At 60.8% G+C, this 54,326-nt stretch carries 59 protein-coding genes (2 of these 59 only partly in view); 24 read left to right on the top strand and 35 right to left on the bottom strand.

The window, feature by feature from the left end; genetic code table 11:
• Window positions 1-670, bottom strand: the 5' portion of a protein-coding gene (locus ACNQ62_RS14240) for a methylated-DNA--[protein]-cysteine S-methyltransferase (protein ID WP_418095118.1). Its footprint begins 224 nt before the window's first position; the window shows 670 of its 894 coding nt (coding positions 1-670); it begins with the start codon at window positions 668-670; the stop codon falls past the left edge of the window.
• A 140-nt stretch (window positions 671-810) separates the two neighbouring features.
• On the opposite strand from ACNQ62_RS14240, the gene nth reads away from it, so the two are divergent.
• The 3 genes from nth to ACNQ62_RS14225 are packed head-to-tail and all read left to right on the top strand — an operon-like array spanning window position 811 to window position 3,031.
• Entirely contained in the window at window positions 811-1,455 is a 645-nt protein-coding gene (nth, locus tag ACNQ62_RS14235) for an endonuclease III (RefSeq protein ID WP_005851129.1), read from the top strand.
• Entirely contained in the window at window positions 1,452-2,441 is a 990-nt protein-coding gene (locus ACNQ62_RS14230) for an adenosine kinase (RefSeq protein ID WP_037943043.1), read from the top strand. Before nth ends, ACNQ62_RS14230 begins: the two co-directional genes overlap by 4 nt.
• Complete coding sequence (locus ACNQ62_RS14225; RefSeq protein WP_418095117.1) at window positions 2,441-3,031, top strand: GNAT family N-acetyltransferase; 591 nt, start codon at window positions 2,441-2,443, stop codon at window positions 3,029-3,031. Before ACNQ62_RS14230 ends, ACNQ62_RS14225 begins: the two co-directional genes overlap by 1 nt.
• 12 nt (window positions 3,032-3,043) lie before the next feature.
• Here ACNQ62_RS14225 and purU read toward each other — a convergent pair whose 3' ends face one another.
• On the bottom strand, window positions 3,044-3,928 hold the full coding sequence (gene purU / locus ACNQ62_RS14220; protein WP_005851123.1) for a formyltetrahydrofolate deformylase: 885 nt from the start codon (window positions 3,926-3,928) through the stop codon (window positions 3,044-3,046).
• A gap of 211 nt (window positions 3,929-4,139) precedes the next feature.
• The gene (locus ACNQ62_RS14215; protein WP_005851121.1) at window positions 4,140-4,631 is read right to left on the bottom strand and encodes an RNA pyrophosphohydrolase; all 492 of its coding nucleotides are present in this window, start codon (window positions 4,629-4,631) and stop codon (window positions 4,140-4,142) included.
• Between the two features lie 167 nt (window positions 4,632-4,798).
• Here ACNQ62_RS14215 and ACNQ62_RS14210 point away from each other — a divergent pair, with 167 nt between their 5' ends.
• From ACNQ62_RS14210 to ACNQ62_RS14200, 3 genes are all read left to right on the top strand, one after another.
• Window positions 4,799-6,826 carry an FAD-dependent oxidoreductase gene (locus ACNQ62_RS14210; RefSeq protein WP_418095116.1) on the top strand — a complete coding sequence of 676 codons (2,028 nt, stop codon included), beginning with the start codon at window positions 4,799-4,801 and terminating at the stop codon, window positions 6,824-6,826.
• A gap of 116 nt (window positions 6,827-6,942) precedes the next feature.
• Entirely contained in the window at window positions 6,943-7,902 is a 960-nt protein-coding gene (locus ACNQ62_RS14205) for a zinc transporter ZntB (protein ID WP_235208534.1), read from the top strand.
• Between the two features lie 136 nt (window positions 7,903-8,038).
• Window positions 8,039-8,944: a LysR family transcriptional regulator gene (locus ACNQ62_RS14200; protein ID WP_005851116.1), complete on the top strand. Its 906-nt coding sequence runs from the start codon at window positions 8,039-8,041 to the stop codon at window positions 8,942-8,944.
• 91 nt (window positions 8,945-9,035) lie between these two features.
• Here ACNQ62_RS14200 and ACNQ62_RS14195 read toward each other — a convergent pair whose 3' ends face one another.
• The 4 genes from ACNQ62_RS14195 to ACNQ62_RS14180 are packed head-to-tail and all read right to left on the bottom strand — an operon-like array spanning window position 9,036 to window position 11,994.
• Entirely contained in the window at window positions 9,036-9,989 is a 954-nt protein-coding gene (locus ACNQ62_RS14195) for an OmpA family protein (RefSeq protein ID WP_418095115.1), read from the bottom strand.
• Window positions 9,986-10,555, bottom strand: a complete 570-nt coding sequence (locus ACNQ62_RS14190; protein WP_009825885.1) for a peroxidase-related enzyme — start codon at window positions 10,553-10,555, stop codon at window positions 9,986-9,988. Before ACNQ62_RS14190 ends, ACNQ62_RS14195 begins: the two co-directional genes overlap by 4 nt.
• A gap of 12 nt (window positions 10,556-10,567) precedes the next feature.
• Window positions 10,568-11,278 (bottom strand): GNAT family N-acetyltransferase, encoded by a 711-nt coding sequence (locus tag ACNQ62_RS14185; RefSeq protein ID WP_005851110.1) that lies wholly within the window; start codon window positions 11,276-11,278, stop codon window positions 10,568-10,570.
• On the bottom strand, window positions 11,275-11,994 hold the full coding sequence (locus tag ACNQ62_RS14180; protein ID WP_132997486.1) for a competence/damage-inducible protein A: 720 nt from the start codon (window positions 11,992-11,994) through the stop codon (window positions 11,275-11,277). Before ACNQ62_RS14180 ends, ACNQ62_RS14185 begins: the two co-directional genes overlap by 4 nt.
• 46 nt (window positions 11,995-12,040) lie before the next feature.
• On the opposite strand from ACNQ62_RS14180, the gene sfsA reads away from it, so the two are divergent.
• Both sfsA and map read left to right on the top strand, forming a co-directional pair.
• Window positions 12,041-12,778: a DNA/RNA nuclease SfsA gene (gene sfsA, locus ACNQ62_RS14175; RefSeq protein WP_418095114.1), complete on the top strand. Its 738-nt coding sequence runs from the start codon at window positions 12,041-12,043 to the stop codon at window positions 12,776-12,778.
• A 34-nt stretch (window positions 12,779-12,812) separates the two neighbouring features.
• Entirely contained in the window at window positions 12,813-13,628 is an 816-nt protein-coding gene (gene map / locus ACNQ62_RS14170) for a type I methionyl aminopeptidase (RefSeq protein WP_037944888.1), read from the top strand.
• Between the two features lie 3 nt (window positions 13,629-13,631).
• Here map and pssA read toward each other — a convergent pair whose 3' ends face one another.
• The 4 genes from pssA to ACNQ62_RS14150 form a co-directional block, all read right to left on the bottom strand.
• A complete protein-coding gene (gene pssA, locus ACNQ62_RS14165) occupies window positions 13,632-14,393 on the bottom strand; it encodes a CDP-diacylglycerol--serine O-phosphatidyltransferase (RefSeq protein WP_418095113.1) in 762 nt (253 codons plus the stop codon).
• A gap of 1 nt (window position 14,394) precedes the next feature.
• A complete protein-coding gene (locus tag ACNQ62_RS14160) occupies window positions 14,395-15,054 on the bottom strand; it encodes a phosphatidylserine decarboxylase (protein ID WP_174226618.1) in 660 nt (219 codons plus the stop codon).
• 91 nt (window positions 15,055-15,145) lie between these two features.
• Window positions 15,146-15,697 (bottom strand): 16S rRNA (guanine(966)-N(2))-methyltransferase RsmD, encoded by a 552-nt coding sequence (gene rsmD / locus ACNQ62_RS14155; protein ID WP_005851097.1) that lies wholly within the window; start codon window positions 15,695-15,697, stop codon window positions 15,146-15,148.
• The gene (locus ACNQ62_RS14150; RefSeq protein WP_418095112.1) at window positions 15,694-16,902 is read right to left on the bottom strand and encodes an NAD(P)/FAD-dependent oxidoreductase; all 1,209 of its coding nucleotides are present in this window, start codon (window positions 16,900-16,902) and stop codon (window positions 15,694-15,696) included. Before ACNQ62_RS14150 ends, rsmD begins: the two co-directional genes overlap by 4 nt.
• A gap of 92 nt (window positions 16,903-16,994) precedes the next feature.
• Here ACNQ62_RS14150 and ACNQ62_RS14145 point away from each other — a divergent pair, with 92 nt between their 5' ends.
• Entirely contained in the window at window positions 16,995-17,483 is a 489-nt protein-coding gene (locus tag ACNQ62_RS14145) for a peroxiredoxin (RefSeq protein ID WP_005851093.1), read from the top strand.
• A gap of 87 nt (window positions 17,484-17,570) precedes the next feature.
• Here ACNQ62_RS14145 and ACNQ62_RS14140 read toward each other — a convergent pair whose 3' ends face one another.
• The 4 genes from ACNQ62_RS14140 to ACNQ62_RS14125 are packed head-to-tail and all read right to left on the bottom strand — an operon-like array spanning window position 17,571 to window position 20,333.
• Window positions 17,571-17,882 carry a 4a-hydroxytetrahydrobiopterin dehydratase gene (locus tag ACNQ62_RS14140; RefSeq protein ID WP_005851091.1) on the bottom strand — a complete coding sequence of 104 codons (312 nt, stop codon included), beginning with the start codon at window positions 17,880-17,882 and terminating at the stop codon, window positions 17,571-17,573.
• On the bottom strand, window positions 17,879-19,066 hold the full coding sequence (locus ACNQ62_RS14135) for a GNAT family N-acetyltransferase (protein ID WP_184583338.1): 1,188 nt from the start codon (window positions 19,064-19,066) through the stop codon (window positions 17,879-17,881). The genes ACNQ62_RS14140 and ACNQ62_RS14135 overlap by 4 nt, the downstream gene beginning before the upstream one ends.
• Window positions 19,067-19,116: 50 nt before the next feature.
• Window positions 19,117-19,878 carry a glycerophosphodiester phosphodiesterase family protein gene (locus tag ACNQ62_RS14130; protein ID WP_418095111.1) on the bottom strand — a complete coding sequence of 254 codons (762 nt, stop codon included), beginning with the start codon at window positions 19,876-19,878 and terminating at the stop codon, window positions 19,117-19,119.
• The gene (locus tag ACNQ62_RS14125; RefSeq protein ID WP_009825875.1) at window positions 19,875-20,333 is read right to left on the bottom strand and encodes a RidA family protein; all 459 of its coding nucleotides are present in this window, start codon (window positions 20,331-20,333) and stop codon (window positions 19,875-19,877) included. The genes ACNQ62_RS14130 and ACNQ62_RS14125 overlap by 4 nt, the downstream gene beginning before the upstream one ends.
• A gap of 189 nt (window positions 20,334-20,522) precedes the next feature.
• Here ACNQ62_RS14125 and ACNQ62_RS14120 point away from each other — a divergent pair, with 189 nt between their 5' ends.
• The 3 genes from ACNQ62_RS14120 to ACNQ62_RS14110 all read left to right on the top strand — a co-directional run bounded on the left by ACNQ62_RS14120 (window position 20,523) and on the right by ACNQ62_RS14110 (window position 23,287).
• Complete coding sequence (locus ACNQ62_RS14120) at window positions 20,523-21,272, top strand: VacJ family lipoprotein (RefSeq protein ID WP_418095110.1); 750 nt, start codon at window positions 20,523-20,525, stop codon at window positions 21,270-21,272.
• 104 nt (window positions 21,273-21,376) lie between these two features.
• On the top strand, window positions 21,377-22,276 hold the full coding sequence (locus tag ACNQ62_RS14115) for a LysR family transcriptional regulator (protein ID WP_037964728.1): 900 nt from the start codon (window positions 21,377-21,379) through the stop codon (window positions 22,274-22,276).
• A gap of 156 nt (window positions 22,277-22,432) precedes the next feature.
• Entirely contained in the window at window positions 22,433-23,287 is an 855-nt protein-coding gene (locus ACNQ62_RS14110; protein ID WP_005851082.1) for a DUF481 domain-containing protein, read from the top strand.
• A gap of 134 nt (window positions 23,288-23,421) precedes the next feature.
• Here the strand turns inward: ACNQ62_RS14110 and ACNQ62_RS14105 are convergent, their stop codons facing one another.
• Window positions 23,422-25,593 (bottom strand): transglycosylase domain-containing protein, encoded by a 2,172-nt coding sequence (locus tag ACNQ62_RS14105; protein WP_418095109.1) that lies wholly within the window; start codon window positions 25,591-25,593, stop codon window positions 23,422-23,424.
• A 256-nt stretch (window positions 25,594-25,849) separates the two neighbouring features.
• Here ACNQ62_RS14105 and ACNQ62_RS14100 point away from each other — a divergent pair, with 256 nt between their 5' ends.
• Both ACNQ62_RS14100 and ACNQ62_RS14095 read left to right on the top strand, forming a co-directional pair.
• Window positions 25,850-26,188 (top strand): P-II family nitrogen regulator, encoded by a 339-nt coding sequence (locus ACNQ62_RS14100; protein ID WP_005851080.1) that lies wholly within the window; start codon window positions 25,850-25,852, stop codon window positions 26,186-26,188.
• Window positions 26,189-26,213: 25 nt separating this feature from the next.
• Window positions 26,214-27,515 carry an ammonium transporter gene (locus ACNQ62_RS14095; RefSeq protein WP_005851078.1) on the top strand — a complete coding sequence of 434 codons (1,302 nt, stop codon included), beginning with the start codon at window positions 26,214-26,216 and terminating at the stop codon, window positions 27,513-27,515.
• Window positions 27,516-27,677: 162 nt separating this feature from the next.
• Here the strand turns inward: ACNQ62_RS14095 and ACNQ62_RS14090 are convergent, their stop codons facing one another.
• The 4 genes from ACNQ62_RS14090 to ACNQ62_RS14075 form a co-directional block, all read right to left on the bottom strand.
• The gene (locus tag ACNQ62_RS14090; protein WP_418095108.1) at window positions 27,678-28,862 is read right to left on the bottom strand and encodes an aromatic amino acid transaminase; all 1,185 of its coding nucleotides are present in this window, start codon (window positions 28,860-28,862) and stop codon (window positions 27,678-27,680) included.
• A complete protein-coding gene (sseA, locus tag ACNQ62_RS14085; protein WP_009825869.1) occupies window positions 28,862-29,716 on the bottom strand; it encodes a 3-mercaptopyruvate sulfurtransferase in 855 nt (284 codons plus the stop codon). Before sseA ends, ACNQ62_RS14090 begins: the two co-directional genes overlap by 1 nt.
• Window positions 29,717-29,858: 142 nt before the next feature.
• Entirely contained in the window at window positions 29,859-30,347 is a 489-nt protein-coding gene (gene smpB / locus ACNQ62_RS14080) for an SsrA-binding protein SmpB (RefSeq protein ID WP_009825868.1), read from the bottom strand.
• Between the two features lie 94 nt (window positions 30,348-30,441).
• Window positions 30,442-31,260 carry a sulfotransferase family protein gene (locus ACNQ62_RS14075; RefSeq protein WP_037943017.1) on the bottom strand — a complete coding sequence of 273 codons (819 nt, stop codon included), beginning with the start codon at window positions 31,258-31,260 and terminating at the stop codon, window positions 30,442-30,444.
• A 159-nt stretch (window positions 31,261-31,419) separates the two neighbouring features.
• On the opposite strand from ACNQ62_RS14075, the gene ACNQ62_RS14070 reads away from it, so the two are divergent.
• Entirely contained in the window at window positions 31,420-32,997 is a 1,578-nt protein-coding gene (locus ACNQ62_RS14070) for a DUF5928 domain-containing protein (protein ID WP_037964727.1), read from the top strand.
• A 9-nt stretch (window positions 32,998-33,006) separates the two neighbouring features.
• Entirely contained in the window at window positions 33,007-33,387 is a 381-nt protein-coding gene (locus tag ACNQ62_RS14065) for a histidine triad nucleotide-binding protein (protein WP_005851062.1), read from the top strand.
• 54 nt (window positions 33,388-33,441) lie between these two features.
• Here ACNQ62_RS14065 and ACNQ62_RS14060 read toward each other — a convergent pair whose 3' ends face one another.
• From ACNQ62_RS14060 to ACNQ62_RS14040, 5 genes are all read right to left on the bottom strand, one after another.
• Window positions 33,442-34,068, bottom strand: a complete 627-nt coding sequence (locus tag ACNQ62_RS14060) for a DUF1523 family protein (protein ID WP_005851059.1) — start codon at window positions 34,066-34,068, stop codon at window positions 33,442-33,444.
• 12 nt (window positions 34,069-34,080) lie between these two features.
• Window positions 34,081-34,347, bottom strand: coding sequence for a hypothetical protein (locus ACNQ62_RS14055; protein ID WP_005851057.1), 267 nt, complete (start codon window positions 34,345-34,347; stop codon window positions 34,081-34,083).
• Between the two features lie 35 nt (window positions 34,348-34,382).
• Window positions 34,383-35,438 (bottom strand): histidine kinase dimerization/phosphoacceptor domain -containing protein, encoded by a 1,056-nt coding sequence (locus ACNQ62_RS14050; RefSeq protein ID WP_240790830.1) that lies wholly within the window; start codon window positions 35,436-35,438, stop codon window positions 34,383-34,385.
• A 246-nt stretch (window positions 35,439-35,684) separates the two neighbouring features.
• The gene (locus tag ACNQ62_RS14045) at window positions 35,685-36,908 is read right to left on the bottom strand and encodes an aminopeptidase P family protein (RefSeq protein ID WP_418095107.1); all 1,224 of its coding nucleotides are present in this window, start codon (window positions 36,906-36,908) and stop codon (window positions 35,685-35,687) included.
• 120 nt (window positions 36,909-37,028) lie between these two features.
• Window positions 37,029-37,820: an alpha/beta hydrolase gene (locus tag ACNQ62_RS14040; RefSeq protein WP_180828596.1), complete on the bottom strand. Its 792-nt coding sequence runs from the start codon at window positions 37,818-37,820 to the stop codon at window positions 37,029-37,031.
• Between the two features lie 94 nt (window positions 37,821-37,914).
• On the opposite strand from ACNQ62_RS14040, the gene ACNQ62_RS14035 reads away from it, so the two are divergent.
• On the top strand, window positions 37,915-39,390 hold the full coding sequence (locus ACNQ62_RS14035) for an NAD-dependent succinate-semialdehyde dehydrogenase (protein ID WP_037964723.1): 1,476 nt from the start codon (window positions 37,915-37,917) through the stop codon (window positions 39,388-39,390).
• 60 nt (window positions 39,391-39,450) lie between these two features.
• On the opposite strand, the gene ACNQ62_RS14030 is transcribed toward ACNQ62_RS14035, so the two are convergent.
• From ACNQ62_RS14030 to ACNQ62_RS14000, 7 genes are all read right to left on the bottom strand, one after another.
• Window positions 39,451-40,671: a PLP-dependent aminotransferase family protein gene (locus tag ACNQ62_RS14030; protein WP_418095106.1), complete on the bottom strand. Its 1,221-nt coding sequence runs from the start codon at window positions 40,669-40,671 to the stop codon at window positions 39,451-39,453.
• 138 nt (window positions 40,672-40,809) lie between these two features.
• On the bottom strand, window positions 40,810-41,280 hold the full coding sequence (locus ACNQ62_RS14025) for an Hsp20 family protein (protein WP_005851048.1): 471 nt from the start codon (window positions 41,278-41,280) through the stop codon (window positions 40,810-40,812).
• Window positions 41,281-41,437: 157 nt separating this feature from the next.
• Entirely contained in the window at window positions 41,438-42,226 is a 789-nt protein-coding gene (locus tag ACNQ62_RS14020; protein ID WP_005851046.1) for a trypsin-like serine peptidase, read from the bottom strand.
• 106 nt (window positions 42,227-42,332) lie between these two features.
• Window positions 42,333-43,724, bottom strand: a complete 1,392-nt coding sequence (gene glcF / locus ACNQ62_RS14015; RefSeq protein WP_418095105.1) for a glycolate oxidase subunit GlcF — start codon at window positions 43,722-43,724, stop codon at window positions 42,333-42,335.
• A 45-nt stretch (window positions 43,725-43,769) separates the two neighbouring features.
• Window positions 43,770-44,135: a hypothetical protein gene (locus ACNQ62_RS14010; protein ID WP_037943001.1), complete on the bottom strand. Its 366-nt coding sequence runs from the start codon at window positions 44,133-44,135 to the stop codon at window positions 43,770-43,772.
• Entirely contained in the window at window positions 44,132-45,250 is a 1,119-nt protein-coding gene (locus tag ACNQ62_RS14005) for an FAD-binding protein (protein WP_418095104.1), read from the bottom strand. The genes ACNQ62_RS14010 and ACNQ62_RS14005 overlap by 4 nt, the downstream gene beginning before the upstream one ends.
• A 60-nt stretch (window positions 45,251-45,310) precedes the next feature.
• Window positions 45,311-46,759 (bottom strand): FAD-linked oxidase C-terminal domain-containing protein, encoded by a 1,449-nt coding sequence (locus ACNQ62_RS14000; protein WP_132997470.1) that lies wholly within the window; start codon window positions 46,757-46,759, stop codon window positions 45,311-45,313.
• An 81-nt stretch (window positions 46,760-46,840) separates the two neighbouring features.
• Here ACNQ62_RS14000 and ACNQ62_RS13995 point away from each other — a divergent pair, with 81 nt between their 5' ends.
• Together ACNQ62_RS13995 and ACNQ62_RS13990 are read left to right on the top strand one after the other, a co-directional pair.
• On the top strand, window positions 46,841-47,542 hold the full coding sequence (locus tag ACNQ62_RS13995) for a DUF599 domain-containing protein (protein ID WP_418095103.1): 702 nt from the start codon (window positions 46,841-46,843) through the stop codon (window positions 47,540-47,542).
• A gap of 33 nt (window positions 47,543-47,575) precedes the next feature.
• A complete protein-coding gene (locus ACNQ62_RS13990) occupies window positions 47,576-47,932 on the top strand; it encodes a hypothetical protein (RefSeq protein ID WP_064216286.1) in 357 nt (118 codons plus the stop codon).
• A 35-nt stretch (window positions 47,933-47,967) separates the two neighbouring features.
• On the opposite strand, the gene rlmH is transcribed toward ACNQ62_RS13990, so the two are convergent.
• From rlmH to ACNQ62_RS13975, 3 genes are all read right to left on the bottom strand, one after another.
• The gene (gene rlmH / locus ACNQ62_RS13985; protein ID WP_009825853.1) at window positions 47,968-48,438 is read right to left on the bottom strand and encodes a 23S rRNA (pseudouridine(1915)-N(3))-methyltransferase RlmH; all 471 of its coding nucleotides are present in this window, start codon (window positions 48,436-48,438) and stop codon (window positions 47,968-47,970) included.
• 21 nt (window positions 48,439-48,459) lie between these two features.
• Complete coding sequence (gene rsfS / locus ACNQ62_RS13980) at window positions 48,460-48,828, bottom strand: ribosome silencing factor (protein WP_005851034.1); 369 nt, start codon at window positions 48,826-48,828, stop codon at window positions 48,460-48,462.
• A 489-nt stretch (window positions 48,829-49,317) separates the two neighbouring features.
• Window positions 49,318-50,673: a mechanosensitive ion channel family protein gene (locus ACNQ62_RS13975; RefSeq protein WP_418095102.1), complete on the bottom strand. Its 1,356-nt coding sequence runs from the start codon at window positions 50,671-50,673 to the stop codon at window positions 49,318-49,320.
• 185 nt (window positions 50,674-50,858) lie between these two features.
• On the opposite strand from ACNQ62_RS13975, the gene ACNQ62_RS13970 reads away from it, so the two are divergent.
• The 5 genes from ACNQ62_RS13970 to ACNQ62_RS13950 all read left to right on the top strand — a co-directional run.
• On the top strand, window positions 50,859-50,957 hold the full coding sequence (locus tag ACNQ62_RS13970; RefSeq protein WP_037954076.1) for a hypothetical protein: 99 nt from the start codon (window positions 50,859-50,861) through the stop codon (window positions 50,955-50,957).
• Between the two features lie 76 nt (window positions 50,958-51,033).
• Window positions 51,034-52,443, top strand: coding sequence for a 3-isopropylmalate dehydratase large subunit (gene leuC, locus ACNQ62_RS13965; RefSeq protein ID WP_037942994.1), 1,410 nt, complete (start codon window positions 51,034-51,036; stop codon window positions 52,441-52,443).
• A gap of 30 nt (window positions 52,444-52,473) precedes the next feature.
• Complete coding sequence (leuD, locus tag ACNQ62_RS13960; protein ID WP_005851028.1) at window positions 52,474-53,079, top strand: 3-isopropylmalate dehydratase small subunit; 606 nt, start codon at window positions 52,474-52,476, stop codon at window positions 53,077-53,079.
• A gap of 322 nt (window positions 53,080-53,401) precedes the next feature.
• On the top strand, window positions 53,402-54,247 hold the full coding sequence (locus ACNQ62_RS13955; protein WP_005851026.1) for a hypothetical protein: 846 nt from the start codon (window positions 53,402-53,404) through the stop codon (window positions 54,245-54,247).
• Window positions 54,248-54,279: 32 nt separating this feature from the next.
• Window positions 54,280-54,326, top strand: the start of a protein-coding gene (locus ACNQ62_RS13950; protein ID WP_418095101.1) for an endonuclease/exonuclease/phosphatase family protein. The gene runs 898 nt beyond the window's last position; 47 of the gene's 945 nt are visible here — the first part of the coding sequence; it begins with the start codon at window positions 54,280-54,282; the stop codon falls past the right edge of the window.

The raw sequence follows: 54,326 nt of genomic DNA, 5'->3' as shown, positions 1-54,326 counted from the left end.
CCAGCAAAGCCTCCCATACTTTGATCTGGAAGGGCGCGCCGATCAGATACATCGGGGCTTTGTCGGTCCCGTCTCCCTGTAGGCCAAAGGCAATCTGCACCCAGTCGCGCAGCACCGCCGGATCCTCGCGGAATGTCGCCCCCGGCCAGCGACGGCACAAATCCTCCATCGCGGCATCGGTGCCCATCTCGGCCGAGAAAGCCAGCCCGCAGATCCCCCGTGGCGTACCCATAACCAGTGCCGGGCCAAAGGGGCTGTCGAACCACCCCCACGAGATCACAAGCCCCTCCCCCTTGCGGGCGAAATCACCGGGGCTCATGGCTTCCCACCGCAGGAACATGTCGTGCAGACGGCCAGAGCCGGACAGCCCCAGCTCGTGCGCCGTGTCGAGCGTGGTAAAGCGGTCGCGCAGCAACGACTTGGCGTGATCCAGCATCAGGTATTGCTGATAGCGTTTCGGCGACACCCCCACCCACTGCGAGAAGAGCCGCTGGAAATGCGCCGGGCTCATCCCCATTTCGCCCGCGATCTGATCCAGCGCCAGCGGGTCGGCGGCGGCATCAATCAGATCAATCGCCCGCCGCATCACACCGTAGTGATAGGCGCTGCCGTCTGCGGTGGCGGCATCTTCGGGGGCGGTGGTTTGGGGCGTGTGCTGTGCATGTGTCATAGGGGCAGACTACGGCAGGCCCCGCCCCCGCGCGACCCGAAACATGCGCCAAATGACCCAGCCCCCTGCCGCAGCGACGCCCGTAAAATCCGCCGCGCGCGGCTTGCCCTGAGAGGCGAAACCACGCATACCCTTGGCGCATGGCCAAAACCCTTGATTATCACACGATCCGCGAGATTTTCACCCGCTTTCAGGACGCCGAGGCGGAACCGAAAGGCGAGCTGGATCACACCAACGTCTATACGTTGCTGGTCGCTGTCGCGCTGAGCGCGCAGGCCACGGATGCGGGGGTGAACAAGGCCACCAAATCCCTGTTCGAGATTGTCGAGCACCCGCAGCAGATGCTGGACCTCGGGCTGGAAGGGCTGACCGAACATATCAAGACGATCGGCCTGTTCCGCCAGAAGGCCAAGAACGTGATGAAGCTGAGCCAGATTCTGGTGGATGACTATGACGGGGTCGTACCCAACAGCCGCGCGGCGCTGCAATCGTTGCCCGGCGTGGGCCGCAAGACCGCGAATGTTGTGCTGAATATGTGGTGGCATTATCCGGCGCAGGCGGTGGACACGCATATCTTTCGCGTCGGCAATCGCACACGCATCGCCCCCGGCAAAACCGTCGATGCCGTAGAACGCGCGATCGAGGATAATATCCCCGTCGATTTCCAACACCATGCCCACCACTGGATGATCCTGCACGGGCGATACCATTGCAAAGCACGCAAACCCCTATGCAGAACCTGCATCATCCGTGACCTTTGCCCCTATGAGGAAAAAACCGAATGACCCAATACGAAGTGGTTGGCATCGGCAACGCTGTTGTCGATGTGATCTCGCATGCGGATGACGCGTTTCTGCAAGATAACGGCATCGAAAAAGGCATTATGCAGCTGATCGAGCGTGACCGCGCCGAAAACCTGTATGCGACAATGCAAGACCGTCTGCAGACCCCCGGCGGGTCGGTCGCCAATACCATTGCGGGCATCGGCGCGCTTGGCTTGCCCACGGCCTTTATCGGGCGGGTGAATGACGATGATCTGGGGCAGTTCTATGCCAAGGCGATGACAGACATCGGCATTGATTTTGTCAACGCGCCTGTGACCGGGGGCGAGAACCCGACCTCGCGCTGCATGATCTTTGTGACCCCGGATGGGGAACGCTCTTTGAACACCTATCTTGGGATCTCCACGGGGCTTACCTCGGACGACGTTCCGCAGGCGGTGGCCTCCAGCGCCAAGCTGATGTTCCTCGAAGGCTACCTTTTTGACCACGACGCCGGCAAAACCGCCTTCCGCGAAGCGGCGCGCGCGGCGACGGCGGGCGGTGGCATGGCGGGGATCGCGATTTCCGACCCCTTCTGCGTGGAACGCCACCGGGATGACTTCCTCGCGCTGATCGAAAACGATCTAGGCTATGTGATCGGCAACGAGGCCGAGATCCGCGCCTTGTGGGAAACCGACGATCTGGAAGACGCGCTGACCCGCACGGCGGCGATCTGTGACACGGTCGTCTGCACCCGGTCCGGCGACGGCGTGACGCTGATCCGCAAGGGCGAACGTGTCGACGTACCGGTGACCAAGGTGACCCCCGTGGATGCCACAGGTGCCGGCGATCAATTCGCGGCGGGGTTCCTCTATGGCATGGCCACGGGTCGCGACCTCGAGACATGCGGCAAGATGGGCAACATCTGCGCAGCCGAGGTGATCAGCCACATTGGCCCGCGCCCGCAGACCTCGATGATGGAGCTGTTCAAGGAAAAAGGGCTGGTCTGATGCTGACCGACGGATATCACGACGTACCGCTTGGCAAACTGGCGATGGTTGTCACACATCTTGAGATGCGCGAGGCCGCCCCCCTGCGGGATGTCCCCGCCCCCGAGGGCGTGGCCCTGCGCGCATTGACCCCGACACTGGACTGGTACCGTAATATCTTTCGGCGGGTCGGACAGGATTGGCTGTGGTTCGGACGGCTCACAAAGACCGACGCCGAATTGCAGGCGCTGTTGTCGGATGCGGACACGCAGTTTTTCACGCTGACCAAGGACGGTCGCGACGAGGCGCTGCTCGAGCTCAAGTTCACGGCTGATGGCACGTGCGAGCTGGCCTATTTCGGACTGACGCCCGCGCTGATCGGATCGGGTGCCGGGCGCTACCTGATGAACCACGCGATCCGCACGGCTTGGGCACGGCCGATCTCGCGGTTTCATCTACATACCTGCACGCTCGACAGTCCGCAGGCACTGTCCTTTTACATCCGCAGCGGGTTTACCCCGTTCAAGCGGCAGGTCGAGGTCGCGGATGATCCGCGGCTGATCGATCTGCTGGACAAGGACGCAGGGGCGCATGTGCCGACCATCGGCTAGCGCCCCCGTGGCTCACCCCATCCGTTCAGAGGCGTAAGACCCCGGCGAGGCAGGGAAGACCACCGTCTTGTTGCCATTCACAAACACGCGCCGGTGGATATGCGCGTGAATGGCCCGCGCCAATACCTGACTTTCGACATCCCGCCCGAGCGAGACATAGTCTTCGGCGGATTGCGCATGGGTGACGCGCACAATGTCCTGTTCGATAATCGGCCCTTCATCCAGATCGGCGGTCACGTAATGCGATGTCGCCCCGATCAGCTTGACCCCGCGCTGGAACGCTTGCTTATACGGGTTCGCCCCCTTGAAGCTGGGCAGGAAAGAATGGTGGATATTGATGATCCGCCCCGACATCTTCTGGCACATTTCGTCCGACAGGATCTGCATGTAGCGCGCCAGCACAATCAGCTCGGCCCCCGCGTCTTCGACCACAGCCATGATCCGCGCCTCGGCGTCGGCTTTGTTTTCCGGCGTGACCTTGATGCAGTGGAACGGGATGTCGTTGTTAACGACGACCTTTTGATAGTCCATATGGTTGGACACCACCGCGACAATATCGATCGGCAACGCGCCGATACGCCAGCGGTACAGCAAATCGTTCAGACAATGCCCGAAGCGCGAGACCATGATGACGACCTTCATCTTCACCGCCTCGTCGTGGAATTCATAGGCCATGTCAAAGGGCCGCGCCGCATCGGCAAAGCCGTCTGACAGGGTCGCCAGATCAACTTCGGCTTCGCTTTCAAAGCTGACGCGCATGAAGAAACCGCCGGTTTCCTTATCGTCGAACTGCGCACTGTCCGAGATGTTGCAGCCTTGATCGGCCAGATAATTCGCAATCGCCGCAACAACCCCGCGCGCAGAGGGGCAGGTCACGGTCAGGGCATATGTCTTCATCGGGATTTTTCCTGTGGCAAAGCGGTCCGACGTCGCGCGCCGATAGCCACCTGTTTCCTATCCGCCCCCGCCCCGTCAAGTTCGCGACAGCCGAAAAAGACACGCGACGCCCGCGCGGTCGGTCAAATCAGCACAATCGGTTTCCGATCATGCACATTGGCCCATATCCGCTACGCAATCGGGCAGACGGTGAACGCGGCCCGCCCCTTTGTCAGGCGTCGGCGAAATGCTCGACAAAGGCGTTGACCACAGCGGTATAGACCTCGCGCTTGAACGGGACGATGTTGTCGACCAGTTCGCGCACCGGCAACCAGCGCCAGTCCGAGAATTCTGGGTGTTCGGTGTCCAGGTTGATCTCGTCATCCGACCCGTGAAAGCGCAGCAGGAACCACTTCTGCTCTTGCCCGCGGAACCGGCCTTTCCAGATGTTGGGCACCAGTTCGATCGGCAGGTCATAGGGCAACCAGCCCTCGGTCTGTGCCACCACGGTGACAGAGCTTGGGGGGATGCCTGTCTCTTCCTCCAGCTCGCGCAGGGCGGCGACTTCGGCGTGTTCGCCCTTTTCGACGCCACCTTGCGGCATCTGCCATGCGTCCTGATCCCGGTCCCGACGTTGCCCGACAAACACATGCCCGTCGGCGTTGACCAGCATGACCCCGACACAGGGGCGATAGGGCAGTCGGGCGATTTCTTCTGGCGTCATATCGGGGGCCTTTCGCGGCAAGAGAAGTCATACCGGCGTTAGCACGAATCCCGCGCCCATGTATATTGGCTTACGCAGCGTTGTGCGTGACAGAACCGCAGGCTTGGGGTGAACTGCCGCACAGAACGGTCCAGTACCCTACATTCAGCCCTCGAAAGGTTTGCCAAATGTCCGACTATCCGCACCTGCTTGCCCCGCTTGATCTGGGGTTCACGACGTTGAAGAACCGCGTGTTGATGGGGTCTATGCACACCGGGCTTGAAGAAACACAGGACTGGAACCGCGTCGCCGAATTCTACGCCACCCGCGCGCGTGGCGATGTGGGGCTGATGGTGACAGGTGGCATCGGGCCGAACCCCGAAGGGTCGGTCGCCCATGGTGCCGCGATGATGCTGTCGCAAAAGGACGTGGACAACCATAGCATCGTCACCGACCGCGTGCACGAGGCAGGCGGCAAGATCGCGATGCAGATCCTGCACGCGGGGCGCTATGCCTTCAGCCCCGATTGCGTCGCCCCCTCGGCGATCAAATCCCCCATTTCGATGTTTGCCCCGAAAGAACTGGATGCGGAAGGCATCGAAAAGCAGATCAGCGATATCGCCGCCTGCGCCCTGCGTGCCAAACAGGCAGGCTATGACGGGGTAGAGGTGATGGGCTCCGAAGGGTATTTCCTGAACCAGTTCCTCGTCACCCACACCAACAAACGGACCGACGAATGGGGCGGGTCTTACGAGAACCGCATGAGACTGCCAGTCGAGGTCGTGCGCCGCGTGCGCGAGGCCGTCGGCCCCGATTTCATCCTCATCTACCGTTTGTCGATGATCGACCTGATCCCCAACGGCTCAACCTTTGAAGAGGTCGTGCAGCTTGCCAAGGCGGTAGAGGCCGCAGGTGCCACGATCATCAACACCGGCATCGGCTGGCACGAGGCGCGCATCCCGACGATCCAGACCTCGGTGCCGCGCGCGGCCTTTGCATGGGTCACGAAAAAGCTGATGGGTCAGGTGAACATACCGCTGATCACCTCCAACCGGATCAACACGCCCGAGGTCGCCGAAGAGGTGCTGGTGGACGGCTGCGCCGACATGGTGTCGATGGCGCGGCCCATGCTGGCCGATGCCGATTTCGTCGCCAAGGCCGCCGCCGGAAAATCGACCGAGATCGCGCCTTGTATCGCCTGCAACCAAGCCTGTCTGGACCATACCTTTGGCGGCAAAATCTCGAGCTGTCTGGTCAACCCGCGCGCCTGCTACGAGACTGAACTACGCGTCGATCCTGTTGACGCGGCCAAGACAATCGCCGTAGTGGGCGCGGGCCCTGCGGGGCTCTCTGCCGCCATCACCGCGGCAGAGCGCGGCCATACGGTCACCGTCTTTGATCGCGCAGCCGAGATCGGCGGCCAGTTGAACCTTGCCAAGCAGGTCGCCGGCAAAGAAGAGTTCTGGGGCCTCGTCGACTGGTATCGGGAGATGGTCAAGAAATACGACGTCACCGTGAAGCTGAACACCGAAGTCTCGGCCAATGATCTGGGCGAGTATGACGAGGTGATTATCGCCACCGGCGTTATTCCCCGCGACCCGCAAATCCCCGGTCAGGACGCGGGCAATGTGGTCAGCTATATCGACATCCTGAACGGCACCGTCACCGCTGGTCAGCGCGTCGCCGTCATCGGCGCGGGCGGCATCGGTTTCGATGTGTCCGAACATCTGGTGCATGACGGGGACAGCACCACCACCAACCTGCCCGAATGGATGAAGGAATGGGGCGTCACCGACCCCGCCGATCACCGCTCTGGCCTCGCGCCCCAAGGTCCGCAGCCGCACGCCCCCGCGCGCGAAGTTACCATGCTGCAGCGCAAGACCACCAAGGTCGGCAAGGGCTTGGGCAAGACGACCGGCTGGATCCACCGCGCGTCCCTGACCATGAAGAACGTGCAGATGATCGCGGGCGTCAACTACGAGAAGATCGACGCAGAGGGCCTGCACATCAGCTTTGGCGAAGCGCGTGAAAAGCCGCAGGTGATCGCGGCGGATACGATCGTGCTTTGTGCCGGTCAGCTGTCGGACCGGTCGCTGGCCGACGCGCTAGAGGTCAAGGGCATCCCGTGCCATGTTATCGGCGGCGCGGATGTCGCGGCTGAACTGGATGCGAAACGCGCGATTGACCAAGGCACCCGTCTGGCCGCTGCGCTGTAAGGTATGTCGACCAAAACGGGGCAGGCTGTCGTGACCTGCCCCGTCTTTCGCCCGCGCCACAAGGGCAGCACATCTTGCGCCTCCGCGCCGGTCTGTCAAAATGCCCGGATCAATAGATGTTTCAGGGTGTGGCCATGCCGATTTGCGTTTTCGATATCTTTGCCGATGGCACGACCCAAGTGCCCACCGACACGCATCTTACGGGGCCGGGCATCTACCGCTGGTGGCACTTTGATCTTGCCGACCCGATGCTTGAACCCTGGGTCCGCGAACACTTGCACGAAATCCCCGCCGGATCGCTGATCCAGAAACAGACCCGCCCGCGCTGTGACCGCTTTGAAGGCGGGCTGATCCTGAACCTGCGCGGCATCAATATGAACGAGGGGCAGGATGCCGATGAAATGGTATCGGTGCGGATGTATGTGGATTCCGACCTGCTGATCACCGTGCGCCGCAAGAAAGTCTTTGCCATCGACGCGATCCGCCGCGAGGCCGAAGCGCAAAAGGCCCCTCCCAGCCCTGCGGAGTTCCTCGAAGCGCTCGTGGGTCGCCTGACCCTGCGGGTGCAGGAACATGTTGCAACACTGGATGAACAGGCGGAGTTCTTCGAGGATGATCTAGAGGACAAGAACACCCCGATGCCCCATGAGCTGCCCGAAATCCGGCGCAGCGTGATCCGGCTGCGGCGCTATCTTGACCCCCAACGCGAGGCGCTGGCCAAGCTGGCCGCCTTTGACATCCCGCTGATCCCCGACGAAAGCCAGCTTGAGCTGCGCGAGCAGGCCAACAGCGCGCTGATCGCGGTAGAAGAGCTGGACGAGCTGCGCGACCGGCTGGTGTCGGTTCAGGAAGAGCACGACGCCAATATCGCGCAGCGCCAAGCGCGCCACGGCTATGTGCTGTCGGTCGCCGCGGCGATCTTTCTGCCGCTGGGATTTCTGACCGGTCTGTTCGGCGTCAACGTGGGCGGGATGCCGGGGGTGGACCATCCTTGGGCGTTTACCATCCTCTGTCTCGGCATGGCGGGGCTGGCGCTGCTTATGTTTCTGGTCCTGAAACTGGTCCGCTGGATTTGACCACAGCACGGCGCGCCCTGTTTCCCCGCCGCGAACGATCCCTATAAATACCTCTCCACTGTCTCACCGCTGCCGTGATCCTGCCTGATTTGGCCGCCATACCCTTTCCAGACGCAGATGATGAAAGGGGACGGGTATGGACCGCCTGACAGAGATGGAAGCATTCGCCACGGTCGTGGACCAGGGTGGCTTTACCGATGCGGCCAAGAAGATGGGTATCTCCAAATCCGCCGTATCCAAACACGTATCCTCGCTTGAAGCGCGGCTTGGGGCGCGGTTGCTGAACCGCACGACCCGCCGTGTCAGCCCGACAGAGATCGGGCTTGCCTATTACGACCGCGCCCGCCGTGTGCTGAATGATGCGGGCGAAGCCGATGCGCTTGTGACCTCTATGCAATCCGCGCCCTCGGGCCTTTTGCGGATCTCGGTCGCGACGGACTTTGGCGTGAACCATCTGTCACCCGCCCTGTCCGAATTCCTCGCCGATTTCCCCGATATCACCGTCAACATGGTGCTGAACAACCGCTACGTCGAACTGATCAGCGAAGGTTTCGATATGGCCGTCCGTATCGGTGAGCTGGAAGACAGCACCCTGCGGGCCCGCAAGCTAACCGAGACGACCAAACGCATGATCGCCTCCCCCGCCTATTTCGAGAAATACGGCCGCCCCGAAAAGATCGACGATCTGAACGATCACAAGCTGCTGCATTATTCCAACCAGTCCAGCGGCAATATGTGGAAGCTGACCTCGCCGTCGGGCGAAAAGCGTCAGGTGCGCACCGCTGGTTGGCTGTCGGTGAACGACGGGCAATCGCTGCTGAACGCCGCCATCTCTGGCCTTGGCATCGCCTACCTGCCGAGCTTTCTGTATGCCGACGCGATGGAGAAAGGCCTGGTCGAAGACGCGATCCCCGATCTCCCGCTTGAGACCCAAGGCATCTACGCCGTCTATCCTCCGGGCCGGTTCACCCAGCCCAAGGTGCGCGCCTTCATTGATTTTCTAGCCCATACCTTTGCCGAAAAAGGTCCAACGGACTGGTAACACGAGATCACCAACTGCCCTCGGTGAACTGAGCCCACATGTGGCTGCCCCCGCTCCCTTTTCAGGGATGCGGGGATTTTTCTGTTCGGGGTCAGGGCGCGGGTAAAAGCACGGCCTCGACCCGTCGATTGGCGTCGCGCCCCGCTTTGGTCTGGTTGGACGCGATTGGCGACAGATAGCCCATGCCCTGCGCCTCGATCCTATCGCCCGCGATGCCATGCGCCGTGATCAGCCGCCGCCGCACCGCCGCCGCGCGGCTTCGGGACAAGGCAATATTGTTTTGCAGCCCGCCGACGCTATCGGTGTGGCCCACCAGAACAATCCGCAGATCAGGCTGGTCTTTCAGCACCGCCGCCAGATTGGCCAGCGCATCAAACTCCCCCTGCCCCAAGGCCGCGGTGCCGGTGCCGAAATCAAGCGCAGCCAGCACCACATGGCCGGTATTCTGCAACGCCGCAGCCATCTCTGACTGGCTTTGCGCGGGGGCATCGGGGGCCAAGGTCTTTGTGTTTTCCGCCACCTCTGGCACCGACGGGCTGGACGCCGGGCCTTGCGCATCCGCCTCAACGATCTGCAGATAGGCAGAGGTATCGGTTGTGCTGACCAGAAGGGTCGCAACGGCGTCAGGTGATTGCAGCGACCCTTTGACGGCGGTGACAAACTGGTACTGGCGCAGATCGACATACATGTTCGGCGCGGGCAGTGTTTCGATCGCAAAGCGGAAATCGAAACCGCCGCAGACCTCGGCGCTGCAATCCAGCACGATCCTGTAGCCCGCGTCCTCTAGCTGGGTGCGCAGGGGCCGCATAATCTGTAGGGGCGTGAGGCCCGGAGCCTCTAACCGCCAGGCAGAGCGCGCGATGGACCCTTCGATTTTGACGCTGGCAAAGCCGCCGTTCTCAAAGGCAGAGGTCGGGGCAAGATAGCTGTCAGGGTCGGTATCGCGGGTCACGGTCTGCCGCGCCGCAGCGGGCAGCGACAGGTCCAGCGCATGGGCCGTGCCCGCCAGTAAAAGCCAGATCAGCCCGGCACGCCAGAGGATCATCTGAATTGCGCGTGGTAAGCGTCGTTCGGTTTCATTTCGGTCGCGCTGGCGACGCGGTTGGTCATATTGAAGAACCCCGTGACCGACGCGATGTCAAAGATATCGCGGTCGGAAAATCCTACATCACGCAGCGCCTGACGGTCCGCCTCGGTGGTTTTGGCGCTGGCGACGGTCAGGTGTTCGGCAAAAGCCAGCATCGCGGTTTGCCGCGCATCCAGATCGGCGACACGCCAGTTCATCACCATCTGTTCCCCAAGGATCGGATTGCCCGACAGTTGCCGTACCGCCGCGCCATGGGCCGTCAGACAATAGTAGCATTTGTTCACGGACGACACGACGACCGCAATCATTTCGCGTTCCAGCTTTGACAGGTTCGACGCGCCCAGCATCAGGTCGTTGTACATCGCGGTAAAGGCGTTCAGCTTGTCGATGTCAAAGGCATAGGCCTGCAGCACATTCGGCACCATCCCCAGCTTTTCCTGACAGACATCAAAGTATTTCTGCGTGTCCTCGGGCAGCGGATCGACCATCGGCAGGTTCAGGGCAGTGGGGGCATCATGCGCCATGGGGCGGCTCCTTCAGTCAGGGGATTGACGGTAATGATAGTGCCCTACCAGATCAAAGCCCAGACCCTGATACAGGCGGTTCGCGGCCGCGTTCGCCTTTGTGCAAAGAACCGCCACCTGCGTCGCCCCCTGCGCCTGCGCCCAGAAACCGGCGCTGCGCATCAGCCATTTCGCCACACCCTGCCCGCGCTGGTGTTCCAGCACCTCGACCGCATGGACCATGCACACGCCATCATGCAGCGCGGCAAAGGCGACGCCACCGGGCATCTCGTTCCAGCGGGTCAGGATCGCGGTTTTGGTCGCGGCGCGGTGCATCACGTTGATCCGTTCAGGGCCCACGCCGCCCTTGGCCCAAATCTCTGTCATGATGGCCAGCGGCTCCCATATCTGGAAAGCGGTCACCCGCGGCATCGGCACATCGGTCAGCTTGCCGACCGGCGCGATATAGACATTCACCGGATCGACGATGTCATACCCGCGCGCGGCCAGTTCTGTATCCAGCGTGTCGTCGCCGTCGCGGATCATGAAGATTGGGCGCTGGTCCATGGCGTGCATCGCGGCCTCGGCCTGACCAATATCTGCATTGGGTTCGGCCATCGTCGCGGCAGAGACGCGTTTGCCCCCGCCCTGCCCGTCCCGCAGGGTCCAGCCGGTTTCGGTCCAGATTTTCGCGGCGGGCCATGTGTGGTCGATGACCTGATAAAGCTGCGCCAGATCGGTCACGGGAACACCTGCGCGAGCTTTGCCATCGCCGCGTCGACCTCGGCCTGATCATTGCCACGGATCACGATATGCGCGCCGTATTTGCCGTCTTTCTGGAAGGGGTAGGACCCGATAGAGAGGTTGGGATAGCTATGCGCCAACTCTCCCAACGGTCCGGCGATGTCGCCCTCTCCGCGTTCGATGCGATGGGTGGCGCTGATCAGGGGAGCCCCACCGGTCAGGGTTGGCAGAACGCTGGCGACCATCGCCTCGAACACGGCGGGGACGCCGGCCATGACATAGACGTTTTCCAGCTTGAACCCCGGAGCCGCCGACACGGGGTTGTCGATCAGCGTGGCATCATCGGGGATACGCGCCATGCGCAGACGGGCAGTGTTCAGTTCTGTCGCGCTTTTGGCGTAGTGGTCGGCCAAAATGGCGCGGGCATCCTCGCGCACGTCGATATGCTTGTTGAACGCAGCGGCGATGCAATCGGCAGTGATGTCATCATGGGTCGGCCCGATGCCGCCGCTGGTGAACACGCTGTCATAGACGCGCGACAGTTCCTGCACGGCAGCAATGATTGTGCCGTTTTCATCCCCCACCACACGGACTTCTTTCAGGTCGATCCCGACGCTGGTCAACTGCCCCGCCAGATGGTGCATGTTTGAATCGCGGGTGCGCCCCGACAGGATCTCATCGCCGATGACGATCATCGCAGCAGTGGGGTTGGGCATGGCTGTCTCCTTGAGGGGCCGTTAATTGAGGTATAGGTCACCCCCCATGCGCTTTCAAACCGAACTTGTCCCCGCCCGCCTGATCCGCCGCTACAAACGGTTTCTGGCCGATTGCCAGCTTGAGGACGGCACCGAGGTGACGGCCCATTGCGCCAACCCCGGGTCGATGATGGGGCTTGCCGACCCCGGCATGAAAATCTGGCTTGAGCCCAATGATGACCCCAAGCGCAAGCTGGATTACGGCTGGCGGCTGGTTGACCACGAGAACGGGCATTTCACCGGCGTCGATACCGCGCTGCCGAACCGTGCGATCAAGGCCGCGTTAATGGATCGGCAGATCGCCCCGCTCGCGGGCTACACGACCGTGCGGCCCGAAGTGAAATACGGTGAAAACTCGCGCATCGATTTTCTGCTGGCCGAGCCCGGCCTGCCCGACGCCTATGTCGAGGTGAAATCCGCCACCCTGTCGCGCCGCGAGGGGCTGGTCGAATTCCCCGATAGCGTGACCAAACGCGGCGCAAAGCATCTGGGAGAGCTGGCGCAGATGGCACGGGACGGGCACCGCGCCGTGCTGCTGTATCTGGTGCAGCGCACCGATTGCAGCGCCTTTAGCGTGGCGGCCGATATCGATCCCGCCTATGCCGCCGCTTTTGCCGACGCCCGTGCTGCGGGGCTGGAAACCCATGTCATCGGCACCCATATCAGCCCCCTTGGGGTCAGCGTAGCGGGCGCAATCCCCCTAATCGACCCGCCTGCACTGGCTCTTGGGGGCCAAGCGGGTTAGACAGCAGCAAATTCATATGACGGAGACAGCGGTGATGAACGAACACCGAGGACGCCAGACCAAAGATGGCATTCGCATTTACGACCCCTCGGATTTCGCGGGGATGCACGCGGCGGGCAAGCTGGCGGCGCAAATCCTTGATGACATCGCCGAACATGTGTTTGTCGGACAGACCACCGGTGCCATTGACGGTGTGATCACGCAGATGATCGAAGACGCCGGCGCGAAGTCTGCCACCATCGGGTATAAGGGCTATCAACACGCCAGCTGTATCTCGTTGAACCATGTCGTCTGCCACGGCATCCCCGGTGATAAAAAGCTGAAGGATGGCGATATCCTGAACATCGACGTCACCGTAATTGTCGATGGCTGGTACGGAGATAACTCGCGCATGTATGTCGCGGGCAAGCTGTCGCGCAAGGCAGAGCGGTTGATCAACGTGACCCATGACGCGCTGATGCGCGGGATCGAGGTCGTGAAGCCCGGCAATACCTTTGGCGACATCGGCCACGCGATCCAGACCTTCGCGGAATCCCACCGGATGAGCGTCGTGACAGATTTCTGCGGTCACGGGCTGGGCCGCGTGTTCCACGCACCGCCAAACGTGCTGCACTATGGCCGCCCCGGCACCGGTGCGGTGCTGGAACCCGGCATGTTTTTTACCATTGAACCGATGGTCAATCTGGGCCGCGCAGAGACCAAGGTACTGGCCGATGACTGGACAGCGGTCACCCGCGACAAATCCCTGTCAGCGCAGTTTGAACACTCTATCGGCGTGACCGAAACCGGATACGAGATCTTTACCGAATCCCCCGCCGGTATGTTCCACCCGACCTATAGCCAGGGCTGATCCTCAGCCCCGGCGCTTGGCCAGCCTCAGCTCGATCACGGCCCACAGCACGCTGCCTGCATAGGCAAAGCAGCAGATCACCAATGTGGCCCAGGGGAAGCTGACCAGGCAGGCGATAAAGCCGGTAAAGAAGATCAGGAAATAGGTCACGTTGGCGCGCGAAAAGCTGACCGATTTGAACGACCACGTGGGGATGCGGCTGACCATGACCCAGCCGACCAGCACGATATACAGGCTGGATACAACGTCGGGCAGCGCGGCACCGGGGCCGAAGGCATAGGGCAGATAGATCGGCAGCATCACCAGCATCGCACCTGCGGGCGACGGCACACCGGTGAAATAGCCGCCATCGTCCAGCGGGTCTTTGGTCCGGGAATCGACGTTGAACCGCGCCAGCCGCATGACGCAACAGATCGCAAAGACCAGCACCGCCAGCCAGCCCGCGCGGTAGGAATCCTGTAGCCCCCAGAAATACACCACCAAAGGCGGGGCAACGCCAAAGTTCACAAAATCCGCAAGACTGTCGAGCTCGGCCCCGATCTTGCTGTTGAAGCCCAGATAGCGCGCGGTGCGCCCGTCCATCCCGTCAAGGATACTCGCCAGCGTGATTAGCGCCACAGCCAGAGCGATATTCCCCTCGGCGGCGAAACGGATCGCGGAAATACCGGCACAGATCGCGGCAATGGTCAGCATGTTGGGCAACAGCTGCAGCAACGAGAATTCGGTTTTCGTCTTATCCGGCGCGACGGGGGGCTGATCGGTCATCTCAGGAAAGCTCTGCCAGCACGGTTTCGCCTGCGACCATCGTCTGGCCGATGCTGACGCGCGGGGTGACTCCCTCGGGCAGGTAGACATCGACGCGCGATCCAAAGCGGATCAGACCAAAGCGTTGACCCGCCTGCGTATGCGCGCCCTTCTTGGTGAAACACACGATACGACGCGCTACCAGACCGGCGATCTGGACGGCGGCGACCTCGCGGCCGTCGGCCATCTTGATGCGCAGGCTGTTGCGTTCGTTATCCTCGCTCGCCTTGTCCAGCGATGCGTTGAAAAACTTGCCGGGGCGGTAAGCGATTTCGGTGATCTCGCCCGCGACGGGGGCGCGATTCACGTGGCAGTTAAATACGTTCATGAACACGCTGACCCGTGTCAGCGGCGTGTCGGGCATTCCCAACTCTGCGGGGGGCACGGCAGGTTCGATCAGCGATACGATGCCATCGGCAGGGCTGATGACAAGGTTATCGCCCTTGGGTGTCACCCGCTCAGGGTCACGGAAAAAGTAGTAGCACCAGACGGTTGCGCCCACCCCCAGCCATCCCAGTGGTTCAGCGATGATAAAGAGCACCAGCGTGATCGCGGCAAATATCGCCACGAACTTGCGCCCCTCGGGGTGCATCGGCTTGATGAAGGTGCTGGTCATGCTCAGGCTCATGGCGGTCTACTTTCCTTTACGTCTTTGTTAGCACATAGGCCGCAGCGCAACGAATGCAAAGCGGCAACTGGTGATGCCCAATGGGCTAGTCTTGGCGCAGCAGGGTGATCCAGGTGTCGCCATACTTGCGCTTGTCCTCGCGCGTGAAGCCTTGGGGCGGATCAAGCGGGGCGTTTTCCTCGCAGACGATCATGGCATCGGGTGTCAGCCAGCCGCCCGCGCGCGCCTTGACCAAGGCGGTCTGGCCCATGCCCTTGCCATAAGGCGGGTCGAGAAAGACCAGATCGAACGGCGCCGCGATCCACCCCCCAAGGGCCGTCGCGTCGGAGCGCATCAGCGTGGTCGCGCCCTCGGCCCGCAGCTTCTTGATGTTCTCGGTGATCAGCTTTTGCCCGACGCGCCCGTTCTCGATGAACACCACCTCGCGTGCACCGCGCGACAACGCCTCTAGCCCAAGGGCACCGGTGCCCGCGAACAGGTCAAGCACCCGCGCGCCGTTGATCACATTGTGATGGGTCAGCATGGAAAACAGGCTCTCGCGCACGCGGTCAGAGGTGGGGCGCAAATGCGCATCCGCATCGCCCTTGCCCACGTCGGCCAGTTGGGTGCCACGGTGTTTGCCAGCGATGATCCTCATGACTTCAGCAGCGCCTTCAGGTCTGTGTTCGGGTCTTCGATCAGCGCAGGCGCGGGGGATTTGCCCGCCTCAATCAACCGGCGCCCGATCATAAAGCCGCGCGGATCGTTCATTGCATCCACCGCCAGCAGCTCGTCCCCGCGATAGTACCAGAAGGCCACGCTATCGGCATCGCTGCGTCGGGTGATCACGCGATCATAGCCCATGTTCAGCCCCGCGATCTGCAGTTTCACGTCATACTGGTCCGACCAGAACCACGGCTTGGCGACATATTCCTTATCCGCACCCATGATGTTTTCCGCGACCAGCTCGGCCTGATCAATGGCGTTTGGCACCGATTCCAACCGGATGCGCCCGCCGCGATAAGGGAAGGACGCGCAATCGCCTGCAGCCCAGACATGCGGTGCAGAAGTGCGCCCGTGGGTGTCGGTCATAATGCCGTTGTCATTCACGATCCCCGCCGCATCGGCCAGCGCCGTCGCCGCCCCGATGCCAACGCCGACGATCACGAAATCCACGTCCAGCGTCGTGCCGTCCGACAGTTCAGCGCCGGTGACATGCGTGTCGCCTGTCAAACGCTCAAGCCCGACGCCTTCGCGGATGGTGACGCCATGCGCCTCGTGCAGCGCGCGGAAAAAGTCAGAGGTCTGCGGGGCCGCGACCCGTTGCAGGATGCGATCGCCCATCTCTACCAGTGTCACCTGCAACCCCAGCTTGGCCGCGACCGAGGCGGCCTCTAGCCCGATATAGCCACCGCCGACGATCAGCACCCGCGCGCCTTTGGTAAAGCGCGGGCCCATCGTATCGACATCGCTGAGGTCGCGCACCACATGCACGCCCGCCAGATCGCCACCGATATGCGCGGGCAGACGACGCGGGAAAGATCCGGTGGTCAGCACCAGATCGTCATAGGCCATATCCCCGCCGTTCACCCGCACGGTCTGCGCCGCCGGATCGATGCTGTCGACCGTGGTGCCCAGCATCAGGTCAATCCCGTGGTCGGCGTAAAAACTCTCGGGCCGCAGATACAGCCGCTCAAGCGCCATGTCGCCCAGCAGATAGGCCTTGGACAAGGGCGGGCGCTGGTAGGGGGGCACGGTTTCGGCCCCGATCAACGTGATCTTGCCCTCAAAGCCGGAGTTGCGCAGCTTGGCCACACAGGATGACCCCGCCTGCCCTGCCCCGATCACCACCACATGACCCATCCTTGCCCCTTTCGAAAAAACCGTGTTCCTGCCTGCGTGCAAAGCCTATATCTTCCGTGAAGACAAACGCAATGACACGAAAGGTCACGCATATGACGATTTCTCAAGGCGACACGCTGCCCGATGCAACGCTGGTGCAAATGGGGCCGGACGGCCCGCAGCCTGTGCAGATGGCTGACAAGCTAAAGGGCCGCAAGGTCGTCGTCTTTGCCGTGCCCGGTGCCTATACGCCCACCTGCGATTCCGCCCATGTGCCCAGCTTTGTGCGCACCAAGGACCAGTTCGACGCCAAAGGCGTGGACGAGATCATCTGCGTGTCCTGCAATGACCCCTTTGTTATGGCCGCTTGGGGTGAATCGACAGGCGCGACGGCGGCTGGCATCACCATGCTCGCCGATGCCAACAGCGCCTTTACCAAAGCCATCGGCATGGAATTCTCGGCCGAGCCCGCGGGGCTGATCTCGCGCTCCAAACGCTATGCGATGCTAGTGGATGACGGCAAGGTCACGCTATTCCAAGCCGAGGTACAGCCCGGCGTCTGCGATATGTCGGGCGGTGAAGCACTGCTGGACAACATGTAATCCTGCACGACCCTTAAAAAGAAAAACGCAGCCGCGGGGGCACCGCGGCTGCGTTTTTCATTGGATAATGCGACGGTCAATGGTGCCTTAGCCCGCTTTGACCTCGCCCATCAATCCATCCATCTTGCGCGCCAGCTTGGCATCAAGCGAGCTTAGGCCATCCACGTCATGGGTCGTCAGGGTGACGATCACCTTGTTATAAACGTTCTCCCACTCTGGATGGTGGTTCCATTTCTCGGCCCAGATCGCCGCGCGGGTCATCCAGCCGAAAGCATCCGCGAAATCATTGAACTTGAAGGTTTTGACGATCGCATCCCGGTCCTCCACCATAGCCCAGCCTGTGCTGAACAAGGGGGCCAATACGGTTTTGCGCGTCTCTTCGCTTAATCTTTCGCTCATTCCTGTTCCTCAACCTCGACCCTTTTGAATGGGCCGTAATCTGTCAAAATGTCTATCTCTTCGTCAACGGCTGCCCGTTCCTGTACAAGATAGTCTTCAACAGCGCGCATAAAACCCTCGTCCCGCATCCAATGCAGCGACCACGTCGCCTGTGGCAGGTAACCGCGCGCGAGCTTGTGTTCCCCCTGCGCACCTGCCTCGACGGTAGAGAGGCCCAGCTTGATCGCGATATCGATGGCCTGATAATAGCACAATTCAAAGTGCAAGAACGGATGATGTTCGGTGCAGCCCCAATAGCGCCCATAAAGCGCATCGGCACCGATAAAGTTCAGTGCCCCCGCCACCCATGCACCATCCCGCTTGGCCAGCACCAGTGCCATGTCGTCGCGTAGCTGGTCCTGGGCGATGTCGAAGAATGCGCGTGTCAGATAGGGCGTACCCCATTTGCGTGCGCCTGTGTCCTGATAGAATTGCCAGAAGGCATCCCAATGTTCGGGCTGAAGATCGTCACCGGTGAACACCTCTATCTCTCCGCCAAAGGCCTGTGCCTGCTGGCGTTCCTTGCGGATGTTCTTGCGCTTGCGCGAGCTGAGCGTGGCAAGAAACCCGTCAAAGTCCTCAAAGCCCGCGTTGTGCCAGTGGAACTGCTGGCTTTTGCGGGCGAGCAGGCCCAGTTGCTCTGCGGCGGCAGCCTCGTCTTGGGTACAAAAGGTAATGTGCAAGGACGACAGCCCGTTTGAATCCGTCAGCTGGACCGCCCCCTGAATGAGGGCCGCGGTGCCTGTCTCTTCAAACCCCGGACGGGTCAGGAAACGGCGGCCCGTGGCAGGGGTATGGGGCACGGCGATCTGCAGCTTGGGGTAATAGCGCCCGCCCGCCCGTTCAAACGCATGGGCCCAGCTGTGGTCAAAGATGTATTCGCCCTGACTGTGTGACTTGGCGTACATCGGCGCGACCGCGATGATCTGACCGTCAATGGCAGCGCTGAGGTATTGCGGCTGCCACCCCGTACCGGGGCCGACGCTGCCGCTTTCCTCTAGCGCTGAAAGGAAACGAAAGGTGGTGAAAGGGTCCGCGGGGCGCGCGCCCCCGGCGGCTTCGGGACAGGCACAGGCATCCCATTCCGCTTGACCGATTTGCGCGATGCGCGAGGCAATTCTGATTTCGACGTCGCGCGCGTTCATACTGGATGTCCCGTTGTCATAGGCCTTATCTGTGGCCGAAGCCTGACGGTTCAACCTTGCAGCGGCGCGTCATAGCCTTCGAAGGTGATATTATGCGCAAATTCGCGTGCGCCGTTTTCAACTGAAAGGCTGCGCACGGTCCAGCAGCAGATCATCGCGCCTGCCTCGCGCAGCTCTGCCACGCGGGGGCGGGGCAGATCGTCGACCTCGTGGCTGATGAAACACGCGCCGGTGCGGTCGTAATCGGGGATCTCGCGCAGGCGGTCGCAGGTGGCTTTGGGCAGCGGCCATTCGACATAGCGATAGGCGCTGGTCACCAATCCACGCGGCACATGCGGCAGCAGCTCTGCCATCCGCGCGACGCTGTTGGGGTTGAACGACATGACCGCCACATCGCCCACATAGTCGCGCAGGGCTTCTGCCACCGCATCTTCCAGCGGTCCGATGTCCGTACCCATTGCACCGTCCTGATCCTTGATCTCGACCAGCAGCGGCACGCGTCCTGCGATCAGTTCCAGTACCTGCGGCAGGGTGGGAATAGTGTCGCTGCCGCCGGTGAGCGTAATCTGGCACAGGTCATCCGCATCGCGTTGCCGGATGGCACCGGTCTGCCCCGTCAGCCGATCCAGCGCATAGTCGTGAAACACCAGCGCCACACCATCGCGTGACAGCTGCACATCAAGCTCGATGCCATAGCCCCGATCAATCGCGGCCCGAAAGGCGGCAAAGCTGTTTTCGGGCCGACCGGCATCGCGGTGATGAAAACCGCGATGCGCAATAGGGGTTGTATAAAACGCCTGTGGTAGGGTCATTCGATTTCGAAAATGCCTTCGATCTCGACCGCGACACCCAGCGGCAAGGAGGCGGCAGAAACGGCCGAGCGCGCGTGACGCCCCGCATCCCCCAAAGCTTCGACAAGGAAGTCAGAGGCCCCGTTAACCACTTTGGGCTGGTCGGTGAAGTCGGCGGTGGAGTTCACAAAGGCCGTCAGCTTCACCACCCGCTTGAGCCGTTCGATATCGCCGTCACATGCGGCTTTGACTTGCGCCAGCAAGCTGATCGCGCAGGTCTTGGCGGCTTCGGCACCCGCGGCGACATCCATATCCGCGCCCAGTTTTCCGGTGATGAACCCGTCCGGCCCGTTCGAGATCTGGCCCGAAACATAGACCGTGTTGCCGGTTTTCACGAAGGGCACATAGTTCGCCGCAGGGGCAGGTGCGTCAGGCAGGGTGACGCCAAGATCGTTCAGACGGCTGGTGATGCTCATGGGGGACTTCCTTGGAATGAATGGCTTTGGCGGGACGATAGCGATGCGATGCCGAAACGAAAAGACCCAAGAGGGAGGAACTGCAACACCTGCCCCCTACGCGAGCCGCCCAAGGAAACTCATGTTGCGTATTTCGGGGACGCTGCGCATAACGAACCATGTTTTTCACGCGTTTTCGGGATTTATACCATGTTTAAGGCCACGAGCCTCTCCACATCGCTGCGCGCCCTTGTGGGTGTCACTTTGGTTGCAGGTCTTGCCGCCTGTAGCGGTGCATCGCGGACCCAGCCCGCAGGGGTCAATGACCCGCACGAGGCCGGTAACCGCAAGGTCCACGCCTTTAATCAGAAGATCGGCGGATCGGGCAAACCCAACCGCGTGCTGGGGGCGGTGCCTATCGAATTCCAGACGGTCGTGCATAACGTCTCCGAGAACCTGTCGATGCCGCAAGCTGCCGTTAACAGCGCCTTGCAGGCGGATCTCGCGGGCTTTGGCCTGTCGACCTACCGCTTCTTGGTAAACAGCACGCTTGGGATGGGCGGCCTGTTCGACGTCGCGAGCGAATTCAAAGTGCCCGAGCATGATACCGACTTTGGCGAAACGCTGTATGTCTGGGGTGTGGGCGAAGGCCCGTATATCGAGCTTCCGCTGATCGGCCCATCGACCCGTCGCGACACCGCCGGCCGCGTGGTGGACCTGTTCACCAATCCGCTGTCCTATACGCTTGATAGCCCCGAAAGCTACGTCGGCACCGTCACCGGCTATGCCGATAGCGCATTCGAGAAAAACCGCCGCATCGTGAATGGCAAACAAGTGCCAATCTCCGCATCGGGCGACAGCTATGCCCAGGCACGTCAGGACTATCTGCAAAAGCGCCGTGCCGATCTGGCGCGCCCTACCAGCATCGCCGCCACCACCGGCCCGCGCATGGTTGACTAAGCATCAAATAACACGCGCCTCCCTTCCGGTCTCTTTCGGATAGGGGCGCGCGATTCAGGTCAGGGCAGCTTGGCAACGGGCCTGCGGAGGATCATTATCAGGGCATGGATATCACCCTGATCAAAACCTTTATCGAAGTCGCCAACACCGGCTCTTTTGTCGCTGCTTCCGAACGGCTGTTTGTCACCCAATCCGCTGTCAGCCTGCGCGTGCAACGGCTTGAGGACAGCCTGGGCCACCCGCTGTTCAAACGATCAAAAGCGGGGGCGGTGCTGACCTCGGAAGGCGAACAATTCACCTCATACGCGCTGAGCCTTCTCAAGATATGGGAAGAAGCCCGGCAGCAGATCGCGATCCCGGAAGGATATAGCCGCAGCTTTTCATTCGGCGCGCAGCACGCCCTTTGGCACAAGCTTGGCTTTCGCTGGATCGACGCGATGCAAACGATGATGCCCGAACTGAGTATTCACGCCGAAATGGGCATGTCCGACCGGCTGACGCGGTTTCTGGTCGAAGGGGTTATTCAGGCCGCCTTGCTTTACACCCCGCAGCTGCGCCCCGGTTTGCGCGTCGAACCCGTGCTGGAGGAAGAACTGATTCTCGTCGCGTCCTTTGAAACGGACGTCAAAGATCTTGGCAAAGAATATGTCGCGGTCGACTGGGGGCCGGAGTTTACGCATATGCACGCCAGCGCCCTGCCCCATCTGACCAATTCGGGGCGATCATTGGCCCTTGGCGGGCTTGCGGCCGACTATATCGTCAACCGTCGCGCGGCTGCCTACCTGCCCGCACGGGCAGTGCAACGGTATCTCGACGTTGGAAAACTGCATGTTGTGGCAAATTCCCCACGCTTTGCGTACCCCGCATGGGTGGTCTGGCGCGAAGATCTGGACCCCGAGATGCTGTCGATCGCACGGCGTAGTTTGATGGACCTCGCTCAAGCGGCTGAAAATCAACAGAATATTCTGATCGAGAGCTTGGACAACGGGCAGAACACGCCTTAATTCCGCTTCAAGGGCAGTTAACACGAGTAATACTTGCTTCATGCACGATTTATTCGAATTTCACTTATCTGACCTCCTATCTTAAATCCATTCTCAGCAGAGATGCTCTCGCCTCAATCAACGGGGCGGGTCACTTCTAAGGGAAAGGATTCCCCAATGAATACAGTACTTAAAGCGTCCGCGGTTTCCGTAATCGCACTCTTGGCTGCTGCTCCCGTTTTCGCGCAGCAACGTGCGCTTGGCATTGAAACGCTGAACGACCAGATCGACGACATCACCGATGATGTGAACACCGACCTGGCCCGCGGCACCGACGCAGAACGTTATGGCGCCAATGGCGTTGCCCAAGGCTGGCGCGGGTCTTTCGCCCTGTCCGCATCGGGCACCAGCGGCAACACAGACAACGGCGAAGTATCGGGCGCTGGCCGCCTGACATACGGTGTCGGCGACTGGAACCACCTGGTTGGTTTTGCGGTAGAATACGGCGAAGCAAACGGCACCAAGAGCGAAGAGAAGTTCTTTGGTACCTATGAAGGCAGCCGCTACTTCACACCCGAGTTCTATGCGTTCGGCCTGGCCCGTTACCAATATGACGGTTACCTGACCGACACATCCGGTGCAGCCGTTGACGGTTCCGAAACAGACGCATTCTTGGGCTTTGGTCCGGGTTACCGCGCGATCAATAAAGAAGACAACACATGGCGCGTTCAAGCGGGCCCCGGTGTACGCTACTTTAAAGACGCAACCGGCACCTCCGAAACCGAAGTCGGCTTCATCGCCTCGTCGCGCTACTTCTACGCGTTCAACGACATCGTATCCTTCACCATGGACACCGACATTGTCGGCTCTGACGTGAACACCATCGTGTCGAACGACGCTGGCATCAACTACAAGATGTCCGACAACCTGTCGACACGCGTAAGCTACCGTACCGACTACAACACCGATCCGGTTGCGGGCCTGAAATCCACTGACAACACCCTGGGTGTGTCGCTGGTTCTGGGCTTCTAAGCCAGACCGTCAAACCCCGGGGGCGGGTCCCCTCGTACCGCCTTCGGGGATGCGACAAAAGGAAGGGAGGCCGGAATAATCCGGCCTCCCTTCTTTCGTTTCCAAAGCAATGTGCTGCGGCAGAGGCAGGGTCTTTACCCGCCAAAGATATCGCGCAGCACCCTGTCGATGACGCCCAGTGGGTTGTCCTGACGCGGCACCCGCTGCGGCTGCGCCGGTTGCTGAGGCTGCGGCGGGGCTTGCACCACTGGCGGTTCCGGCACGATCATCGGCAGCGGCGTGTTCGGCAGCCCTTCGTGAACGCGCATCATGACCTGCTGCCAGATCTCGGTGGGCAACCCGCCCCCCGATACACCGGTCAACGGCGTGTTGTCGTCATAGCCCATCCAGACACCGGCCACATAGTCTGCAGAGAAACCGATGAACCACGCGTCGCGGTTGGCCTGTGTCGTGCCCGTTTTACCGGCCAGTTCACGACCACCAAATTGCGCCCGCTGCCCCGTGCCTTCGGACACGACCTTTTCCATCATATAGACCAGTTGCAGCGCGGCATCTTCCTGAATGACCCGCTCGCCGATACCGCCGCCGGTGCCCATCACCGGATCAGTGTCGCCCTGCAACGTCAGATCAATCAGCCCATAGGGTTTAACGGATGACCCGCCGTTCAGGATGCCCGCATAGGCACCTGTCATTTCAAGCAACGTGCTTTCGGACGCCCCAAGCGCCAGCGCCGGACCGACGGCCAGATCGCTTTTGATGCCGAACTGCTCTGCCACCTGGCTGACCACATCGCGCCCAACACTCTCCGAGACTTTGACCGCCGGAATGTTCAGCGAATCCTTGAGCGCGGTGGTGAGCGTCACGTTGCCCTTGAAGCTGTTGGTATAGTTCTTCGGGCACCATTGGCCCGACCCCGGCACATTCAGACAATAGGGCGCGTCTTCGATCAGGTCGTTGGGCGAATACCCCAGATCCAGCGCCGCTGCATAGATAAACGGTTTGAAGGCAGAGCCGGTCTGGCGCATCGCTTGTGTCGCGCGGTTAAAGGCCCCCGCGACCTTGGTCTTGCGCCCACCGACCATGCCACGCACGGCCCCGTCAGCAGACATGATCACCACAGCCGCCTGCGCTTTGGAACCTTCGCGGACCTTGTTTTCGAACACCCAGCTCAGACCTTCCTCGGCGGCGCGCTGGATCTTTTGGTCAAGGGTGGTCTTGATCACCACATCCTCGGTCGTGTTGCGGGTAAAGAACTCCGGCCCCGACGACATCACCCAATCCGCGAAATAGCCGCCCGCCTCGGCCTCTGCGGCTTCTGACAGCTCGGCGGGGTTGGCAATGGCGTTATCCGCTTCGGCCTTTGACAGATAACCCTGATCCTCCATCAGGCGGATCACGGTTGCCGCACGGCTTTGCGACCGATCAAGGTTATTGGTCGGTGACAGGGTGGTCGGTGCGGTCAACAGACCCGCCAGCATCGCGCCCTCGGCAGGCTTCAACGCGGCGGCCGGTTTGCCAAAGAAACGTTGCGCCGCGGCTTCGGCCCCAAAGGCACCGCCGCCCATATAGGCGCGGTTGAGGTAGATCGACAGGATATCATCCTTCGAATACTTGGCTTCCATCGCCATGGAGAACAGCGCTTCCTTGCCCTTGCGCGACAGCGAGGACCGGCGACATTCGGCTTCGTATTCCTTTTCCGTCTGCCCCGACGACGCATCATAGGGTTCACCCAGACACAGCAGCTTGGCCACCTGCTGCGTGATCGTCGACCCCCCGTGACCGGACAAGGGTCCGCGGCCTTCGCTCAGGTTGATCTTGACCGCCGAAGCGATGCCGCGCGGGCTGACACCAAAGTGACGATAGAAGCGTTTGTCCTCTGTCGCGATCACCGCGTTCTTCAGGGCGGGGGATACGCTGTCTGCGGTGACGACGCCGCCGAACTGATCCCCGCGCCATGCAAAGACATCACCATAGCGATCCTTGAGCGTGACAGATCCTCGCGCACGCCCGTCCAGCAGCGCATCGAGCGGCGGCAGCGTGGTGTAGAAATAGCCGACGGCCAACGCAACCATCAGCACCGCCACGGCAGTCACCCGCCAGACGATCGTCCAGATCAAACGGAAGACCCACCGCACCAGCGCGGCCAGCCAGCCAATAGGACCCTTGGGGCGCGCAGGCGCACGACGTGCCGGCTTGCGCTTGGCCGGAGCCTTTTTCGCGACCGGCTTGCGGGGCGGTTTGCCGCCTTTGCCCACGGTGCGTTTATCGGCAACCAAGGGCCGCTTCCGTTTGGATGAATCACTCATATGCTGCTCGCTGAACCATTCTTTTTTTTCGCACTCTATCCTGCACGGCGCGGTTTGTTTAGCGCAGACGCCCCGCTGTGCCGTCTAATTAACGCACAATAATTAGGCGCATTTCCCACAGCGCCCAATAATCAGGCAAACACGCCCGCCCAGAGAGGGACTAAGCGCGATGTACCCTTCCTTCAAGGGGCACCGGCCGCTCTTTTATCCAAGGCATAACGCAGGAAGTACCTGCCATCTGGAAGAGGGATTATAGGTGAAACTCATTATCGCAACAATCAAGCCATTCAAGCTCGAGGAGGTGCGCGAAGCACTGACCGAAGCGGGCGTGCGTGGCCTGATGGTGACCGAGATCAAGGGCTTTGGCGCCCAATCCGGTCATACCGAAATCTACCGCGGCGCTGAATATGTCGTGAACTTCGTACCCAAGGTGAAGCTTGAACTGGTGGTCGCAGATGCGCTGGCCGACCAGATGGTCGAGACGATCACCCGCACCGCACATACCGGCAAGATCGGCGACGGCAAAATCTTTGTCCTCGACGTTGAACAGGCCGTGCGCGTGCGCACCGGCGAAACCGGCGAAGACGCCATCTGACCCCCACGTCCGAGGAATTGACGACATGACATCACGACTTCTTATTCCCCTTGCCGCCGCAGCGACGCTGCTGCCGTCCTTGGGTTTCGCGCAGGAGGCCGAGTATGCAACCGCGGCTGACACTGCTTTCATTTTCAACACGATCCTGTTCCTGATCGGCGGCTTTCTGGTGTTCTGGATGGCGGCGGGTTTTGCCATGCTCGAAGCCGGTCTGGTACGGTCCAAGAACGTGACCACCCAGCTGACCAAGAACATCGCGCTTTTCGCATTGGCCGCCATTCTCTACTGGCTGGTCGGCTACAACATCATGTACCCCGGCGACGCGTGGATCATCCCCGGCGTGTTCGGCACTTTTGCAACCAAGGACATCAAGACGGCGATTGACGCGGGCGGCTATTCCAACGCATCGGATTTCTTCTTCCAGTTGATGTTCTGCGCCACCACCGCATCCATCGTTTCGGGTACATTGGCCGAGCGTATCAAACTGTGGCCCTTCCTGATCTTCACCATCGTGCTGACCGGCTTTATCTATCCGATCGAAGCAAGCTGGCAGTGGGGCGCAGGCTGGTTGTCTGACGCGGGTTTCAGCGACTTCGCGGGCTCCACTCTGGTCCACGCCGCGGGCGGCTTTGCGGCTCTGGCAGGTGCGCTGGTGCTTGGCCCCCGTATCGGCAAATACAAAGACGGTCGTGTGATCCCGATGCAGGGTTCGAACCTGCCGCTCGCCACTTTGGGCACGTTCATCCTGTGGCTGGGTTGGTTCGGCTTCAACGGCGGCTCGCAATTGGCCATGGGGTCGATGATCGACGCTGATGCTGTGGCGCAGATCTTTGCCAACACCAACATGGCTGCTGCGGCTGGTGCCATCGCCGCGCTGGTCCTGACCCAGATGCTGTACAAAAAGCCCGACCTGACAATGGTGCTGAACGGCGCGCTGGCCGGTCTGGTCTCTATCACAGCTGGCCCGCTTGACCCGACGCTCTTCGGTGCGCTCTGGATCGGTGCTGTGGGCGGTGCGATCGTGGTCTTCGCGGTGCCCTTCCTCGACAAGCTCAAGATCGATGACGTGGTCGGTGCGATCCCGGTTCACCTGATCGCAGGCTTCTGGGGCACGCTGGTTGTTCCCGTCTACACCGACGGCACATCCTTTGTGACACAGATCATCGGCTTTGCCTCAATCGGTGCCTTTGTCTTCATCGTGTCGCTGATCGTGTGGATGATCCTGAAAGCCACCACCGGCATCCGCGTCAGCGAAGAAGCCGAGATCGCTGGTCTGGACGTGTCCGAACTGGGCATGGAAGCCTACCCTGAGTTCTCCAAGAGCTAGGGTCTAAACTCCTGCAGGCAGGCAGAGGCCCGGGCGTTCGCGCCCGGGCTTTTTGCTGCGCGCGTGTTATGCTGGGCAGGGCTGAGAATGCGCCCAAACAAAACCGCCGCGCCAGATGCCAGCGCGGCGGTTTGAGTATTTTTGAAAGGGTGAAGCGGCGGGTTAGATGCCGACCTCGATGATCGCCTTGGCGAGGATCGGCACGGTTTCGGCGTTCAGCCCCGCGATGTTCATGCGGCTGTCACCCACCATATAAATACCGTGGTCTTCGCGCAGCTTGTCGACCATGTCAGACGAGGTTCCGAGGCGCGAGAACATGCCGCGGTGCTCGGCAAGGAAACCGAAGCGGTCAGAGCCGGAGAGACGCTGAAGTTCGCCCGCGAGCTGGCTGCGCAGACCCAGCATGGTGTTGCGGATGTCTTCGAGCTCGGCCATCCAGTCGCTGCGCAAGGCGTCATCGTTCAGGATGGTGGTGACGATGCGGGCCCCGTGATCGGGCGGGAAGCTGAAGTTCTGGCGGTTGAGAAAGGCCAGCGTGCCCTGGTTCAGCTTTTGCGCCGAGCTGTCTGCCGACAGCGCCATCAGGATACCGGTGCGTTCGCGGTAAATCCCGAAGTTCTTGGAGCAGCTTGCCGCGACCAGACATTCCGGCACCGCCGCCGCGACCTTGCGCGTGGCCGCCGCATCCGCGTCAAGCCCGTCGCCAAAGCCCTGGTAGGCGATATCGATCATCGGAGTGGCACCGGTGTCTTGCAACACTTTGATCACCGCGTCCCATTCGGCGGCGTTCAGGTTGGCCCCTGTCGGGTTGTGGCAGCAGCCGTGCAGCAGGACCACATCGCCTTTTTGCGCGGTCTTGAGGTCGGCGATCATGCCATCGAAATCAACGCCACGGGTTTCATCGTCGAAATAGCGGTAGGGGATCATCTCCATTCCCAGATATTTCAGGATCGACAGATGGTTCGGCCATGTCGGATTCGACACAAACACCCGCGCCTGCGGGCGGGCCATCTGGATCAGCTCGAACGCCTGACGGATCGCGCCGGTCCCGCCCGGGGTCGCGGCGGCGGCGACCTGTGCGCGGAGCACCGCATCGCCAAGCACCATCTGCACCATCGCATCGCCAAAGGCAGGGTCGCCCGCCAGACCGGTATAGGCCTTGCTGGTCTGGGCTTCCCACAGTTGGTGTTCAGCCGCCTTGACTGCGCGCATGACGGGCGTCAGCCCCGTGGCATCCTTGTACACGCCCACGCCAAGGTCGATCTTCGTCTCGCGGGGGTCATCCTTGTACATCTGCATCAAGGCAAGGATTTTATCGGCGGGCTGCGCCTGTAGGGTTTCGAACATTATGCGTCTCCGGTCGCAACGGGCACGGTGGGGAACATCCCCCATTCTGCCCAAGATCCATCGTAAAGGGACCAATCGGTATGGCCCATCCGTTCCAGTGCCAGCGCGAGTATCGCCGCGGTGATGCCGGACCCGCAGGTCGTGATCACAGGGTGCGACAGGTCAATGCCCGCCGCTTCAAAAGCCGCTTTGGTCTCGGCTACGGATTTCAGTGTTTTGTCGTCGTTCAACAGCTCTGTGTAAGGCAGGTTGCGCGACCCGGGGATGTGGCCAGCGCGCAGGCCTTCGCGGGGTTCGGGCGCGTCGCCGCGAAAGCGGGCTGCTGCGCGGGCATCCACGATCTGCGGTGCCTTGAGCTTGGACGCCTGAGCGACCTGCGTCACATCACGCACCAGTTGGTTCTGGAACCGCACGGTCATGTGGCGGTCGCGGGGGATCGGGGGCATGTCTTCGGTGGGGCGACCTTCGGCGACCCATTTGGGCAGGCCCCCATCCAGCACGGCGACATTTTCCTGCCCCATCAGACGGAACAGCCACCACACACGCGCGGCCGACAGCAAGCCGGCCCCGTCATAGACCACCACCTGATGCCCGTCGCCCACACCCATAGCGCGCATCCGCGACATGAACTTTTCAGCAGGCGGGGCCATATGCGGCATATCCGACCGTCCATCCGAGATTTCGTCGATGTCGAAAAAGCGGGCGCCGGGGATATGCGCCTGATTGTATTCGGCTTTGGGGTCGCGTCCTGCATCGGGCAGATACCATGACGCGTCCAGCAGACGCAGGTCGGGATCCTTGAGGTGCTGCGCCAGCCAATCGGTTGAAACAAGCGTTTTCGGGTTGTCAGCCATGGGTCCACCCCCTTTTAGAACAGGTTTTTCAATGCCTACCCGCGACGGCCCCCGCAAGCAAGAGCCCGCGACTGTGCACATGCAGCACAGGCCGGAAATGGGCATATTGTGTTCGTTCAGGCCCCGAGAGCGGGACGGGGCGTCAGCCGTGGTCTTTCAGCAGACGCTGCTTTTGGCGGGACCAGTCGCGCTTGGCGGCAGTTTCCCGTTTATCGTGCAGCTTTTTACCCTTGGCGATGCCGATCTTGATCTTGGCCATGCCACGGTGATTGAAATACATCACCATCGGGACCAGCGTCATGCCTTTGCGTTGGGTTTCATTCCACAGGTTCGACAGTTCCTTCTTGGACACCAAGAGCTTGCGGCGACGGCGTTCCTCGTGGGTGAAGGTCTTGGCCTGCGTGTAAGGCGCGACGTAGGAGTTCACCAACCATAGCTCGCCATCTTCCACGGCGGCATAGCTTTCAGCGATATTGGCACCGCCGTTGCGCAGGGATTTGACCTCGGACCCTTCAAGAATGATGCCGCATTCGACATCATCGTCGATCGCGTAATCGAACCGCGCGCGGCGGTTTTCGGCGATGACCTTGTAGTTCGGGTCGGATTTGGAAGATGATTTAACCTGTGACATGCCAAGGATGTAGGGCGTTGCGGCCCTGCGCGCAAGATGCCGCAGCGGGCATAACCGCATGGACCGTCAGGCGGGGCGCGCCGGCCCTGCCCGCTTAGTCGCCCAGCTTGGCGTGCACCTCGGCAAGGTCGATCTCGCCCGTGGGCATCTTGTTTGCGGGATTGTCGAAATCGTATTTGAACAGCTCGAAATCCTTTTTGAAGATCTCGCGCATCAGATGCATCGACAGATCGTCGAAGTAATCCTCAACCGGGTGGGCGCGCTTGGGACCGTGGCCTTCGGATTCGTTAAACCGCGGAATGTCGGACAGATTCACCGCATGGGGCGTGTCGATGGCATCCAGCACGCTTTGCATGCCGTCGTTGAACTTCTCTGTCCAGATGATCTTGTCATAGGTGCCGCCGTTCACGATGAACGTGCTGACATGTCCCGACTGCGCGGACCAGTGGATGTCGGGGTCCATCGGGCGACGCCAGCGGATGGTGTCGCGGGCAAACAGCAGGAAGCGGCGGAAGCTGGCGATCTGGTCAAACTCTTGCTTGCCGTCATCGCCGCCGACCTCGATCCCGTATTTCTGCACGAGCAGCGGCACCAGATTGCCGCGATACCGCCGGCCATTGCGCTGGATGCCGCAGATCTTGTCAAAGAAAGAGCTGAGGATGCGGGTATATGGATTGCGCACGCAGGTGAAGGCGTAGGATTTGTGGTTTTCCACATTGCGCGTGATCAACGGCTGAGAGTCGTCATGCGCCCATTTGTGCATGCCCGATTTCGCGTCATGGATGTCGCCGTCAAAGAATTCGCCATGGTCCGAATAGAACATGATCTGCCCGATGGTCGAACAGGCGCATTTGGGCACCACGCGGTAGACCACGCTTTCGCTTTCTGTCATCCATGTCCCTGGGAAACCCATAATCGGCTCTGCCTCCTAAATTTTTTTCGCACTTATGCTGCCATTTATGGCGACAGAATGGCCTGAAATATAGAAAAAGCAAATATTCGCGGTTTATTCAATCGCTGTTCGCCTTTATCTAACAAACTCGTCCAGAGCAGAGGGGATGCGTGTTTCGCGATGGCCAGAATTGCCTATATCCTTTTGTGTCACAAAGACCCCGTTGCAATCATCAAGCAGGCGGAGAGATTGACGGCGTCTGGCGACTACATGTCGATCCACTTTGACGCCTCGGCCAGCCCGACCGATTTCGCACAGATCACCCAAGCGCTTGGCAAGAACCCCAATGTGACCTTCGCAAGCAAACGCATCCGCTGCGGTTGGGGAGAATGGTCGCTGGTACAGGCGACGCTGAACGCCGTCGAAAGCGCGATTGATGCCTTTCCGCGTGCCACACATTTCTACATGCTGTCGGGCGATTGCATGGCAATCAAATCCGCTGAATACATCCACGACTACCTTGATGATAACGACGTCGATTTCATCGAAAGCTTTGACTATTTCGAAAGCGACTGGATCAAGACCGGCTGGAAGGAAGAGCGGCTGATCTACCGTCACTGGTTCAACGAGCGCACCCAGAAAAAGCGGTTCTACGGCATGTTCGAACTGCAGAAACGCCTTGGCCTGACGCGCGACATTCCTGCGGACCTGCAAATCCAGATCGGTAGCCAGTGGTGGTGCCTGCGCCGCCAGACCATAGAGGCGGTGATGGCCTTCACCCGCAAGCGCAAAGACGTGATGCGGTTTTTCCGGACCACCTGGATTCCGGACGAGACGTTTTTTCAGACCATCGTGCGCCATATCGTGCCCGACAATGAAATTCGTGCGCGCACGCTGACGTTCCTGATGTTTACCGACTACGGCATGCCGGTGACCTTCTATAACGACCACTACGATCTGCTGCTGGCCCAAGACTATCTGTTCGCACGCAAGATCAGCAGCGAGGCAACGGACCTCAAGCGCCGGTTGGGGTTGCTCTATTCGGCCAAAGATGTCGAACTGCAGATCAGCAACGAAGGGCGTAACCTGTTCAAGTTCCTGACCGGTCGGGGCCGGATCGGGCGGCGGTTCTCTACCCGTTTCTGGGAGACGGAGAGCACGCTGGGGCGCGAGCGCGAGCTGCTGATTGTCGTGTGCAAAAAGTGGCATGTCGCCAAACGCGTGCTAGAGCAGATGCGTCAGGTCACCAACCTGCCCGCGATCGAATATCTTTTCAGCGAACAGGACACCCCCCTGCCCGATCTTGGCGGCATCCAGAACAGTCTGGGCAAGCGCACCCGCCACCGGCGGTCCCTGATGCGGATGCTGTTCGACTATTACGAGGCCGACCGGCTGATCGTCTGCATGGACCCCGGCGATATCGACCTGCTGAACGACTTTGCCTCAGACCGGTCGATGACACGGGTTCTCGAGATCGAATGCCAGTTCTCGGATGACTACCTGATCGGCCACGCCATGCGTGTGGGGCTGGCGGGCGAACGCACCTCGGCTGACACGCTGGAACGGCTGCTGCCCACCATCCGGAACGACCTGACCCTTGAATCCGACCGCATCCGCGACGCGCAGTTTGAAAACTACGCCCGGATGCGCGAAACAGCCTCGGCGCAGGACAATGCCGAGGCGCTGGCCGCTTTCCTGCGCATCTCTCCGGAACAGGCGCAGCCCATTGCCGACACACATTATCTTTTCACCGATTAAGGACATTCCATGGCTTACAGCTACGACGACCAGAACATCTTTGCCAAAATCCTGCGCGGCGAAATCCCGAACAACACGGTATACGAATCCGACCACGCGCTTGCCTTTCGCGATATCGAACCCCAAGCGCCGACGCATGTGCTGGTGATCCCCAAGGGCCCCTACATCAGCTTTGACCACTTCGCGGCAGAGGCAAGCGATGCCGAAATCGTCGGCTATGTGCGCGCCATCTCGGAAGTCTGCAAAGCCGAAGGGGTCACATTGGACGCGGGCGAAGGGTTTCGTATGATCGCCAATGCCGGCGCGCATGGGGTTCAGGAAGTCCCGCATCTGCATGTGCATATTCTGGGCGGTCGGCCCATGGGGCGCATGGTGGCGCGCCCCAGCTAACCCGTCACGACATTAATCTGTGCGCAAAAGGCGCGGCGTGATCTTGCGCCGCGCTTATTTGTTTTTACGACCCGCCCGCCAGCGCGCGAAACGGCCCTGCTTTTCGGCGATGTCATCTTCCAGCCGCTCTAACGTCGGATCGATGCGCGCGCGTTTGAACCGACGCCAGCGGACCCAGATCGCATAGACCACCGCGGCAAACAGGATCAGGATGATGATATTCAGGAACGGGATGCCCTTGCTGGCATCCGGCCCGTCCACCACGCGCACGGACACCGCGTTGGGGAAGATCGACAGGAACTCGTTGCGCCAGCCGTAATGCTTGACCGCCACATACTGCGGCGTACCGGCAGCGGACTTCAGATCAGATGCCTCGGCCTGCAGGTTGGTCGTGTCGAACTTGAAATACGGCGGCCAGCCCCAGCCGGTATCCTCGTTGCGGTAAACCATGACGTCGCCTTTGGCCCGACGCGTCTGGATGAAGAAAACATCGCGGTTGCCCAAGGCGGTGCTGTTGCCCACATCCGCATGCGACCAGAAGATCGAGTTCTCTCCAAAGTCGATGCGCTTTTCATAGGTGTCGGTGATCCGTACGATATCGACCTGAGGCAGCGTATAGTGAAAGAACGCGGCAATGATCAGCCAGATCACACCCCAGAAGGTCCATTTGATGATCGCCATCGGCGTTACCCCTTAGTTAAAGTTAGTGAGGTAGACGGTCAGGATGACCAGCCCCACCGGGACAATATAGACCCCAAGGATCAGCTTGCGACGGATCGACCCGTCATATCGTTTGAGCCCTCGTTGCACGAAAATGTCGCGATCCACAAGACGCGGCCCGTCCGCCCACTTCTGGTAAAGCTTGCCGCGCCGTACCCGACGCGAATAGATCGACAGGGCGATATAGATGATCGTTAGAACGACGAACCCGATGACGATCAACCTTAACAAAGCCAGCATAATCCCTGCGCCTCTCTTGTGCCCCGGGCCGGGTGTCAGTCGGTGACGGGCCAGACGATCTTGATCTCGCCGCCGCTTTCACGCTCTGGGGTTTCCAGCTCTCCGCCCAATTGCTGGGCGGCGGCAAGCAGGATGCGCATGCCGAGCCCCGTGCCCGTGGTCCGATCTTTGGGAATACCGGGGCCGTCGTCAATGCAGCTGAGGTGGTAGAAGCCGCCCTTGCGCTCGCCGCGCAGGTCGAGTGTCCCGCGCTTGCGGCCCTCGTAGGCGTATTTCGCAGCGTTGGTCATCGCCTCGTTCACGATCATCCCCACGGATGACGCAGAACGGGACGACAGATGCGCCTGATCGACCTCTATGTTCACCTGCACCCCGTCAGGCAATTGTTCACTGGTGGAATGGGCGACCTTCTTCAGGAAGGCTGCGATATCCACCGCGGCACCGGTTTCAGTCAGGTACAACGCTTCATGCAGGCTGCTGATGGTCGACAGGCGACCCTGAATGGTGTCCAGCGCGGCGCGGGCTTCGGGGGATTTTTCGCTGCGGATCTGGATGCGGATCAATGCCTCCAGGGACTGGAGCGAGTTTTTCACGCGGTGGTCGACCTCTTTGCGCAGCACCTCGGCATCGGCCAGTGCCTTGCGCAGCTCGATCTGGCGCATCGCCTGCCCCGCCAGCACCTTGAGCGCACGGCGCTGGAAATCATTCAACTGATGCGGTTTTTTATCCAGCACGCAGAGCGTCCCGAGCGGCAGATTCTTGTCATCCTCCAGCAAGGCACCGGCATAGAACCGGATCGAATCCTCGCCGGTGACGAAATTATTGTCAGCGGTGCGCGGATCGGCGGTGGTGTCGTTCACCTCTAGGTAGTCATCCCCCGCGATGGCATGGGCGCAAATACTGTCGGTGATGTCGCTACCGTCAATTTCAAGCCCGACCTTGGATTTGAACCACTGGCGGTCTTCATCCACCAAAGAGATCAGCGCGATCGGCACCTCGCAAATCTCTGCCGCGAGGCGCGTGATGTCGTCGAACCCTTCTTCGGGGGCGGTATCCAGAATATTATATCCCCGCAGCAACGCGAGGCGCATTTCTTCTTGTTCTATCAAAGATGCTTTCATCGGGAACACTCACGAAACAGCGTGCGGAAAGCACTTTTAACAAGACTAAGGATGCAGGCGATAGGCACGGATATAGCCTGACACGCCCATCCCGCGACAGCGATGCGTCAAGATATCGACGTGACAGGGTACGTCAAGCCATATTCCCTGTTTGTACTCGCGGTCATCCCCAACCGCTAAAAGGGCGTTTGCCCCCCGTAAAAGGGGGCAGCGCAATCAGCCTATGACGTTGAAATCAGGGCCATAAGGATAGCCGGTGATATTGTCGTTACCGTCTTCTGTGATCACCAGAATATCATGTTCGCGGTAGCCGCCCGCGCCGGGTTGACCTTCGGGAAGGGTCAGCATCGGCTCCATCGAGATGACCATGCCGGGTTCAAGCACCGTGTCGATGTCTTCGCGCAGCTCCAGCCCTGCTTCGCGGCCATAGAAATGCGACAGCACGCCGAACGAATGACCATAGCCGAAGGTGCGGTATTGCAACAGGTCACGCTCTTCGAGGAAGGCGTTGATCTTGTGGGTCACATCGGCGCAGCTGATACCGGGCTTCAGCAGGCTCATCCCGTATTCATGGGCAGCGACATTTGCCTCCCAGATTTTCAGGCTTGCGGGGTCCACCTCTCCGGCGAACATGGTGCGTTCCAGCGCCACGTAATAGGCCGAGATCATCGGGAAGGTGTTCAGCGACAGGATATCGCCGCGCTCCAGCTGCCGTGCAGTGACCGGATTATGCGCACCATCGGTGTTGATGCCGGATTGGAACCACACCCAGGTGTCGCGGTATTCGGCGTCGGGGAACCGCTTGGCAATCTCAAGCTCCATCGCATCGCGGCCTGCCATTGCGATGTCGATCTCGCGCGCGCCGACCTTGACCGCATCGCGGATCGCATAGCCACCCACGTCAGCAACCTGAGCGGCCTGACGGATCAACGCAATCTCTGCCGGAGACTTGTGCATCCGCTGGCGCATGGTCGTCTCGAACAGGTCGATCATCACCACCGGCTCAAGGAAATCTTCCAGCTTGTCGCGCTGCATTAGCGTCAGGTGGTCACCTTCATAGCCGATCACCGCGCCCTTGCCCGTAACCGAGGCGACGGCGCGCCAATAATTATCGCGCTGCCAGTCGGTATAGGTGATGTTGTCGCAGAAGCTGCGGCGCCACGGCTGACCGGCGTCGATGCCTGCGGAAATCGTCACACAGTCTGTCTCGGTCACCACCAGCCCATAGGGGCGGCCAAAGGCGCAATACAGAAAGCCCGAATAATAGGCGATATTGTGCATCGACGTGAAGACCGCCGCCGTCGCTCCGGCCGCATCCATCCGTTCGCGCAGCTCTTCCAGGCGCGCTTCGTATTCAGCGGTGTCAAACGGCAGCGGAGACTTCGTGCCGTTATGGAAACGGTACATATCGGGACGGGCGGTTTTGGATGTATTGGTCATATCAGACCCTCCTTCTCAGAAAGGTCCCGGCGTGCAGGACGCAAGGGCCGTGAAATGCAGGACGACGCCATCGTCCCAACCCGCCCCCTGTCTCGCCGATTTGCGCGGCCCGATCAAGGCTCACTTTATGCCAAGCAGCGCTTTCACCATATCGCTGTCGGGGTCTTCCAGCAGGTCGATAATGTCAAAGTGGTGCCGCCCCTCGACGACGAACTGCTTGGCCCCCCACACGCGCGAGAATTGTTCGGCCTGCTCCAGAAAGGCGGGGCGTTCATCGGCCCCGACCCAGATCGTGACGTTCACCCCATGGGGCGGCGTCATGTTCACGGGGCTTTCCGCCGTCGCTTCGGCTTCGTCCAGCTGAAGAATGTCGTTCATAGAGGTCTGCAACAGCGGCATCAGATCTGCCACGGGCGAGATGGACACGATATTCTCGATCCGGTCGCGGACATCGCCGGACAGGATCAGCGGGTCGGTCATGCGGGCAACCTGCTGCCCACCTGCGGAATGGCCGACAAGCGCCAGCGCACCTTGGGTGCGTTTGGCGATCTCGGAAATGGCGCGGGCGACCTGTCCGGTGATCTGGCTGATCCGCACATCGGGGCACAGGTCATAGCCGACCATCGCAACCGCATAGCCGCGCGCCAGGGGGCCAGCCGCCAGATGGGACCAATCGGCAGGAGCAAACGCTTTCCAATAGCCACCGTGGACAAAGATCACCGTGCCCCGCGACACGCCTTCGGGTTCAAACAGATCATAGACTTCGCGGTCGGTCGGCCCGTAAGAGATATTCTTTTGCGCACGAAACCCCAGCTTCTTGCGGAATGCCGCTGCGGCGTCTTTCCAGCGGGGCGGATATGCCTCTGCGTTATCGATATAAGCGGCGTTGGCATAGGCGTCGTCTAGCTGCATGTGGTCCTCCGTCAGCGTCCCGATACGAACTGGAACTAGACAATCATAGCGTTTGTTGCTTTGGGTAACCACAGACAAAAGCGGAGAGATCAAAATGACTGACGCAAAGACTGACCTGAAATCAATGCTCAAGGATCCAAGCCTGCTAGAGACCCGCGCCTATATCGGTGGCGAATGGGTGGATGGCGACGATGGCACCTTTGATGTGGTGAACCCCGCCCGCGGCGATGTGATTGCCAAGGTCGCCAACCTCAGCCGTGCGCAGGTGGCCGGTGCCATCGCCCAGGCGGAAAAGGCACAGAAGGAATGGGCCAGCTGGACCGGCAAGGAACGGGCCGGCGTCATGCGCAAATGGTTCGACCTGATGATGGAAAACCAAGACGATCTGGGGGCCATCCTGACCGCTGAACAGGGCAAGCCTCTGGGCGAGGCCAAAGGCGAAATCGCCTATGGCGCGTCCTTTATCGAATTCTTCGGCGAAGAGGCCAAGCGCGTCTACGGCGAGACCATCCCCGGCCACCAGCGCGACAAGCGGATCACCGTGATCAAGCAGCCCATCGGCGTGGCCGCGTCGATCACGCCCTGGAACTTCCCCAACGCGATGATCACCCGCAAGGCCGCGCCCGCGCTGGCCGCCGGCTGCGCCTTCGTGGCGCGCCCCGCTGCGGAAACACCGCTGTCGGCAATCGTGATGGGCGTGCTGGCCGAACGCGCGGGCATCCCCGCAGGCGTGTTCAACGTGCTGCCGTCGTCCTCTTCTTCTGCCGTGGGCAAGGAGTTCTGCGAAAACCCCGCCGTGCGTAAACTGACCTTTACCGGTTCGACCGAAGTGGGCCGCATCCTGCTGAAACAGGCTGCCGATCAGGTCATGAAATGCTCGATGGAGCTGGGGGGCAACGCGCCGTTCATCGTCTTTGACGACGCCGATCTGGACGCCGCTGTCGAAGGCGCGATCCTGTGCAAGTTCCGCAACAATGGCCAGACCTGTGTTTGCGCGAACCGCATCTACGTGCAGGCCGGTGTCTATGACGCTTTCGCCGAAAAGCTGAAAGCCCGCGTTGAAAAGATGAAGGTCGGCGACGGCTTTGAAGACGGCGTAGAGCTGGGGCCGCTGATCAACGGCGATGCCTCCGAGAAGGTGAAAGAACATGTCGAGGACGCGGTGTCGAAAGGTGCCGAAATCCTGCTGGGCAGCAAAGAAGAGAAGATGGAGGGCAACTTCCTCGCGCCGACCATCATCACCGGTGTGACGCAGGATATGAAAGTCTCGAAAGAGGAAACCTTCGGCCCGCTCGCCCCGCTGTTCAAGTTCGACAACGAAGACGACGTGATCGAGATGGCCAATGACACGATCTTTGGCCTCGCGTCCTACTTCTACGCCAAAGACCTAAGCCGCGTGTATAAGGTCGCAGAGGCGCTGGAATATGGCATCGTGGGTGTGAACACCGGCATCATCTCGACCGAGGTCGCGCCGTTTGGCGGCGTCAAGCAGTCCGGTCTGGGCCGCGAAGGCAGCCACCACGGGATCGAGGATTACCTTGAGATGAAATACATCTGCATGTCAGTCTGACCTGCGGATCATCTGGCATTAGAAACGGGCGGCGGGATCATCCTGCCGCCCGTTTTCGTATCAGCTGTTCAGCGCGCGGGTGATCAACTGGCCCAAGCGTTCGATCCCTTCCGCGATCTTGCCTTCGGTCGAGGTGGAATAGCTGAGCCGCAATGTATTGCGCCCCGACCCGTCCGCGAAAAACGCGTGCCCCGGTACAAAGGCGACCCGTTCGCTTTCCAGCGATTGTTTCAGCAGATCGGCCCCGTCCAGCGTGTCGGGCAGTGTCACCCAGATGAACATGCCGCCTTCGGGTTTGGTCCAGCTCACCCCATCGGGCATATGCGCCTGCAGCGCTTCCAGCATAGTATCGCGACGGGCACGGTAGGCGCTTCGGATCGTGTCGATGTGGCTGTCGAAATGCTGCTCCGCGACCGAGGCCACGGCAATCTGGTTCAATGTGGCACTGTGCAGATCCGCCGCCTGTTTCATCAGCACAAGTTGCGAGATCACCGGCATCGCGGCGCAGACCCAGCCCACACGCAGCCCGGGCGACAGTGTTTTCGAAAAGCTGCCGCAATAGATCGTCCGACAGGCTTCCAGATCACCGTTCCGGCGTTCGGCCTCAAGCGCGAGGATCGGCGGGATCGCGTCGCCGTCAAAGCGCAGCGACTGATAGGCCGCGTCTTCGATCACGGCGATGTCCATTTCCTCGGCCAGATCAATCACCCGCTCGCGCGCGGCGCGGCTGACCGTGGCCCCTGTCGGATTGGCAAAATCAACGGAAAGATAGGCGAACTTGGCCGCGCCGCCTGCCTCTTTCGCGGCGGCGGTATAATCCGCGCCACTGCGGTTGCTCAGCGGGTCCAGCTTGTCGTAGCGCGGCTCGTAGGCGTTAAAGGCGCCCAAAGCGCCCAGATAGGTCGGCCAGCCCACCAGCGCGGTATCCCCCGGCGACAGGAACAGCTTGCCCAGATAATCCAGCGCCTGCTGCGAGCCCGAGGTGATCAGGATGTTGTCCGGCGTCGCCGGAATACCGATCGCCTGCATCTGCGCGGCAATCCAGACACGAAGCGGTTTGTGCCCCTCGCTGGTGGAATACTGCAACCCCTGCGCCGCCATCGGCCCGTTCAGCGCCTCGGCAAAAGCGTCCTGAAACGCCGCTTTTGGAAACAGATCAGGGTCAGGAATACCACCGGCAAAAGAGATGATATCCGGCTGGTCCAACAGCTTGAGCAGCTCGCGAATTTCCGACGCCTTCATGCGATTGGCGCGTGTGGCAAATATTTCCTGCAGTGACATCCGGCGTTCCTCCCCCGACTGGATCGGGGCACTGTGCCCATTGCGCTATTTTAAGTCAACAACTGTGACCTAGCCCCACGCGCGCACAAAAAAGCCCGGCGCAAATGCACCGGGCTTCGTCTGTCACAGAGGGGACGGTTAGTTAACGGTGTTCGCGTCAACCACATCCTTTTCAATCGCCTTTGGCGCACGCGCGATCTGGATCTGGCGCGGCTTCAGCGCTTCGGGCACCTGACGTTCCAGATCGATGTGCAGCATACCGTCGGCATGGGCCGCGCCAGTCACTTGCACGTGATCCGCCAGATGGAAGCGGCGTTCGAACGCGCGGGTCGCGATGCCACGATGCAGATAGGTCTTGTCCGTATCTTCATCAGCTTTGCGCGCCGAGACGATCAGCGATTTTTCACGGACTTCAACGCTCAGGTCGCCTTCGGTAAAGCCGGCGACGGCGATGCTGATACGATAGGAATCATCGTCCAGTTTTTCGATGTTGTAAGGGGGATAGCTTGGCTGCGGTGCGTCGTTGGCCATCACGCGATCCATCAGATTGGCAATCTGGTCAAAGCCGACAGTCGAACGGTGCAGCGGTGCAAAATCAAAACTACGCATAGGTATTCATCCTCGTTTGAGCGATAATCATTCAGGCCTTCCACCATGGACAGACCCTGGGTTGTCTGCCGGAACCCTCAACAGGCGTTCCGGTGACATGCATGTGGGGATGGGTAAATCGCGTTTCAAGGGGACAAAATCACCCCTGATGACAAGGTCAGGGTTTGACGAATTTCGCGCCGGTGGTGCGGCGGCGATCCTCTGACGTGATGCGCTTGCTGACAACACCTCCGCCTTGGAACACCCCCTTGCCCGCCACCAGATCCGCCTGAAGCCGGGCCAGCGGTGCACCAAGCGCGGTACCAAGGGACACTTCCTTGTCCTCGACATGGGCCTTGGCGGATACGACAGACACAATCTGCGGCACCCCGTTTTCAAAGGTAAAGATCGGCGCACCACTGGCCCCGAAATCGACGGAGCATGTGGTCACCAGCACGCCTTCTTGGCGGGCCAGCACGCTGCAGACCTCTTGCAGGGACGGTGCCTCTGACCGGTCCTTGGCATAGCTCACCACCCCTAACTGGTCGCCGCGGCGCGGACGGCGGGCGGTGTCAAAAGGTTTGATCGTGGTATTGCGGATCGGCCGGTCGAGTTCGAGCAGGGCCAGATCGTTGCGCACACGGTCCGAGGATACGACGCCGTCGTAGACATAATCGGGATGCACCACCGCACGGCGCACATTGCGATAGGCCCCCGCCCGCCCGTTGCGCCAACCGGCAAGGAATTCTACCTCGCCATGATCAATGCGCTGCTTGCTTTCCTTGTCGTACAGACAATGCGCCGCCGTCAGCACCAGACGGGGCGCGATCAACGCGCCGGTGCAAAACCCTTTACCACCGATATCCAGACGACCCACGGCCTCCCACGCGCCGGCATCCACCCCCGTGTCCAGCCTGCGCAACCGCGCATCCTGAGCAAGGCCGGCCGTCGCGACGGTCAGGCACATGATAGAGATGGCTACCCAACGGCGCACGGATATCGCTCCTACTTCGGTGAGGTCTGGTCTTTAGCCTCTCCTAGCCGCGAGATAAGGCGAAAATGCGGCGAAAACCCTAGCGGAGGCGAGGAATCTGCAAGTTTGTGCCTTTTTCTTGCGACAACGCCGGAGGCTTCGGCCCACCCGACGCCCAATCCAGCAACTCTACCGTGTGCACCACGGGCACGCCCGCCGCCGATCCGATCTGCATCATGCAGCCGATGTTGCCCGCCGCGATCACATCGGGGTTCTTGGCCTGCAGGGTTCTGACCTTGCGGTCTTTCAACTGCTTAGAGATTTCGGGCTGCATCAGGTTATACGTCCCCGCCGACCCGCAGCACAGATGTGAATCCGCAGGCTCAACCACGGTAAAGCCTGCGCGTTTCAGCAAATCCTTGGGGTAGCTTTTGATCTGCTGGCCGTGTTGCAGCGAGCAAGCGGCATGATAGGCCACGGTCAGGCCGTGATGGGCGGGCGCGGGGGCCTTTGGCGCGTCGATGCCCGCGATATCCCCCTTGGCGGGGTTGGGCATGGCGTCTGGGTCTGCACCCCCCGCAAGATCATGCAGCACCTCGGACACATCCTTGGCGATCGCCGACACCCGCGCCGCATCTGCCGCCAGCGGGTCATTGTGGAACATATGGCCGTAGTCTTTCACCGTGGTGCCACAGCCCGAGGTGTTGATGACGATGGCGTCCAACCCCTGCCCGTCCATCTCGGCGCACCATGCCTTGATGTTGCGCGCCGCTGTGGCGTGGCTTTCGCTGGTTTTGCCCATGTGATGGGTCAGCGCCCCACAGCAGCCCGCGCCCTCTGCCACGACCACCTCGCAGCCCTGCCGTGTCAGCAGGCGGATGGTGGCGTCGTTGATGTCGGTGTTCAGCGCCTTTTGCGCACAGCCCGTCATCAGCGCCACCCGTTTGCGCGGTGCCCCCTGCGCGGGGAAGCTTTGCGGGTCGTCGTTGCGGCTGACCGGCGGGATCGTCTTGGGGGCCATCTCGATCATCGCACGCAACCGCGCGTCGGGCATCAACCGCGCGAAGGGCCGCCCGATCTTCGCCCCCAGAAGTGCCAACCGGAACCGCGTCGGATAGGGCAGGATACGCGCCAGAATCCACCGCAGGGCACGGTCGCTGAAGGGCCGTTTGTAGCGTTTTTCGATGTAATCGCGGGCGTGATCCACCAGATGCATATAGTGCACGCCCGAGGGGCAGGTCGTCATACACGCTAGACAAGACAGGCAGCGGTCGATGTGTTTGACCGTCTTTTCATCCGGATCGCGGTCGTTCTCGAGCATGTCCTTGATCAGATAGATACGCCCGCGCGGGCTATCCAATTCGTCACCCAACACCTGATACGTGGGGCATGTGGCGGTGCAAAAGCCGCAATGCACACAGGCGCGCAGAATCTCGTTGCTGCGCGCCGTCGCGGGGTTTTTCAACTGTTCTGCGGTGAATGTGGTTTGCATGAAAGCTCCGGCATTGCGGGCACGAGACCCTGACGAGGTAAAGAGTTAAGCGGCGACGGTGCTGGCCCAGATCAGGCCGAACCAGGGCAGCGTGGTGGCCAAGATCCCCAGCACATTGGTCCAGCGCTGCGTGACGGGGCCGGGATAGGCGCGGCGCAACACCTGCGCGACAAAGGCCAGAACGGCGATCCAGCCCAGCCAGATACAGGCAATCGCCCCCATCGACGCCAGCAGGTTTTCGCCCCAATACTGCGCCACGCCATAGCGTATCGCCATCCCCGCCACGGCACAGAGAAAAGCCAAGAGCACCAGCGCACGTAGGCTGCGCCGGTCAGGCTTGCCACGGGTCAAGAGGCGGAACACCAACGGCCCGCCGATAAAGACGACAAGGAAGACCGCAAGCAAGCTCATGCCGCGCGGTCCAGCTGGCCCGCGTTAAAAATGCCCTTGGGATCGAACTGCGCCCGCAGGGCCGCTGTCAGCCGCGCCACACCGGCGGGTTCGGGGTGGAACACGCCCAAGCGCGCCTTGGTCTGTGCATCGGCCCGCACCAGCGTTGCATGCCCATCCATCGGCCCGATGGCCGCGCGCAGATCATGGCCCGCGACGCAGCGCAGCCAGATCAGCCCGCCCGCCCAGTCATAGGTCCAGCGCTCTGCCCCCGACCGCGCCGCGATCCCCGGCGCGTCAGAGGGTTTGCACGACACGCGCCACACATCACCCTGCCCGTCGTGAAACGCCGCCACATCACGGATGCCGGACCAAAGCGCCTGCGTCGCCGCTGCATCGCGTTGCTCGACCTCTGCCCCCGCGCCGGCGAGCAACGCTTGAAGCTGGCTCAGACGGTAGCTGACCGATGCCTCGAACCCTTCGATGCGCAGTGCGGTTTCGCGGGTGGCAGGGTCATGGGCGGCCCCTGTCACCTCGAATGCGCTGCCAAGGGCGCGGGCCATCGCGGCCACAGCGGCCCTATCGTCCAGCCCGTGCAACACCAGGGTCGCCTGCGTTTCAGGGCGTGGCAGCACCTTCATCGATACCTCGCTCAGCACACCCAAAGTGCCGTAAGACCCCGCCATCAGCTTGACCAGATCATAGCCGGTGACATTCTTCATCACGCGCCCGCCGTTCTTGACCACGGCACCGCGCCCGTCGACAAAGCGCACCCCCAGCAGAAAGTCCCGCGCCGCCCCGACCGAGATCCGCCGCGGCCCGCTGATATTGCCTGCCATCACCCCACCGATCGTCGGCGTGCCGCTGGTGCCCAACAGTCCGCGATGGTCCATCGGTTCGAACGCGAGACGCTGGTTTTCGGCGGCCAGCGCCTCTTCGATCTCGGCCACGGGGGTGCCGGGTTTCGCGACCAGCGTCAGCGCACCGGGTTCATACAGCGTGATCCCCTGCAGCCCCGCGACGCGCATGATCTGACCTGTCGCGGGCAGGCCGCGCGTGCCGCCCCCCTGAACCGAGATCGGGCCAGCGGCACCTTTGACCGCTTCGACCAGTGCCTCTTCGGATGTGATGGCCATATCTCGGCTCCTTCGTCGTGCGTGTCATCTGTTGAAGATCAGCAGTTAATCAGGCGCGGATTATTCCGCCGCCAGCGCCACGGCGCGGCGTGTCTCTGACGCGTCCAGCGGAAAGACCTTGGCGGGGTTCAGCAGCCATGCGGGGTCGAACACATCCTTCACCGCCATCTGCGCCTCCAGATCGTCGGGGGCGTATTGCACATGCATCAGATCGCGTTTCTCAATCCCGACGCCATGTTCGCCGGTCAGACAGCCGCCCACTTCGACGCAGAGCTTGAGGATCTCGGCCCCGAATGCCTCGCAAAGCTCCAGATCGCCCGGTTTGTTGGCATCAAACAGGATCAACGGGTGCATATTGCCGTCGCCTGCATGGAACACATTGCCGACCTTCAGCCCGAACTGATCGCTGAGTTCCTTGATACGTTTGAGCACGAAGGGCAGCGAGGACACAGGGATGGTGCCATCCAGACACATGTAGTCGTTGATCTGCCCCATCGCGCCAAAGGCCGATTTCCGACCCAGCCAGATCTTGGCGCTTTCCTCAGCGGATTTGGATTGCCGCAGCTCCACCGGATTGTGCCGCTGCGCGATGTCGGAAATCAGACCCAACTGGTGGTCGATCTCCGCGTCGGAGCCTTCGACCTCGATGATCAGCAACGCCTCGCACATGGGATAACCAGCCTTGGCGAAGGCCTCCGTCGCTTCGATACAGGGGCGGTCCATGAATTCGATGGCGACGGGCAAGACACCCGCCTTGATGATGTCAGAGACACATTCCCCCGCGACCTCGTTATCGTCGAACCCGATCAACACGGGCCGCGCGCCTTCGGGTTTGTGCAAGATGCGCAGCGTGGCTTCGGTGACGACCCCCAGCTGCCCTTCAGAGCCGCAGATCAGCCCCAGCAGGTCCAGCCCGCCCGCATCCAGATGCGCGCCGCCGACCTCGATCACCTCGCCATCCATCAAGACCATCGTAACGCCCATGAGGTTGTTGGTCGTCACCCCGTATTTCAGACAATGCGCCCCGCCCGAATTCATCGCGATATTGCCCGCGATGGCACAGGCCAGCTGGCTTGAAGGGTCGGGCGCGTAAAAGAAACCGTCTTCCTCGACCGCGCCTGTGACGCTCAGGTTGGTACGCCCGGTTTGCACCTTGATGATGCGGTTGGGGTAATCGGTTTCGATCACCTCGTTCATACGCGCCACGCCAAGGATCACGCAGTCCGCCGTGGGCAGCGCGCCCCCCGCCAGCGACGTGCCCGAGCCGCGCGGCACGACGGGCACGCCCTCTTCGTGGCAGATGCGCAACACGTCCGACACCTGCTGTGTGGTATAGGGCAACACCGCCACCATCGGCGCACATTTATAGGCGGTCAGCGCGTCACATTCATAGGCCCGCGTCTCGCGTTCATCCGAGATGACAGCATCAGCCGGCAAAACCTGACGCAGCCGATCAACCACGCGCGTCTTGCGCGCGATCACGGCTTGGCTGGGAATGGGCATTTCCATGGCGAACCTCCAGTTTGGTAAAATAATATGACCAATTAAAGACATTGGCAACATAGAACCAGTCGGCGTATGCAGCTTAGCATGACTTTGATGGATCGCATCGCCCTGTTTCAACCGCTGGATTATGCCGCTTTGGCGATAATCTTTTGCGCCTGGCTGGCCATTGGCTGGCGCATCGAACACCCGAACCCCGCGAAGCCCTCTGTGTCGCTGATCATGGCGCAATACCGGCGCGAATGGATGACCCAGATGATCACCCGTCAGCCGCGTATCTTTGATTCGCAGATGATCAGCACCCTGCGGCAAAGCACAGCTTTCTTCGCCTCTACCAGCATGATCGCTTTGGGCGGGACACTGGCGCTTTTGGGCAACAGCGAGCGTCTGTCGACGGTGGTCGAAGACCTTGCCCTGACCGAGCTGCCCACCGTGGTGTGGGAATTCAAAATGCTGCTGCCACTGTTCTTTCTGACCAACGGCTTTCTGAAATTCGTCTGGTCAAACCGGCTGTTTGGCTATTGTTCGGTGCTCATGGCCGCCGTACCAAATGACCCCGAGGACCGCCGCGCACCCCCGCTGGCGTCCAAGGCGGCAGAGATCAACATCACCGCCGCACGCAGTTTCAATCGGGGGTTGCGATCGCTTTATTTTGCGCTGGCCAGTCTGGGCTGGATCGTCGGCCCAATCCCCCTCACCGTAGCGGCCATGGTCACCGTCATCATCATCTGGCGGCGCGAGTTCACGTCACTGTCACGGCGCATTCTATTGGAAAATGAGCAAGGCTAGTCTATATGTCTGTTTTCAGACATTGGTGTATTCATGTACAAATTGATCCTTTCCATTCCGCTGCTGGTTGCAGCACAGGTCGCTGCGGCAGACCCGACCTCCATCAACTCGGTGCGCGTGTCGAAAGAGGGCGGCCTTTATAAATTCGACGTGACAATCAGCCATAATGATACCGGCTGGGACCACTTTTCGGACGCGTGGCGCATTCTGGATGCCGATGGCAACCAGCTGGCGATCCGCGAATTGATCCACCCCCACGTGGACGAACAACCGCTAACCCGTTCCCTGTCCGGCGTTGAGCTGCCCGCAGGCACGACAGAGGTCGGCATTCAGGCCCGCGATACGCAGTCCGGTTGGGGGAAGGAGATCAAGAAGGTCCAGATCAAGTAAGGTTTGGGCCCTGCCGGACCCCAGAGCTGGCGGATTTATACGCGGTGGTATGGGCCGCCCGACAGGATCGAGGCGGCGCGATACAGCTGTTCTGCCAGCATGACGCGCACCAGCATGTGCGGCCAGACCATCTTGCCGAATGACAGCGCATGATCCGCCTCGCGGCGTAGCTCTTTGTCGATGCCATCCGCGCCGCCGATGACAAAGCACAGATCCCCCCGCCCCTGATCGCGCCAGCCCCCTAGACGGTTGGCGAAGTCCGGCGAGGTTTCGACCTTGCCCCGTTCGTCCATCACGCAGATCAACGACCCCGCAGGAATGGCACGGCGCAGCAGCGCGGCTTCGGCGGGCATACCGCCATTTTTCTTATCCTCAACCTCGATCACGCGCGCGGGCCCAAGGCCCAGCGCGCGACCGGTTCGATCGAACCGATTCAGATAATCATCAATGAGGTCTTTTTCCGGTCCGGCGCGCAAACGCCCGACCGCACAGATGTGAACACGCATGAACCCTGCCTGAAAGGCAGCTTAATGCGGCATCACGGCTGGGGCTTCTGTGGTCATCCACATCTTCTCCAGCTGGTAGAATTCGCGGACTTCCGGACGGAACACGTGAACGATCACATCGCCTGTGTCGATCAGCACCCAGTCGCCGGTTTCCTTGCCTTCGACCTTGGGCGAACGGCCATAGTCGTCCTTGACCATCTGAGCCAGCTTTTCGGCGATTGCCGAAACCTGACGCGAAGACCGGCCGGAGCACACAACCATATAGTCGCCGATTGCCGTTTTGCCGCGCAGATCGATCTGCACAACTTCTTCGGCTTTGTCGTCGTCAAGTTGGGAAAGGATTGAAGCCAGCAGAGCGTCGCTTGTGGCTGTGTTTTGTTCAGCAGTCATCAGGGCTGCCTGCGGGGTAGCAGTCGGAACTGCATTTGAAAGCGTTGACAGGACATTGTCCTCCTTTAGACGCGCCGACAGTCCCCCGGCGCTGGGGATGTCCTAGAATAGGCACGCCGAAGTGAAATTTCAATGACAAGCGGCCATGACCGGCATTTACCGGCGCGCGCCAGTCGGGGCCGTTCCGCGAGCCGCGACACCACCGCTTTGACGGGCCGCCCGTAACGCGGCCAGAGAATGGCATACCCTGACGGGCAAACTCTTGTCCGCTGTGCATTTTTGCCAACGGCACTGGCGTTGTCAGGGGGTACGACGACCACCCTCCTCGCAGCGCCATGAAGGTCTGGCCGAAAGGCACATATGCCATCTGTCCGGCTCGGGCTGGCAGTCGTGCCATTGCGTCACAAAGCTGCCATGCGCCCGCGACAGGGGGATATGGGGGTTCGGGCGCAGTCACGACCGGTTCACGGCCCCGCTGATTCCCGCCGCTCATTCCTGTGTTGATCCGACACCTGCACCCGCGCGGGACAGGGCGAGCTTGCTGTCGTCCAGAACCTTGACCTCGCGCTGCGGGAAGGGGATGGAAATCCCGTGCTCTTTGAACGCATCCCAAAGCGCCAGATAAACATTGCCCCTGATATTGGTCAGGCCGCCTGTCGGGTCCTTGATCCAGAAGCGCAGGATGTAATCGACGCTGCTGTCCCCAAAGCCCACGATATGACAGACCGGAGCCTTGAAGCTCAGCACCCTCTCGACCCCGCTTGCCGCCTCTACCGCAAGCTTGCGCACCACATGGGGATCATCCCCGTAAGCGGTGCCGAAATAGATATCGAGCCGCACAAAATCGTTGGAGTGGGACCAGTTCACCACCTGACCGGTGATCAGGTCCTCGTTCGGGATCAGATATTCCTTCCCGTCCCGCGTCACGACAGAGGCATAGCGCGCGCCCAAGGTCTGGATCCAGCCAAAGGTATCGCCAAGGCTGATCACATCCCCCGGCTTGATCGACTTGTCGATGAGGATGATGATCCCCGACACAAGGTTCGACACGACCTTTTGCAGGCCGAAACCGAGGCCCACACCAATCGCCCCCGACAGCACCGCAAGCCCGGTAAGGTCAATTCCGACGGCCTTGACCCCCATAAAGAAAGCGATGCCATAAAGCGTCAGCTGTACACCCTTCACCGCCAACACCTGCATAGAGGGGCTGATGTCTTCGTTCTTGCGGATCGTGGCAGCGCTGGTCTGGCTGATGATCCGCGCCACAGAGAAGAACAGACCGATCACCACCAGCGCGGTGATCACCGTCAACAGCGACAGCCGGAAATCCCCGATCGACAGCGCCACCGAATCCAGAAACGCCGAGACATCATCAACCACGTTCAGCGCATAGAGCGTGGCGTAGATCCACAGCCCCCATGTCACCAGACGCCGCATGGGGCGGTTGCGCACCAGCCGCGCTGCGAAGGCGATACAGACCCAAACAGCCACCAGCGTTGCGAATATGCCGATCAGATAGGACCGCGAGGGCCAGGTAATGTTCTGCATCACCAGATAGACTGTCCCTGCCAGCAGGGCGAACCACATCAGCCCCAGACGCCGCTTGACCTGCACCACCATGCGCAGCTGCCATTTGGACCACCCCTCGCGCGAGCGGACCCAGTTTTGCAGCCAGTTGCCCGTGGCGTGATGCAGCCCCCATGATATCAGCGCAAGCCCGAGCAGGATGAACATCTGGTACTGACGCCAGCCGGGCTGCATCAGGCTTTCCGCCAATCCGATCCCCCCTGCGATCAACGCCTGGATACTCTCAAGGAAATGGGCAAAGGGGTCTGGGGTCATCATAAACTTTCAAGGCAAGAAACTTGTACAGGGCTTCAATGGTGGGACAATCCCGCGCACCGCGCAAGAAGGGATACCCGCGTCCGTGCACAACCACGTGATCCGATGCAGCCGCGCCACCACCGTGCCACCACCGCACACCGTCAGAATCCTTGATCACATGGCCGAAAGCGTCTAGCTAAGCCGCTATGACACATGTTTCAGACGATCTGTTCAACATTTGCGACCGCGCCCGCTTGCGCGAACGCTTTTTCGGGGCAACCCACACCGTGCTGGCGCGACTATAAACGCCCGCCCGCGCCTTGGCGCTCGTCTTTCGTACACCCCTATACTTCGCTTACATAACATACGGGAGAGGACCACATGTCCCCCAAAACGCTCTATGATAAAATCTGGGATGCCCATGTCGCGCACGAGGCCGACGATGGCACCTGCCTTCTGTACATCGACCGTCACCTCGTCCACGAAGTGACCAGCCCGCAAGCCTTTGAAGGGCTGCGAATGACGGGCCGCACCGTGCGCCGCCCCGACCAGACCATCGCTGTGCCCGATCACAACGTGCCGACCACGCTGGACCGCGCCAACGCCGCGACAATGACCGAAGACAGCCGCGTTCAGGTGGCCGCCCTTGATACAAACGCCAAGGAATTCGGCCTGCACTACTACCCCGTGTCCGACGTGCGTCAGGGCATCGTGCATATCGTCGGCCCCGAGCAGGGCTGGACCCTGCCCGGCATGACCGTTGTCTGCGGCGACAGCCACACCGCGACACATGGTGCCTTTGGGTCGCTGGCCCACGGGATCGGCACCTCGGAGGTGGAACACGTGCTGGCGACGCAAACGCTGATCCAGAAGAAATCCAAGAACATGAAAGTCGAGATCACCGGCAAACTTGCCCCCGGTGTGACCGCCAAGGACATCACCATGACCGTGATCGGTGAAACCGGCACGGCGGGCGGCACCGGCTATGTCATCGAATATTGCGGCGAGGCGATCCGTGACCTGTCGATGGAAGGCCGCATGACCGTCTGCAACATGGCCATTGAGGGCGGCGCGCGCGCTGGCTTGATCGCGCCGGACGACAAGACGTTCGAATATTGCAAAGGCCGCCCCCACGCGCCCAAGGGTGCCCAGTGGGAAGCCGCGATGGATTGGTGGAAAACACTGTATTCCGATGACGACGCCCATTGGGACAAGGTCATCACGATCAAGGGCGAAGACATCGCACCAGCCGTCACCTGGGGCACCTCGCCCGAGGATGTTCTGCCCATCACCGCCAAAGTGCCCGCGGCATCGGACTTTACCGGCGGCAAGGTCGACGCGGCGAAACGCGCGATCGAATACATGGGCCTGACCGAAGGCATGGCGCTGACCGATATCGAGATCGATACCGTGTTCATCGGGTCTTGCACCAACGGCCGCATCGAAGACCTGCGCGCTGCGGCGGCAGTTCTGAAAGGCAAGAAGATCAAGGACGGGATGCGCGCCATGATCGTCCCGGGCTCCGGCCTTGTGCGGGCGCAGGCCGAGGAAGAAGGGCTTGCCGATATCTTCAAGGATGCCGGTTTCGAATGGCGCCTTGCGGGGTGCTCCATGTGTTTGGCGATGAACCCCGACCAATTGGCACCGGGCGAACGCTGCGCATCGACATCGAACCGCAACTTCGAGGGCCGTCAGGGCTTTAAGGGGCGCACCCATTTGATGTCCCCCGCGATGGCTGCCGCTGCCGCTCTTACCGGACGTTTGACCGATATCCGCAAGCTCGACGCGTAAGCGGCCAGCAGATCAAAGGACAACAAAACCATGAACAAATTCGACAAACTTTCCGGGATCGCGGCCCCCATGCCGATGGTGAATATCGACACCGATATGATCATCCCCAAGCAGTTCCTGAAAACGATCAAACGGTCGGGCCTTGGCGTGAACCTGTTTGACGAGATGCGCTATGACCGCGACGGCAACGAAGTACCGGATTTCGTGCTCAACAAACCGCAATACCGTGACGCGCAGATTCTTGTAGCGGGCGATAACTTCGGTTGTGGTTCTTCGCGGGAACACGCGCCTTGGGCCATCGCCGATTTCGGCATCACCTGTGTCATCGCGCCCAGCTTTGCGGACATCTTCTACAACAACTGCTTCAAGAACGGCATCCTGCCGATCGCCCTGCCGCAAGAGCAGGTGGACCTGTTGATGAAAGACGCCGAAAAAGGCTCTAACGCGCGGATCGAAGTGGATCTTGAGGCGCAGACGATCACCAGCTCTGACGGTGAAGTCATCAGCTTCCAGGTTGACGCGTTCAAGAAGCACTGCCTGATGAACGGACTCGACGATATTGGTCTGACGCTGGAAAAAGCGGCCTCTATCGACAGCTTCGAATCTGCCGCTGCACAGGCACGCCCCTGGGTCTGACCCTCACGGGCCCGGCCCGACGGGCTGGCGCGCTTGACCTAACCACGGGTTGAGTTCTATACATGGTTGTGGGCACCGCTTTGTTGCCCACAACAGACCGCGGGTTGCGTCATTTTCGCCGCAGCTATGATGCAATATCGCACCACACCTGCGCTCAAAATGTCTCAGATCCGCGCGCATCGTCAGGAACGGGCTTGAGGAATGTGGCGAAAGAAGACACAATTGAGGCAATTCTGAGGCAGGCCTTCGACACCCGAGGGCATCAAGTTGGAACAAGCACGCGGCAAAGAATCGTGGCTGGCCAGTTTGGAAGGGTAGTTTTGTGATTGCACGTATATCCGGCGCGGCAGCGCGTGGCATTCTGGTGGCATTGTTGATTGCAACGCCCGCCCTCATGTTACCCGATGCGTTGAACGATTCCAGCCAGATCACAATGCTGGTGGCACTGATCGCCTGCTTTCTGACGTTCATCGAATACAACTCGAACTTCCCCAGCATCATCGAATTCCGCGACGCGGCCCCCTTCAACCGGCTGCGCTATGTCTGCTTGCTGGTCACCATCATCCTGCTGACGTTGATCCTGAAGCAAAAGGTCAGCCCCTCGGTTCTGGGCGGTGCCATGACCTCTATCGGGACGATCCTTGGCAATGCGATGGATTTCCCCTTTTCGCCGGTGCGCATGATTGTCCTGATGCTGCCCGAAAGCGCCAGCGACGCACTGGTGACATCGGTCCGTACGTCCGCGGGCATGGCCTATCTGATCTCGCTGATCTCGATGGGGGCGTTTCTGGTGCTGGTGCGCATCATGAATTGGCCAGTGCGTCAGGGGGCCTTTAACGTCTGGGTGAACCTGCCGCTGTTCGACCCGACCGCGGGCGGCGATGTCATCTATCGTCTGCAACGGGACGCACGGATCAATATCGCGCTTGGCTTCCTTCTGCCCTTCCTGATCCCCGCAGTAGTCAAAGCGGCGGCCGATCTGCTAGACCCGATTACATTGCAGAACCCGCATACCCAGATCTGGACAGTCGCCGCATGGGCCTTCCTTCCTGCCAGCATCATCATGCGCGGCATTGCCATGGGCAAGATCGCCGAGATGATCGAAGAGAAACGCCGTCGCGCCTATGCCGACGAGGCGGAGAAAGATCACGGCTTGCAGCCAGCCTGATCGCAGGCGTTCTGCTGGCCGCATCCCCCGCGGTGGCAGAGCCCCTGCGCATCGCCACCTTCAACACCGAATTATCGCG

This window comes from Sulfitobacter sp. SBS6 (assembly GCF_048285585.1).
GTDB classification, from domain to species: domain Bacteria; phylum Pseudomonadota; class Alphaproteobacteria; order Rhodobacterales; family Rhodobacteraceae; genus Sulfitobacter; species Sulfitobacter pontiacus.
The sequence above is the reverse complement of the archived record's forward strand: the minus strand, read 5'-3'. Positions and strand labels throughout refer to the sequence as shown.

What these genes read in the sequence shown, in the direction of transcription:
- nth (WP_005851129.1), top strand. Translation starts at nt 811, where the DNA reads ATGGCCAAAACCCTTGATTATCACACGATCCGCGAGATTTTCACCCGC.
- ACNQ62_RS14230 (WP_037943043.1), top strand. Translation starts at nt 1,452, where the DNA reads ATGACCCAATACGAAGTGGTTGGCATCGGCAACGCTGTTGTCGATGTG.
- ACNQ62_RS14225 (WP_418095117.1), top strand. Translation starts at nt 2,441, where the DNA reads ATGCTGACCGACGGATATCACGACGTACCGCTTGGCAAACTGGCGATG.
- purU (WP_005851123.1), bottom strand. Translation starts at nt 3,928, where the DNA reads ATGAAGACATATGCCCTGACCGTGACCTGCCCCTCTGCGCGCGGGGTT.
- ACNQ62_RS14215 (WP_005851121.1), bottom strand. Translation starts at nt 4,631, where the DNA reads ATGACGCCAGAAGAAATCGCCCGACTGCCCTATCGCCCCTGTGTCGGG.
- ACNQ62_RS14210 (WP_418095116.1), top strand. Translation starts at nt 4,799, where the DNA reads ATGTCCGACTATCCGCACCTGCTTGCCCCGCTTGATCTGGGGTTCACG.
- ACNQ62_RS14205 (WP_235208534.1), top strand. Translation starts at nt 6,943, where the DNA reads ATGTTTCAGGGTGTGGCCATGCCGATTTGCGTTTTCGATATCTTTGCC.
- ACNQ62_RS14200 (WP_005851116.1), top strand. Translation starts at nt 8,039, where the DNA reads ATGGACCGCCTGACAGAGATGGAAGCATTCGCCACGGTCGTGGACCAG.
- ACNQ62_RS14195 (WP_418095115.1), bottom strand. Translation starts at nt 9,989, where the DNA reads ATGATCCTCTGGCGTGCCGGGCTGATCTGGCTTTTACTGGCGGGCACG.
- ACNQ62_RS14190 (WP_009825885.1), bottom strand. Translation starts at nt 10,555, where the DNA reads ATGGCGCATGATGCCCCCACTGCCCTGAACCTGCCGATGGTCGATCCG.
- ACNQ62_RS14180 (WP_132997486.1), bottom strand. Translation starts at nt 11,994, where the DNA reads ATGCCCAACCCCACTGCTGCGATGATCGTCATCGGCGATGAGATCCTG.
- sfsA (WP_418095114.1), top strand. Translation starts at nt 12,041, where the DNA reads ATGCGCTTTCAAACCGAACTTGTCCCCGCCCGCCTGATCCGCCGCTAC.
- map (WP_037944888.1), top strand. Translation starts at nt 12,813, where the DNA reads ATGAACGAACACCGAGGACGCCAGACCAAAGATGGCATTCGCATTTAC.
- pssA (WP_418095113.1), bottom strand. Translation starts at nt 14,393, where the DNA reads ATGACCGATCAGCCCCCCGTCGCGCCGGATAAGACGAAAACCGAATTC.
- rsmD (WP_005851097.1), bottom strand. Translation starts at nt 15,697, where the DNA reads ATGAGGATCATCGCTGGCAAACACCGTGGCACCCAACTGGCCGACGTG.
- ACNQ62_RS14150 (WP_418095112.1), bottom strand. Translation starts at nt 16,902, where the DNA reads ATGGGTCATGTGGTGGTGATCGGGGCAGGGCAGGCGGGGTCATCCTGT.
- ACNQ62_RS14145 (WP_005851093.1), top strand. Translation starts at nt 16,995, where the DNA reads ATGACGATTTCTCAAGGCGACACGCTGCCCGATGCAACGCTGGTGCAA.
- ACNQ62_RS14140 (WP_005851091.1), bottom strand. Translation starts at nt 17,882, where the DNA reads ATGAGCGAAAGATTAAGCGAAGAGACGCGCAAAACCGTATTGGCCCCC.
- ACNQ62_RS14135 (WP_184583338.1), bottom strand. Translation starts at nt 19,066, where the DNA reads ATGAACGCGCGCGACGTCGAAATCAGAATTGCCTCGCGCATCGCGCAA.
- ACNQ62_RS14130 (WP_418095111.1), bottom strand. Translation starts at nt 19,878, where the DNA reads ATGACCCTACCACAGGCGTTTTATACAACCCCTATTGCGCATCGCGGT.
- ACNQ62_RS14125 (WP_009825875.1), bottom strand. Translation starts at nt 20,333, where the DNA reads ATGAGCATCACCAGCCGTCTGAACGATCTTGGCGTCACCCTGCCTGAC.
- ACNQ62_RS14120 (WP_418095110.1), top strand. Translation starts at nt 20,523, where the DNA reads ATGTTTAAGGCCACGAGCCTCTCCACATCGCTGCGCGCCCTTGTGGGT.
- ACNQ62_RS14115 (WP_037964728.1), top strand. Translation starts at nt 21,377, where the DNA reads ATGGATATCACCCTGATCAAAACCTTTATCGAAGTCGCCAACACCGGC.
- ACNQ62_RS14110 (WP_005851082.1), top strand. Translation starts at nt 22,433, where the DNA reads ATGAATACAGTACTTAAAGCGTCCGCGGTTTCCGTAATCGCACTCTTG.
- ACNQ62_RS14105 (WP_418095109.1), bottom strand. Translation starts at nt 25,593, where the DNA reads ATGAGTGATTCATCCAAACGGAAGCGGCCCTTGGTTGCCGATAAACGC.
- ACNQ62_RS14095 (WP_005851078.1), top strand. Translation starts at nt 26,214, where the DNA reads ATGACATCACGACTTCTTATTCCCCTTGCCGCCGCAGCGACGCTGCTG.
- ACNQ62_RS14090 (WP_418095108.1), bottom strand. Translation starts at nt 28,862, where the DNA reads ATGTTCGAAACCCTACAGGCGCAGCCCGCCGATAAAATCCTTGCCTTG.
- sseA (WP_009825869.1), bottom strand. Translation starts at nt 29,716, where the DNA reads ATGGCTGACAACCCGAAAACGCTTGTTTCAACCGATTGGCTGGCGCAG.
- smpB (WP_009825868.1), bottom strand. Translation starts at nt 30,347, where the DNA reads ATGTCACAGGTTAAATCATCTTCCAAATCCGACCCGAACTACAAGGTC.
- ACNQ62_RS14075 (WP_037943017.1), bottom strand. Translation starts at nt 31,260, where the DNA reads ATGGGTTTCCCAGGGACATGGATGACAGAAAGCGAAAGCGTGGTCTAC.
- ACNQ62_RS14070 (WP_037964727.1), top strand. Translation starts at nt 31,420, where the DNA reads ATGGCCAGAATTGCCTATATCCTTTTGTGTCACAAAGACCCCGTTGCA.
- ACNQ62_RS14065 (WP_005851062.1), top strand. Translation starts at nt 33,007, where the DNA reads ATGGCTTACAGCTACGACGACCAGAACATCTTTGCCAAAATCCTGCGC.
- ACNQ62_RS14060 (WP_005851059.1), bottom strand. Translation starts at nt 34,068, where the DNA reads ATGGCGATCATCAAATGGACCTTCTGGGGTGTGATCTGGCTGATCATT.
- ACNQ62_RS14055 (WP_005851057.1), bottom strand. Translation starts at nt 34,347, where the DNA reads ATGCTGGCTTTGTTAAGGTTGATCGTCATCGGGTTCGTCGTTCTAACG.
- ACNQ62_RS14050 (WP_240790830.1), bottom strand. Translation starts at nt 35,438, where the DNA reads ATGCGCCTCGCGTTGCTGCGGGGATATAATATTCTGGATACCGCCCCC.
- ACNQ62_RS14045 (WP_418095107.1), bottom strand. Translation starts at nt 36,908, where the DNA reads ATGACCAATACATCCAAAACCGCCCGTCCCGATATGTACCGTTTCCAT.
- ACNQ62_RS14040 (WP_180828596.1), bottom strand. Translation starts at nt 37,820, where the DNA reads ATGCAGCTAGACGACGCCTATGCCAACGCCGCTTATATCGATAACGCA.
- ACNQ62_RS14035 (WP_037964723.1), top strand. Translation starts at nt 37,915, where the DNA reads ATGACTGACGCAAAGACTGACCTGAAATCAATGCTCAAGGATCCAAGC.
- ACNQ62_RS14030 (WP_418095106.1), bottom strand. Translation starts at nt 40,671, where the DNA reads ATGTCACTGCAGGAAATATTTGCCACACGCGCCAATCGCATGAAGGCG.
- ACNQ62_RS14025 (WP_005851048.1), bottom strand. Translation starts at nt 41,280, where the DNA reads ATGCGTAGTTTTGATTTTGCACCGCTGCACCGTTCGACTGTCGGCTTT.
- ACNQ62_RS14020 (WP_005851046.1), bottom strand. Translation starts at nt 42,226, where the DNA reads ATGTGCCTGACCGTCGCGACGGCCGGCCTTGCTCAGGATGCGCGGTTG.
- glcF (WP_418095105.1), bottom strand. Translation starts at nt 43,724, where the DNA reads ATGCAAACCACATTCACCGCAGAACAGTTGAAAAACCCCGCGACGGCG.
- ACNQ62_RS14010 (WP_037943001.1), bottom strand. Translation starts at nt 44,135, where the DNA reads ATGAGCTTGCTTGCGGTCTTCCTTGTCGTCTTTATCGGCGGGCCGTTG.
- ACNQ62_RS14005 (WP_418095104.1), bottom strand. Translation starts at nt 45,250, where the DNA reads ATGGCCATCACATCCGAAGAGGCACTGGTCGAAGCGGTCAAAGGTGCC.
- ACNQ62_RS14000 (WP_132997470.1), bottom strand. Translation starts at nt 46,759, where the DNA reads ATGGAAATGCCCATTCCCAGCCAAGCCGTGATCGCGCGCAAGACGCGC.
- ACNQ62_RS13995 (WP_418095103.1), top strand. Translation starts at nt 46,841, where the DNA reads ATGACTTTGATGGATCGCATCGCCCTGTTTCAACCGCTGGATTATGCC.
- ACNQ62_RS13990 (WP_064216286.1), top strand. Translation starts at nt 47,576, where the DNA reads ATGTACAAATTGATCCTTTCCATTCCGCTGCTGGTTGCAGCACAGGTC.
- rlmH (WP_009825853.1), bottom strand. Translation starts at nt 48,438, where the DNA reads ATGCGTGTTCACATCTGTGCGGTCGGGCGTTTGCGCGCCGGACCGGAA.
- rsfS (WP_005851034.1), bottom strand. Translation starts at nt 48,828, where the DNA reads ATGACTGCTGAACAAAACACAGCCACAAGCGACGCTCTGCTGGCTTCA.
- ACNQ62_RS13975 (WP_418095102.1), bottom strand. Translation starts at nt 50,673, where the DNA reads ATGATGACCCCAGACCCCTTTGCCCATTTCCTTGAGAGTATCCAGGCG.
- ACNQ62_RS13970 (WP_037954076.1), top strand. Translation starts at nt 50,859, where the DNA reads ATGACACATGTTTCAGACGATCTGTTCAACATTTGCGACCGCGCCCGC.
- leuC (WP_037942994.1), top strand. Translation starts at nt 51,034, where the DNA reads ATGTCCCCCAAAACGCTCTATGATAAAATCTGGGATGCCCATGTCGCG.
- leuD (WP_005851028.1), top strand. Translation starts at nt 52,474, where the DNA reads ATGAACAAATTCGACAAACTTTCCGGGATCGCGGCCCCCATGCCGATG.